Annotated in this window: 52 protein-coding genes (1 of these 52 only partly in view); 21 read left to right on the top strand and 31 right to left on the bottom strand. The window is 69.6% G+C overall.

Features of this window, described 5'->3' with window-relative positions; genetic code table 11:
• Positions 1–191: 191 nt before the first annotated feature.
• From LSF15_RS05510 to LSF15_RS05540, 7 genes are all read left to right on the top strand, one after another.
• Positions 192–530, top strand: coding sequence for an ArsR/SmtB family transcription factor (locus LSF15_RS05510; RefSeq protein ID WP_232497529.1), 339 nt, complete (start codon positions 192–194; stop codon positions 528–530).
• A 12-nt stretch (positions 531–542) separates the two neighbouring features.
• Complete coding sequence (locus LSF15_RS05515; protein ID WP_232497530.1) at positions 543–1,043, top strand: SRPBCC family protein; 501 nt, start codon at positions 543–545, stop codon at positions 1,041–1,043.
• Positions 1,043–1,603, top strand: a complete 561-nt coding sequence (locus LSF15_RS05520; protein ID WP_232497531.1) for a dihydrofolate reductase family protein — start codon at positions 1,043–1,045, stop codon at positions 1,601–1,603. The genes LSF15_RS05515 and LSF15_RS05520 overlap by 1 nt, the downstream gene beginning before the upstream one ends.
• A gap of 125 nt (positions 1,604–1,728) precedes the next feature.
• Positions 1,729–2,613 (top strand): ABC transporter ATP-binding protein, encoded by an 885-nt coding sequence (locus LSF15_RS05525; protein WP_232497532.1) that lies wholly within the window; start codon positions 1,729–1,731, stop codon positions 2,611–2,613.
• The gene (locus LSF15_RS05530; RefSeq protein ID WP_232497533.1) at positions 2,610–3,740 is read left to right on the top strand and encodes an ABC transporter permease; all 1,131 of its coding nucleotides are present in this window, start codon (positions 2,610–2,612) and stop codon (positions 3,738–3,740) included. Before LSF15_RS05525 ends, LSF15_RS05530 begins: the two co-directional genes overlap by 4 nt.
• 21 nt (positions 3,741–3,761) lie before the next feature.
• Positions 3,762–4,838 (top strand): threonine aldolase family protein, encoded by a 1,077-nt coding sequence (locus tag LSF15_RS05535; protein ID WP_232497534.1) that lies wholly within the window; start codon positions 3,762–3,764, stop codon positions 4,836–4,838.
• 53 nt (positions 4,839–4,891) lie between these two features.
• Positions 4,892–5,773, top strand: a complete 882-nt coding sequence (locus LSF15_RS05540; RefSeq protein ID WP_232497535.1) for a hypothetical protein — start codon at positions 4,892–4,894, stop codon at positions 5,771–5,773.
• Positions 5,774–5,881: 108 nt separating this feature from the next.
• Here the strand turns inward: LSF15_RS05540 and LSF15_RS05545 are convergent, their stop codons facing one another.
• The 3 genes from LSF15_RS05545 to LSF15_RS05555 form a co-directional block, all read right to left on the bottom strand.
• Complete coding sequence (locus LSF15_RS05545) at positions 5,882–7,861, bottom strand: cell wall-binding repeat-containing protein (protein WP_232497536.1); 1,980 nt, start codon at positions 7,859–7,861, stop codon at positions 5,882–5,884.
• A gap of 125 nt (positions 7,862–7,986) precedes the next feature.
• The gene (locus LSF15_RS05550) at positions 7,987–9,036 is read right to left on the bottom strand and encodes a zinc-dependent alcohol dehydrogenase family protein (RefSeq protein ID WP_232497537.1); all 1,050 of its coding nucleotides are present in this window, start codon (positions 9,034–9,036) and stop codon (positions 7,987–7,989) included.
• A gap of 116 nt (positions 9,037–9,152) precedes the next feature.
• Positions 9,153–10,727, bottom strand: coding sequence for a carboxylesterase/lipase family protein (locus tag LSF15_RS05555; protein ID WP_232497538.1), 1,575 nt, complete (start codon positions 10,725–10,727; stop codon positions 9,153–9,155).
• 100 nt (positions 10,728–10,827) lie between these two features.
• Between LSF15_RS05555 and LSF15_RS05560 the strand changes: the two genes are divergently transcribed.
• On the top strand, positions 10,828–12,111 hold the full coding sequence (locus LSF15_RS05560; RefSeq protein WP_232497920.1) for an MFS transporter: 1,284 nt from the start codon (positions 10,828–10,830) through the stop codon (positions 12,109–12,111).
• Positions 12,112–12,117: 6 nt separating this feature from the next.
• Here the strand turns inward: LSF15_RS05560 and LSF15_RS05565 are convergent, their stop codons facing one another.
• The gene (locus LSF15_RS05565; RefSeq protein WP_232497921.1) at positions 12,118–14,337 is read right to left on the bottom strand and encodes an ATP-dependent Clp protease ATP-binding subunit; all 2,220 of its coding nucleotides are present in this window, start codon (positions 14,335–14,337) and stop codon (positions 12,118–12,120) included.
• A 146-nt stretch (positions 14,338–14,483) separates the two neighbouring features.
• Between LSF15_RS05565 and LSF15_RS05570 the strand changes: the two genes are divergently transcribed.
• A complete protein-coding gene (locus LSF15_RS05570) occupies positions 14,484–15,191 on the top strand; it encodes a YceI family protein (protein WP_232497539.1) in 708 nt (235 codons plus the stop codon).
• Position 15,192: 1 nt separating this feature from the next.
• Here LSF15_RS05570 and LSF15_RS05575 read toward each other — a convergent pair whose 3' ends face one another.
• From LSF15_RS05575 to LSF15_RS05600, 6 genes are read right to left on the bottom strand one after another with little or no spacing between them, the layout of a single operon-like run.
• Positions 15,193–16,275 carry an AI-2E family transporter gene (locus LSF15_RS05575; RefSeq protein ID WP_232497540.1) on the bottom strand — a complete coding sequence of 361 codons (1,083 nt, stop codon included), beginning with the start codon at positions 16,273–16,275 and terminating at the stop codon, positions 15,193–15,195.
• Position 16,276: 1 nt separating this feature from the next.
• Positions 16,277–16,948 carry a GAP family protein gene (locus tag LSF15_RS05580; protein ID WP_232497541.1) on the bottom strand — a complete coding sequence of 224 codons (672 nt, stop codon included), beginning with the start codon at positions 16,946–16,948 and terminating at the stop codon, positions 16,277–16,279.
• Between the two features lie 4 nt (positions 16,949–16,952).
• Positions 16,953–18,629 (bottom strand): SulP family inorganic anion transporter, encoded by a 1,677-nt coding sequence (locus tag LSF15_RS05585; RefSeq protein WP_232497542.1) that lies wholly within the window; start codon positions 18,627–18,629, stop codon positions 16,953–16,955.
• On the bottom strand, positions 18,629–20,275 hold the full coding sequence (locus LSF15_RS05590; RefSeq protein ID WP_232497543.1) for a SulP family inorganic anion transporter: 1,647 nt from the start codon (positions 20,273–20,275) through the stop codon (positions 18,629–18,631). Before LSF15_RS05590 ends, LSF15_RS05585 begins: the two co-directional genes overlap by 1 nt.
• Positions 20,276–20,284: 9 nt before the next feature.
• Complete coding sequence (locus LSF15_RS05595; RefSeq protein WP_232497544.1) at positions 20,285–20,623, bottom strand: hypothetical protein; 339 nt, start codon at positions 20,621–20,623, stop codon at positions 20,285–20,287.
• A complete protein-coding gene (locus tag LSF15_RS05600; protein ID WP_232497545.1) occupies positions 20,616–22,958 on the bottom strand; it encodes an arylsulfatase in 2,343 nt (780 codons plus the stop codon). The genes LSF15_RS05595 and LSF15_RS05600 overlap by 8 nt, the downstream gene beginning before the upstream one ends.
• Positions 22,959–23,155: 197 nt before the next feature.
• Between LSF15_RS05600 and LSF15_RS05605 the strand changes: the two genes are divergently transcribed.
• A complete protein-coding gene (locus tag LSF15_RS05605) occupies positions 23,156–23,596 on the top strand; it encodes a nitroreductase family deazaflavin-dependent oxidoreductase (RefSeq protein ID WP_232497546.1) in 441 nt (146 codons plus the stop codon).
• 24 nt (positions 23,597–23,620) lie between these two features.
• Here LSF15_RS05605 and LSF15_RS05610 read toward each other — a convergent pair whose 3' ends face one another.
• From LSF15_RS05610 to LSF15_RS05635, 6 genes are read right to left on the bottom strand one after another with little or no spacing between them, the layout of a single operon-like run.
• Positions 23,621–24,796 carry an FAD-dependent oxidoreductase gene (locus LSF15_RS05610; protein ID WP_232497547.1) on the bottom strand — a complete coding sequence of 392 codons (1,176 nt, stop codon included), beginning with the start codon at positions 24,794–24,796 and terminating at the stop codon, positions 23,621–23,623.
• Positions 24,789–25,514 (bottom strand): methyltransferase domain-containing protein, encoded by a 726-nt coding sequence (locus LSF15_RS05615; protein WP_232497548.1) that lies wholly within the window; start codon positions 25,512–25,514, stop codon positions 24,789–24,791. Before LSF15_RS05615 ends, LSF15_RS05610 begins: the two co-directional genes overlap by 8 nt.
• 1 nt (position 25,515) lies before the next feature.
• Entirely contained in the window at positions 25,516–26,658 is a 1,143-nt protein-coding gene (locus LSF15_RS05620; RefSeq protein WP_232497549.1) for a type III polyketide synthase, read from the bottom strand.
• Positions 26,659–26,678: 20 nt separating this feature from the next.
• A complete protein-coding gene (locus LSF15_RS05625; protein WP_232497550.1) occupies positions 26,679–27,041 on the bottom strand; it encodes an SHOCT domain-containing protein in 363 nt (120 codons plus the stop codon).
• 4 nt (positions 27,042–27,045) lie between these two features.
• Positions 27,046–27,474 carry a DUF6325 family protein gene (locus LSF15_RS05630; RefSeq protein WP_232497551.1) on the bottom strand — a complete coding sequence of 143 codons (429 nt, stop codon included), beginning with the start codon at positions 27,472–27,474 and terminating at the stop codon, positions 27,046–27,048.
• Positions 27,475–27,505: 31 nt separating this feature from the next.
• Positions 27,506–28,801: an ion channel protein gene (locus LSF15_RS05635; RefSeq protein ID WP_232497552.1), complete on the bottom strand. Its 1,296-nt coding sequence runs from the start codon at positions 28,799–28,801 to the stop codon at positions 27,506–27,508.
• A 200-nt stretch (positions 28,802–29,001) separates the two neighbouring features.
• Between LSF15_RS05635 and LSF15_RS05640 the strand changes: the two genes are divergently transcribed.
• On the top strand, positions 29,002–29,403 hold the full coding sequence (locus LSF15_RS05640) for an SHOCT domain-containing protein (RefSeq protein ID WP_232497553.1): 402 nt from the start codon (positions 29,002–29,004) through the stop codon (positions 29,401–29,403).
• Between the two features lie 72 nt (positions 29,404–29,475).
• Here LSF15_RS05640 and LSF15_RS05645 read toward each other — a convergent pair whose 3' ends face one another.
• The 4 genes from LSF15_RS05645 to LSF15_RS05660 all read right to left on the bottom strand — a co-directional run bounded on the left by LSF15_RS05645 (position 29,476) and on the right by LSF15_RS05660 (position 32,905).
• On the bottom strand, positions 29,476–30,615 hold the full coding sequence (locus LSF15_RS05645; RefSeq protein ID WP_232497554.1) for a DUF998 domain-containing protein: 1,140 nt from the start codon (positions 30,613–30,615) through the stop codon (positions 29,476–29,478).
• A gap of 143 nt (positions 30,616–30,758) precedes the next feature.
• On the bottom strand, positions 30,759–31,253 hold the full coding sequence (locus tag LSF15_RS05650) for a DUF2017 family protein (RefSeq protein WP_232497555.1): 495 nt from the start codon (positions 31,251–31,253) through the stop codon (positions 30,759–30,761).
• Positions 31,250–31,543, bottom strand: coding sequence for an ATP-dependent Clp protease adapter ClpS (clpS, locus tag LSF15_RS05655; RefSeq protein WP_372459926.1), 294 nt, complete (start codon positions 31,541–31,543; stop codon positions 31,250–31,252). The genes LSF15_RS05650 and clpS overlap by 4 nt, the downstream gene beginning before the upstream one ends.
• 45 nt (positions 31,544–31,588) lie before the next feature.
• Entirely contained in the window at positions 31,589–32,905 is a 1,317-nt protein-coding gene (locus LSF15_RS05660) for a methyltransferase (RefSeq protein WP_232497556.1), read from the bottom strand.
• 266 nt (positions 32,906–33,171) lie between these two features.
• On the opposite strand from LSF15_RS05660, the gene LSF15_RS05665 reads away from it, so the two are divergent.
• Complete coding sequence (locus LSF15_RS05665) at positions 33,172–33,849, top strand: hypothetical protein (RefSeq protein ID WP_232497557.1); 678 nt, start codon at positions 33,172–33,174, stop codon at positions 33,847–33,849.
• A gap of 25 nt (positions 33,850–33,874) precedes the next feature.
• Here the strand turns inward: LSF15_RS05665 and LSF15_RS05670 are convergent, their stop codons facing one another.
• The 5 genes from LSF15_RS05670 to dnaK form a co-directional block, all read right to left on the bottom strand.
• Positions 33,875–35,497 carry a molybdopterin-dependent oxidoreductase gene (locus tag LSF15_RS05670; protein WP_232497558.1) on the bottom strand — a complete coding sequence of 541 codons (1,623 nt, stop codon included), beginning with the start codon at positions 35,495–35,497 and terminating at the stop codon, positions 33,875–33,877.
• A 134-nt stretch (positions 35,498–35,631) separates the two neighbouring features.
• Positions 35,632–36,045 carry a heat shock protein transcriptional repressor HspR gene (locus LSF15_RS05675; RefSeq protein WP_232497559.1) on the bottom strand — a complete coding sequence of 138 codons (414 nt, stop codon included), beginning with the start codon at positions 36,043–36,045 and terminating at the stop codon, positions 35,632–35,634.
• A gap of 9 nt (positions 36,046–36,054) precedes the next feature.
• Positions 36,055–37,044 (bottom strand): DnaJ C-terminal domain-containing protein, encoded by a 990-nt coding sequence (locus tag LSF15_RS05680; protein ID WP_232497560.1) that lies wholly within the window; start codon positions 37,042–37,044, stop codon positions 36,055–36,057.
• Positions 37,045–37,166: 122 nt separating this feature from the next.
• Positions 37,167–37,832, bottom strand: a complete 666-nt coding sequence (locus tag LSF15_RS05685; RefSeq protein WP_232497561.1) for a nucleotide exchange factor GrpE — start codon at positions 37,830–37,832, stop codon at positions 37,167–37,169.
• Positions 37,829–39,709 carry a molecular chaperone DnaK gene (dnaK, locus tag LSF15_RS05690; RefSeq protein WP_232497562.1) on the bottom strand — a complete coding sequence of 627 codons (1,881 nt, stop codon included), beginning with the start codon at positions 39,707–39,709 and terminating at the stop codon, positions 37,829–37,831. The genes LSF15_RS05685 and dnaK overlap by 4 nt, the downstream gene beginning before the upstream one ends.
• A 414-nt stretch (positions 39,710–40,123) precedes the next feature.
• Between dnaK and LSF15_RS05695 the strand changes: the two genes are divergently transcribed.
• The gene (locus tag LSF15_RS05695) at positions 40,124–41,650 is read left to right on the top strand and encodes a M1 family metallopeptidase (protein ID WP_232497563.1); all 1,527 of its coding nucleotides are present in this window, start codon (positions 40,124–40,126) and stop codon (positions 41,648–41,650) included.
• Positions 41,651–41,717: 67 nt separating this feature from the next.
• Here LSF15_RS05695 and LSF15_RS05700 read toward each other — a convergent pair whose 3' ends face one another.
• A complete protein-coding gene (locus LSF15_RS05700; protein ID WP_232497564.1) occupies positions 41,718–43,121 on the bottom strand; it encodes an MFS transporter in 1,404 nt (467 codons plus the stop codon).
• 140 nt (positions 43,122–43,261) lie between these two features.
• Here LSF15_RS05700 and LSF15_RS05705 point away from each other — a divergent pair, with 140 nt between their 5' ends.
• Positions 43,262–43,768 carry a MarR family winged helix-turn-helix transcriptional regulator gene (locus LSF15_RS05705; protein ID WP_232497565.1) on the top strand — a complete coding sequence of 169 codons (507 nt, stop codon included), beginning with the start codon at positions 43,262–43,264 and terminating at the stop codon, positions 43,766–43,768.
• 114 nt (positions 43,769–43,882) lie between these two features.
• Here the strand turns inward: LSF15_RS05705 and pdxY are convergent, their stop codons facing one another.
• The gene (gene pdxY, locus LSF15_RS05710) at positions 43,883–44,734 is read right to left on the bottom strand and encodes a pyridoxal kinase PdxY (protein ID WP_232497566.1); all 852 of its coding nucleotides are present in this window, start codon (positions 44,732–44,734) and stop codon (positions 43,883–43,885) included.
• A 72-nt stretch (positions 44,735–44,806) separates the two neighbouring features.
• On the opposite strand from pdxY, the gene LSF15_RS05715 reads away from it, so the two are divergent.
• Complete coding sequence (locus tag LSF15_RS05715) at positions 44,807–45,331, top strand: hypothetical protein (RefSeq protein ID WP_232497567.1); 525 nt, start codon at positions 44,807–44,809, stop codon at positions 45,329–45,331.
• A 15-nt stretch (positions 45,332–45,346) separates the two neighbouring features.
• Here the strand turns inward: LSF15_RS05715 and LSF15_RS05720 are convergent, their stop codons facing one another.
• Complete coding sequence (locus tag LSF15_RS05720; protein ID WP_232497568.1) at positions 45,347–46,930, bottom strand: MFS transporter; 1,584 nt, start codon at positions 46,928–46,930, stop codon at positions 45,347–45,349.
• 108 nt (positions 46,931–47,038) lie between these two features.
• Between LSF15_RS05720 and LSF15_RS05725 the strand changes: the two genes are divergently transcribed.
• The 3 genes from LSF15_RS05725 (at position 47,039) to LSF15_RS05735 (ending at position 50,906) form a co-directional block, all read left to right on the top strand.
• Positions 47,039–48,265, top strand: coding sequence for a glycosyltransferase (locus LSF15_RS05725; RefSeq protein WP_232497569.1), 1,227 nt, complete (start codon positions 47,039–47,041; stop codon positions 48,263–48,265).
• A 220-nt stretch (positions 48,266–48,485) separates the two neighbouring features.
• A complete protein-coding gene (locus LSF15_RS05730; protein ID WP_232497570.1) occupies positions 48,486–49,379 on the top strand; it encodes a serine protein kinase RIO in 894 nt (297 codons plus the stop codon).
• Positions 49,380–49,493: 114 nt separating this feature from the next.
• The gene (locus LSF15_RS05735) at positions 49,494–50,906 is read left to right on the top strand and encodes an MFS transporter (protein ID WP_232497571.1); all 1,413 of its coding nucleotides are present in this window, start codon (positions 49,494–49,496) and stop codon (positions 50,904–50,906) included.
• A gap of 17 nt (positions 50,907–50,923) precedes the next feature.
• Here the strand turns inward: LSF15_RS05735 and LSF15_RS05740 are convergent, their stop codons facing one another.
• Positions 50,924–51,526, bottom strand: coding sequence for a MarR family winged helix-turn-helix transcriptional regulator (locus LSF15_RS05740; protein ID WP_232497572.1), 603 nt, complete (start codon positions 51,524–51,526; stop codon positions 50,924–50,926).
• Between the two features lie 97 nt (positions 51,527–51,623).
• On the opposite strand from LSF15_RS05740, the gene LSF15_RS05745 reads away from it, so the two are divergent.
• Positions 51,624–52,355: a MarR family winged helix-turn-helix transcriptional regulator gene (locus LSF15_RS05745; RefSeq protein ID WP_232497573.1), complete on the top strand. Its 732-nt coding sequence runs from the start codon at positions 51,624–51,626 to the stop codon at positions 52,353–52,355.
• A gap of 67 nt (positions 52,356–52,422) precedes the next feature.
• Here the strand turns inward: LSF15_RS05745 and ubiG are convergent, their stop codons facing one another.
• Positions 52,423–53,193: a bifunctional 2-polyprenyl-6-hydroxyphenol methylase/3-demethylubiquinol 3-O-methyltransferase UbiG gene (ubiG, locus tag LSF15_RS05750; RefSeq protein WP_232497574.1), complete on the bottom strand. Its 771-nt coding sequence runs from the start codon at positions 53,191–53,193 to the stop codon at positions 52,423–52,425.
• A gap of 19 nt (positions 53,194–53,212) precedes the next feature.
• Positions 53,213–53,818 (bottom strand): tRNA-specific adenosine deaminase, encoded by a 606-nt coding sequence (locus LSF15_RS05755; RefSeq protein WP_232497575.1) that lies wholly within the window; start codon positions 53,816–53,818, stop codon positions 53,213–53,215.
• Positions 53,819–53,927: 109 nt separating this feature from the next.
• Here LSF15_RS05755 and LSF15_RS05760 point away from each other — a divergent pair, with 109 nt between their 5' ends.
• Positions 53,928–54,482 (top strand): hypothetical protein, encoded by a 555-nt coding sequence (locus tag LSF15_RS05760; protein WP_232497576.1) that lies wholly within the window; start codon positions 53,928–53,930, stop codon positions 54,480–54,482.
• Positions 54,483–54,710: 228 nt separating this feature from the next.
• A protein-coding gene (locus LSF15_RS05765) for a vWA domain-containing protein (RefSeq protein ID WP_232497577.1) crosses the window boundary here: on the top strand, positions 54,711–56,529 show its 5' portion. Its footprint extends 95 nt past the window's final position; only the first 1,819 of its 1,914 coding nucleotides appear in the window; its start codon is at positions 54,711–54,713; its stop codon lies beyond the right edge, outside the window.

Genomic DNA, 56,529 nt, shown 5'->3' on the forward strand with positions numbered 1-56,529 from the left:
AGGGCGTGCTCGGCGGCGCCCACGCCGCCCACGAATGGGTCACGCTCGACTCGCTTCGAGCCGTCACCGCCACGCTCGACCGCACGATCCGGCGCTACGTCGCCCGAAAAGCCGCTGCATCGGAACAGGGGTTGACGCGGCATCCGCCTGCTCGTACAGTTAAGGAATTCATTAATTAAGGAGTTGCTTACATGGCGCAGGTCGAAGACGAGCTCAGCCTCGTGTTCCAGGCGCTCGCCGATCCGACACGACGCGCGATCATCTCGCGCCTGCGTGGCGGGCCGACGACCGTCGGCGAACTGGCCGAGCCGTTCTCGATGAGCCGACCGGCGATCTCGCAGCACCTCAAGGTGCTCGAGCGTGCCGGGCTCATCGAACGCACGGCCGACGCACAATGGCGCCGCTGCACCCTTCGCACCGAACCGCTCGACGACGCATCCGCCTGGGTCGACCGGCACCGCGACGAGTGGAACGAGCGCTTCGACCTGCTCGACGAGCGACTGCGCCGACTCAAGGACTCCGCGAATTGAAGGGAACGGCCGATGCCTGAACAGACCAGCACCGAACAGACCAGCACCGAACAGAGCGCCACCACGCGCAGGCAGTTCACGATCACCCGCGTCTTCGACGCCCCCCGCGACCTCGTCTGGCAGGCGTGGACGACCGAGGCCGACGCCGTCGAATGGTGGCACCCTCGCGGCATCGAGATCAAGCCGGGCAGCGTCTCCGTCGACGCCCGCGTCGGGGGCCGCTACACCTACACGATGGTGAACCCGGCCGATGGGCAGGAGTACCCGACGGCCGGCGTCTACCGCGAGGTCACGCCGCCCGAGCGCCTCGTGTACACCTGGGGATCGCCGGGCGACGCCGATGACGAGGTACCGGTCATCACCGTCGAGCTCCGCGAACTGCCCGATGATCGCACCGAGATACGGTTCCACCTCGTCGGCATCGACGGCGCCCCCGGCGATGAGAACGTGTACGACGGATGGGACTCCGCGTTCGACCTGCTCGCCGAGCAGCTCGCAGAGGCGGCCGGGTGATGGGCCGCCTCATCGTCGAGCAGATCGTGAGCGTCGACGGCTACGCGGCCGACCCCGAGGGCGGCATCGGCTTCTTCGAGGCGGTCGATGAGGTCGACTCGAACGACGCCGACCAGCTCGCGTTCCTCGAGCACGTCGATGCGATCCTCCTTGGCGCGAACACCTACCGCATGTTCGCGGAGTATTGGCCGCAGGCCGACCCCGAGGTCGAACGGGTGGCCGAGCCGATCAACCGCCTACCGAAGTTCGTCGTATCGAACGCCCTGACGAATGCTCGGTGGGGCGCCGGCGAGGTCGAGATCCTCCGAGGCGACGGGGCCGAAGCGGCCGCCGCGCTGAAGGAGCGCTTCTCCGCCATCGTCGTCTGGGGCAGCCTCACGCTGGCGGACTCGCTGTTCGAAGCCGGGCTCGTCGACGAACTCCGCCTGCGCGTCGTCCCGGTGCTCATCGGTGAAGGGCGCTCGTTCACCCCCGCGAAGCTGGGTGAGCGGCGGCTCGAGCTCGATCACATGGTGACGCACCCCAGCGGTCACGTCGGCATGGAGTATCGCGTGCGCTGATGCCCCCGGGTCCGCCGTGGAGTGATCGGCGGCGAGTGCGGGAGGGGCCCTCCGTCACGCGGCGGAGCCCGAAGACCCGTCGTGCGGCGGATGCCCCGTCCTCGCGACATCCGTAGCGTGAGGGCATGCTCGAACTCAGCAACGTCAGCAAACGCTATGGCGACCGCCTCGCACTCGACCAGGTGAGCTTCACGGTCGGCGACGGCCGCCTCACGGGTTTCGTCGGCGGCAACGGCGCCGGCAAGACCACGACGATGCGCATCATCCTCGGGGTGCTCGCCGCCGACGGCGGCAGCGTCATGCTCGGCGGCGCGCCGATCACCGCGGCCGACCGTCGGCGTTTCGGCTACATGCCCGAGGAGCGGGGGCTGTACCCCAAGATGAAAGTGCTCGAGCAGACCGTCTACCTGGCGCGCCTGCACGGCTGGACGCCAGCTGCCGCGCACCGCAACGCACTCGAACTGCTCGAGCGCCTGGGCCTCGGCGAGCGCACGAACGACACGATCGAATCGCTCTCGCTCGGCAACCAGCAACGCGCCCAGATCGCGGCCGCGCTCGTGCACAAGCCCGAGGTGCTCGTGCTCGACGAGCCCTTCTCGGGCCTCGACCCGATGGCCGTCGAGACGGTGCAGGGCGTACTCGCCGACGTCGCCGCCGCGGGCTCCCCCGTGCTGTTCTCGTCGCACCAGCTCGACATCGTCGAGCGGCTGTGCGACGACCTCGTCATCATCGCCGGCGGGCGCATCGCCGCCGCCGGCCCAGGCGACGCGTTGCGCACCGAGCACGGCTCCGAGCGATGGGAGCTGCTCACCGCCGGCGACGCCGGCTGGCTGCGCCGACAGCCCGGCATCGAGGTCGTCGAGTTCGACGGCGGCTGGGCGGTGTTCGAAGCAGAATCGGATGCCGCTCGCCAGGCCACGCTCGCCGAGGCGGTCACCCGTGGCGAGGTCGTCAGCTTCACCCGCGAGCACACCACGCTCGCCCAGATCTTCAAGGAGGTCGTGCGATGAGCACGGTCGCAGACACCGAGCGCCGCACCCCGAGCTTCGTCGACAGCGTCTCGCTGATCGCCGGCCGCGAGATCACGATGCGACTTCGCAGCAAGGCGTTCCTCATCTCGACGGGCGTGCTCATGCTCGCCGTGCTCGCGTCGGTCGTGCTCGGCAGCATCTTCGGCACGCAGACCGAGACGACGAAGGTCGCCGTCATCGGCGGCGCGACCGCCGTGGTCGACGGCAATGACGCCCTCGAGGCGGTTCCGGCTGCCGACGAGGCCGCCGCCGAGCAATTGCTGCGCGAGGGAGAGGTCGACGCGATCGTCGCGCCCGCGGCATCCCTTCGACAGGCTCAGGACGGCGCCGACCCGCTCGGCATCACCGTGATCGGACTCGACTCCCCGCCCACCGATGTGGCGCAGGCACTGTCGGTGCAGCCGACCATCGAACTGCTCGAGCCCGCGGCGGTCGACCCGACGCTCGCCTACCTTGTCGCCTTCGGGTTCGGCATCGTGTTCTTCATGTCGGCGCTCACGTTCGGCACGACCATCGCCCAGTCGGTCGTCGAGGAGAAGCAGACCCGCGTCGTCGAGATCCTGCTCTCGACCGTCACGGCCCGCGCGCTGCTCACCGGAAAGGTCATCGGCAACAGCCTGCTCGCGTTCGGGCAGATCCTCGCGATCGCGGCGCTCGCGATCCTGGGCCTCGTGCTCACGGGGCAGCGCGTGCTGCTCGGCGGGCTCGGCAGTTCGGTGATCTGGTTCATCGTGTTCTTCGCGATCGGCTTCGTGATGCTCGCTGCGCTGTTCGCGGCGACCGCGGCCATGGTGTCGCGCGCCGAGGACATCGGTTCGGTGACGACCCCGGTGACGATGCTCGTGATGATCCCGTATTTCCTCGTCATCTTCTTCAACGACAACCCCACGGTGCTCGCGATCATGAGCTACGTGCCGTTCTCGGCACCGGTCGGCATGCCGATGCGGGTGTTCCTCGGCACCGCCGAGTGGTGGGAGCCGTTCGTGTCGCTCGCGATCCTCCTGGCGACGACGGCGCTCGCGGTGCTGATCGGCGAACGCATCTACCGCAACTCACTGCTGAAGACCGGCGCTCGGGTGCCGCTCGGCGAGGCGCTGCGCGGCTGAACGAGGTGCGAGGATAGTGCGGTGACCCAGCAGCTCCACGACACATCCTTCCGCGGCTTCGCCTCCGACAACTATTCGGGGGTGCATCCCGAGATCCTCGCCGCGATCAGCGCCGCGAACGACGGCCACCAGGTCGCCTACGGCGAAGACGTCTACACCGACCGTCTTCAGGAGGTGTTCGCGCAGCACTTCGGCAAGGGCATCGAGGCGTTCCCGGTGTTCAACGGCACCGGCGCGAACGTCACGGCGCTGCAGTCGATGCTGCCGCGCTGGGGTGCCGTGATCTCGGCCAAGACGGCGCACATCAACTCCGACGAGGGCGGCGCGCCCGAGCGGGTCGGCGGCATCAAGCTGCTCACCGTCGACGCGCCCGACGGCAAGCTCACCCCCGAGCTCATCGACCGCGAGGCGTGGGGCTGGGGCGACGAGCACCGCGCCCAGCCGCTCGTCGTGTCGATCACGCAGACCACCGAGCTCGGCACGGCCTACACGGCCGACGAGATCCGGGCCATCGCCGACCACGCCCACGGGCATGGCATGAAGCTGCACCTCGACGGTGCGCGGCTCGGCAACGCGGGCGCGTCGCTCGGGCTGCCCCTGCGCGCGTTCACCCGCGACGCCGGCGTCGACCTGTTGAGCGTCGGCGGAACCAAGAACGGATGCCTCGGCGCCGAGGCCATCGTCGTGCTGAACCCCGAGGCATCAGAGGGCCTCAAGTACCTGCGCAAGCTCAACATGCAGCTCTCGTCGAAGATGCGCTTCGTCTCGGCGCAGCTCATCGCGCTCTACGAGGGCGACCTGTGGCTGCGCAACGCCACGCACGCCAACGAGATGGCCTCGCGCCTGCGCGACGCGCTCGACGCCGGCATCGCCGCGGGCGAGCTGCCCGGCCTCGGGTTCTCGCAACCCACGCAGTCGAACGGCGTGTTCGCGGTGCTGCCTGCGGGCGTCTCCGACCGGCTGCGCGACCGCGGCTTCAAGTTCTACGACTGGGACGCCGCCAAGGGCGAGGTGCGCTGGATGTGCTCGTTCGACACGAGCGAGGCCGACATCGACGCCTTCGTCGCCGGCATCCGCGACGAGCTGCACGCCTCCTGACCCCCACCGCGGTACGGTGATCCCGGGATCCCGACCGCGAGAGGAGTGCGGCGATGTGGGACGAGTTCGCAACGATGTCCAGAGCGTGGGCGCCGGTCATCGCTGCGTGCATCGCGCTCGTCGCCACGGTCATCGGCGGCGTGATCGCCGTCGGATGGCCGACTTGGAGGTCGCGGCAGATCGGACGCCGCTTCGTCGGCCTGATTCGCCGGGAGCTCGAGGAGATCGGACCCCGAATCCCGAAGAGTGATCCTGACGCAGGTCGCAGGCCATGGTGGGAGTACCTCTCGAAGCGCTTCGTGCACGAGGAGTTCCTGGGTCGCGAGCGAATCGCCGAGCACCGGGACTTCGTGCTCAGCCTCGATCCGACGCTCGTCTATCTGCTGTCGCAACTGTGGATCTCGTACGAGAAGCGCGATCTCGTGCAATGGAAGCAGTTCCTGAACGAGCTCGCCGCGAACGAGCATGTCGCGACGACACGTCTGAAGGATGCGGCCGACCGTTGGAACCGCATCGAGCCCGACGCGCAGACGACGGAATGGGTTCGCGGCTCCGCCGGCCAACTTCGCTCGCCGGTCGAACAAGTGAGTGGCTTGTTCGAGGCGCGACTCGACGCCTACCGCGAACTGACCTCGTCGCTGACGTCAGCCGCAATGGCCGACGAGCAGGGCCGATCGGTGCTCGTGAACGGCAACAACGGCACATTGCGCGTGTGGTATCGAACGCACGGATTGCTCCTGTCGGGCGATGCGCTGCACCGTTATCTTCACCTTCGCGACCTGCTCGAAGGCGTGGCCGACCCCGGCCCTCTACCCCTCGGTGATGCATTGAGGGACGCACGTTCCGCACTGTGCACCGAACTGAAGATCGACCTCGGGGTCCGCCATCCAGATGAGCGCGATGAACCGACGGATGGAGCCCGACGACGGGGCTGATCGGACCGTTTCCGGATGGCGCCGCTGCGAAGCCGAACGGATGTCCCGGGGCCGCGCCCGGGACATCCGTTCGGTGGCGTTGCGTGTGTTCAGTTCCCCGCAAGCCGATCAGCCCAGATAGCCCTCGAGCGTCTGGAAGAGAGAGCTGCTGACCACACCTTTGCCGCCGAGCACCACGATGCGGGTGGGGTTCAGCCTCGCCAGTTCCGCGGCCACGGCCGGCGGGATCGAGTTGGCGTGCACGAGCAGCACGGGACCCGCGGTCGTTCCGGCGACCGGTGCGCCCGCGAGTGCGTCGGGGAAGTTCATCCCGCTGGCGACGTACACCGTGCCGACGCCCGCCGCGAAGATCTTCGAGATCGACGCGGCCGTGCCGAACCGGTCGGGGCCGGCCATACGCGTCACCGCGCCCGCGGTGTACTGGTCGAGCGACTGGAACACGGCGCCGCCGACGACGCCGGTGCCGCCGAGCACCACGATGCGACCCGGGTTCAGCCGATCGAGCTCGGCCGCGATCACCGACGGGATCGAGCCCCGCTGCACGAGCAGCACCGGCCCACTGTCCTTGCCGGCCGCCGCTGCACCCGCCAGCGCATCCGGGAAGTTCATCCCGTTCGCCACGTACACCACGCCCACTGCGGGGTCGTAGTTGTTCGACGAGATCGCTGCCGCCGTGCCGAACCGATCGAGGCCGGCCAAGCGCGTCACCGTGCCCGCCGTGTACTGGTCGAGCGACTGGAACACGGCATTGCCGACGACGCCCCTGCCGCCGAGCACCACGATGCGACCGGGGTTCAGCCGATCGAGCTCGGCCGCGATCACCGACGGGATCGAGCCCCGCTGCACGAGCAGCACCGGCCCACTGTCCTTGCCTGCCGCCGCTGCACCCGCCAGCGCATCCGGGAAGTTCATCCCGCTCGCCACGTACACCACGCCCACGCCGGGGTCGAAGTTCGCGTTCGAGATCGCGGCCGCGGTCGCGAATCGGTCGGCACCTGCCCACCGCTCGATCGTCAGAGTCGGATCGGGATCCGGGCCGGGACCGGGGTCAGGGTCAGGGTCAGGGTCAGGGTCAGGACCCGGACCGGGATCGGGGTCCGGACCGGGATCGGGGTCCGGACCGGGATCGGGGTCCGGACCGGGATCGGGGTCCGGGCCGGGGTCAGGCGCGGACACGACGGTGAAGCTCAGCCCGCCGATGCCGAACGTGGTTCCTGTCGGGTTGGCGAGACCGCTGGGCACCTTCCACTGGGCGACGCCGGCCGCGTTCGCACCCAGAGACCCTGCCGGCCACAGGTAGTCGAAGCCGTTGAACGTCACCGCCCCGAGCGGCCAGGTGCTCGCGTCGATGATCGCCGTCGCGGTACCGGACCGCGAGGCGATGCCGTTGTTGGCCTCGTACGAGCTCCACTCGGCGACGTGCACGCCGCCCGCCGAGTCGGTGAACGCGAAGCTCACGCCGTCCACCGGGCGATCGAAGAGCCACGCCACCCTCAGGGTGTCGCCACCGGCGAGTGCGGCCGAGGAGATGCGCCCGACATTCGTCAGCGACGGCGCGCGCGACAGGTCGACTTCGGTGACGACCTCGAAGGTGATGGCGGCCAGATCGGGCAGCGGGCCGGGAACGCCGGTGCCCTCGGTCTTCCAGATGAGGCTTCCGTCGCCGTCGAAGCTGGCGGAGTGCTTCCAGCCGTCCCACGCGACCGTGAACCCGTCGAGCGTGAACATTCCGCGCGGCCAGGTCGGGTCATCCACGTGCCCGACGGCTTCTCCGGTCAGTTCTCCGGGCGGCAGGCCCTCGACCGCCTCATCCGCCAGGTTGCCGTTCCACGTGACCTGCTGCTGTCCGCCGAGAGCATCGCTGAAGTGGAAGCTCACGAAGTCGACCGGGGCGTCGAACTCCCAGGCGACGATGACGTCTTCACCGTCCTGCACCACCGGCGTGGTCACCTGCGCCGACACGAGCGAGGGGACGGGCGAATCGACGGCGACAGCGGGAGGCGGCTGCCACAGTGCGAGCGAGGTGGCGGCCAAGAGGACGAATGCGGTGAAGGCACTCGTGGTCAGTCTGCGGCGTTTCACAGTCATGAGAAATCCTTGATTTGCCTCTTCTCAGGGTACGAACCTGAGGGCTCACCGCCGATCCCCAGTTCAGGGCACGCCCGCCGATCGCAGGCCGTCGTGGCCGCGACATCCGCCGGTCATTCGCGCCGTCAGGGGCGCAGCAGCACCTTGATCGCGCGGCGCTCGTCCATGGCGGCGTACGCCGCGGCGGCGTCGCGGAGCGGCAGCTCGAGATCGAACACCCGGCCCGGCGCAATCGCTCCCGACCGCACGTCGGGCAGCAGCTCGTCGATGTACCCGCGCACCGGTGCGACGCCCCCGTTGACCCCGACGTTGCGGTTGAAGAGCGGCCGCACGGGCAACTCGGGCCCGCCGTTCGGCGCCCCGACGTACCCGACCATGCCGCCCGGGCGGGTCGAGCGGATCGCCTGGTCCATGGACTCCTTCGAGCCCACGCATTCGAGCACCCGGTCGGCGCCGATGCCGCCGGTGATCTCCTGCACGGCCGTGATGCCGACGTTGCCGCGCTCGGCCACGATGTGCGTCGCGCCGAAATCACGGGCGAGCTCCTGTCGTTGCGGATGCCGCGACATGGCGATGATCGTCGACGCGCCGAGCCGTCGCGCCGCGATGATCGCGCAGAGGCCGACCGCACCGTCGCCCACGACGGCGACCGAGTCGCCCGGACCGACCCCGGCCGACACGGCGGCGTGGTGGCCGGTGCCCATCACGTCGGAGAGGGCGAGCAGTCCGGGGACCTCGTCGTCGCCGACGGGACCGGGCACGACGACGAGGGTGCCGTCGGCGAGCGGCACGCGCACCCGCTCCCCCTGCCCGCCGTCGGCGAAGCCGCCCAACCGGTCGTCGGCGCCCCACCAACCTCCGTGCAGGCACGACGTCGACACCCCGTTGCGGCAGTTGATGCACGTGTTGTCGCACACGTAGAACGGGGCGATCACGAAGTCGCCCACGGCGACGTGCTGCACGCCCTCGCCGACCGCCTCGACCACGCCGACGAACTCGTGCCCGATGCGGTGCGGTGCGCGCGTCGGCGTGACTCCTCGATACGGCCACAGGTCGGAGCCGCACACGCACGCCGCGACGACCCTCACGATCGCATCGCCACCGGTCGACAGCACGGGGTCGGGCACGGTTTCGACACGGATGTCGCGGGCGGCGTGAATGACGGTGGCGCGCATGGTTCGAGCCTACGGCGGCCACCGCTGGTCGAGTAGTGAGCGCAGCGAGTGTATCGAGACCCGGTGTCGCGTGATCTCGATACGGCCCTGCCGGGCCGACTCGACCGACGCGCGCCTCACACGTGCGGCACGAACGCCTGCCACGCGAGCCGTTTCTCGCGCCGCGGGTCGAGTTCCACGTGGTCGACGCGGTCGAAGACGAGGGTGCGCCGGGTCGCCTCGTCGTACGCCGGCCAGTCGTCGAGCGGCGCGCCGGATGTCGCGAACGCGACCCAGTGACCCTGCATGCGCCGCCCGACCTCGCGGAACATGCGCCGCCCGCCGAGCAGCGTGAGGCCGACGCCGGTCGGGTTGTCGAACTTCTCGAAGAGCGCGAAGAGCTCGAGGCCGTGCGTCGCGTCGAGGCCGAGCAGTCGCGGCATGCGCGGGGCCGCATCGAAGCGGTACATGAACACCGGCGAGAACCTCGAGTGCCGCTCGGCCAACTTCACCGTCGGGAACCAGAACGTGAAGTCACCCGCGAAGTCGGCCGCCGGGCGACGGTCGGGCAGACCGGGATACTGCCGCTTGATCGCTTTGCGCGCCTTCTTCTTCGTGTTCGCGAAGATCGCCCGGATCCGAGGTTTGGTCGTGGGCAGGATGCTGATGCGCCCCTCGAAGAGCGACCCCTCGCGGTCGTTCGTGCCGATGATGAGCGGGACTCGGTGCGCAAGGCCGTCCCGGAATGCGTCGAGCGGGCGGTGCGGCAGGAACTCGCCGTCGATGACGGGCGCGAGACTGATGGTGCCGGGGTTCTCGTCGGGCGTGCGCACGGTGAGCGCGGTGGTCGCCTCGGCGAGCAGCATCGCGTCGGTTGCGCGGAGCATCGCCGCGGCATCCTCGGGCGATTCGCTGTCGAGGTCGTCGTCATCGACGAGGCGACTGAGATGCTGCACGTATTCGCCGGCCCACTTCGCCGCGACCTCCGGCAGGTAGACCGCGTTCGCCGGCGAGCTCTGCGAGATCGCGCGCGCGAACAGCCCCTCCGCGGCGGGCACCGTCAGCAGCGTCGTGACGGCATTCGCGCCCGACGACTCGCCGAACAGCGTCACGTTCCCGGGATCGCCGCCGAACGCACGGATGTTGCGGTGCACCCACTCGAGCGCCGCGACCTGGTCGCGCAGCCCGAGATTGCCTTCGAACGGATGCCTCGGCGACGAGTACGCCCGGAAGTCGAGCCACCCGAGCGCGCCCAGGCGGTAGTTGAAGCTCACGTAGACGACGCCGTGCCGGCGCACGAGCCGCTCGCCCTGCTGCGGATACTCGCCCGACGAGCCGACGCTGTAGGCCCCGCCGTGGATGAACACCATGACGGGTCGGCCGCGGGCCGGGTCATCCGAATCGGCTGGGGCGACCACGTTCACGCTGAGGCAGTCCTCGCTGCGCGCAAGGCGCGGCGAGGCACCGATGAACTGGCCCCTGCGCTTCTGCGGAGCGACCGGACCATACGCGAAGGCGTCGCGCACGTCGTCCCAGGCGAGCGCCGGCAGCGGCGCCCGGAAGCGTCGATCGCCGGACGTGTCGGCCGCGTACGGGATGCCCCGCCAGATGCGCACGCCACGTCGCCTCGCGCCCCGCACCGCCCCGCGGTCGGTCTCGACGATCGAGTGACCTTCGTCGAGGCGTTGACCGGGGCCCGTGCGCAGCGTCATGGCGGCAGGGTACGCCCGGCGGGTGAAATGTCGCCACGCCCATGCTCGCGCCCGAATCGCCGATGTCGGTGGTATCCGGCAGGATGCTGGAGTGACGGGCATGAGAGGGTTCTGGGGCGCGCTCCCCACCGAGGGGCGTTGGCTGCTGTCGACGGTCGCGATCCAGACGCTCGGCCGGGGGCTGACGCTGCCGTTCACGATCATCTACCTGCACGAGGTGCGGGGCTTCGATCTCGGCCTCTCGGGCGCGCTGATGAGCCTGATCGCGGTCGTCGGGCTCATCGTGACGGGCCCGGGCGGCACGCTCATCGACCGCTTCGGCGCGCGCGCGGTGCTGCTCACCGGGCTGACGGCGATGATCGCCGGCTGCACACTGCTCGCATTCGCCACCCACCCCGCGGTCGCCGCGGTCGCGCTCGTGCTGATCGGCGTGAACTTCGGCGTCTCCTGGCCGGGGTTCAACGCGCTGATCGCCGCCGTGGTCGACGGCGACCTTCGTCTGCAGTACTTCGGCGTCAACTTCGCCCTCGTCAACCTCGGCATCGGCGTGGGCGGCATCATCGGCGGGTTCTACATCGACGTCGACTCGCCCGAGACCTTCACCGCGATCTTCCTCATCGACGCGATCAGCTGCCTCGTGCCGGTCGCGTTGCTGCTCGGGCCCCTCCGCCACGTCCGCACCCAGGCCGAGCCCTCCGACGACGCCCCGACGACCGGCGGCTATCGCGAGATCCTCCGCCGGCCCGCGGTGGTCTGGGTGACGCTGCTCACCTTCATTGCGATGTTCATCGGCTACGGCCAGATGGAGGCCGGGTTCCCGGCCTACGCGCGGCAGGTGGCCGAGGTCTCGACCCGCGTGATCGGGCTCTCCTTCGCCGTCAACACCGCCGTGATCGTGCTACTGCAGTTCACCGTGCTGAAGTACATCACGGGTCGACGTCGCACCCGGGTCATGTGGGTGATGGCGCTCGTGTGGGCGTGCTCGTGGCTGATACTCGGCGCGGCCGGGCTGCTTCCCGATTCGCTCGCCGCCGCCATCGGCGTGCTGGCCTTCATGGGCGTGTTCGCCTTCGGAGAGACCCTGCTGCAGCCCACGGTGCCCGCGGTGTACAACGACCTCGCCTCCGACCACAACCGCGGCCGCTACAACGCGATCAACTCGGCGGCGTTCCAAGGAGGCGCGATCGCCGGACCGATCGCCGCGGGCCTGCTGCTCGATCAAGGACTGTCCGCGGTGTACATCGGCATCATGGTCGTCGGCTGCATCGGCATCGGCCTGCTGGCCATCGCCCTCGAACGGCGCATTCCGGCGAGCGCGAACGGCGTGCGCGAACCGTCGGCCGAGCGCGAGCCCGCGCCCGAGCCCGAGCGCGCCGACGACTGACTCCGCCTACTGTCCCTCGTCGATGATCTCGGCGTCGATCACGTCGTCATCGAGATCGACCGCACCGTCGCCGACCGGAGCCTCGGCCCGCATCACCGTCAGTGATTCGCCGTCATCGTCGAGCCCCACGACGACCGCGTCACCGTCGCGCACCGCACCGGTGAGCAGCGCCCGGGCGAGGCGGTCGTCGATCTCGTGCTGCATGAGCCGGCGCAGCGGCCGGGCACCGTAGAGCGGGTCGTAGCCGCGCTCGGCGAGCCAGGCCCGCGCGTCGGGCGTGACCCCGAGTTCGAGCCGGCGCTCGTGCAGACGCAGCGACAGCCGGTCGATGTAGAGGTTCACGATCTCGGCGAGTTCCTCTTCGCTGAGCGACGAGAACACGACGATGTCGTCGAGCCGGTTCACGAACTCGGGCTTGAACGCCTGCCGCACGGCCTGCAGCACGGCCTGCTCCTTCTCGTCCCACGCGAGCGACGGGTCGATCAGGTACTGCGAGCCGAGGTTCGACGTGAGGATGAGGATCGTGTTGCGGAAATCGACCGTGCGGCCCTGGCCGTCGGTGAGGCGACCGTCGTCGAGCACCTGCAGCAGCACGTCGAACACCTCGGGGTGCGCCTTCTCGACCTCGTCGAACAGGATCACGGAGTACGGGCGACGCCGCACGGCCTCGGTGAGCTGGCCGCCCTGGTCGTAGCCGACGTACCCGGGTGGCGCGCCGACGAGCCGCGAGACCGAGAACTTCTCGCCGTACTCCGACATGTCGATGCGCACCATGGCGTGCTCGTCGTCGAAGAGGAACTCGGCGAGCGCCTTCGCGAGCTCGGTCTTGCCGACACCCGTCGGGCCGAGGAACAGGAAGGATCCCGTCGGACGGTTCGGGTCGCTGATGCCCGCACGCGAGCGGCGAACCGAGTCGGCGACCGCGGCGACGGCGCGCTTCTGGCCGATGAGCCGCTTGCCGAGTTCGGTTTCGAGGTGCAGCAGCTTCTCGGTCTCGCCCTGCAGCAGCCGGCCGACGGGGATGCCCGTCCACGCGGCGATGACCTGCGCGATGTCCTCTTCGGTGACCTGCTCGTTCACCATGCGCGGCTCGTCGGGTGCGGCCTCGGCCTGCTCGGCAGCCGCCAGATCACGCTGCAGCTGAGCGATCGTCTCGTACTCGAGTTTCGAGGCGCGCGCGTAGTCGGCCTCGCGCATGGCCCGGTCGCGCTCGGTCACCGCCTCGTCGAGCCGGCGCTTCAGGTCGCCGACGCGATTCAGCGACATCCGTTCGCGTGCCCACCGGGCCTCGAGGTCGGCGAGCTCGCGCTCATGGTCGACCAGCGCCTCGCGAAGCTTGGCGAGGCGCTCTTTCGACGCGTCGTCCTTCTCTTTCTTGAGGGCGAGCTCCTCGAGCTTCAGCCGGTCGACCTGGCGCTTGAGCTGGTCGATCTCGACGGGGCTCGAGTCGATCTCCATCTTGAGCCGAGACATGGCCTCGTCGACGAGGTCGATGGCCTTGTCGGGCAGCTGACGGGCCGAGATGTAGCGATTCGAAAGGGATGCCGCGGCCACGAGCGCCGCGTCGCTGATGGTGACCCCGTGGTGCGCCTCGTAGCGTCCCTTGAGTCCGCGAAGGATCGCGACGGTGTCTTCGACCGACGGCTCACCGACGTACACCTGCTGGAAGCGGCGCTCGAGCGCGGCGTCCTTCTCGATGTACTCGCGATACTCGTTGAGCGTGGTCGCGCCGATGAGGCGCAACTCGCCGCGAGCGAGCATCGGCTTCAGCATGTTGGATGCCGCGACCGAACCCTCGCCCCCGCCCGCGCCCATGAGCAGGTGCAACTCGTCGACGAAGGTGATGATCTGGCCCTCGGCCTCGTCGATCTCTTTCAGCACGGCCTTCAGCCGCTCCTCGAACTGGCCGCGATACATGGCGCCCGCGACGAGCGCCGAGATGTCGAGCGAGATGAGCTGCTTGTGCTTCAGCGACTCGGCGACGTCGCCCGCGACGATGCGCTGGGCGAGCCCCTCGACGACGGCGGTCTTGCCCACGCCGGGCTCGCCGATGAGCACCGGGTTGTTCTTGGTGCGCCGGGTGAGCACCTGGCTGACCCGACGGATCTCGGCGTCGCGCCCGATCACCGGATCGAGCTTTCCCGCCTTCGCGATCTCGGTGAGGTTGACACCGAACTGTTCGAGCGCCGACTTCTGCTCTTCCTGCGAGCTCGGCGCGCCCTGCATGTTGGCCACTGGCACTCTCCCTTCGTTCAAACTTGAGTCTACTCAACTCAACTCTGTCGTGTGGGTGGGTATTCCGGGTGTGACGTGCTTCAGCACTTTCTCATATGTTCGTCGGCAATGCTTGAAGTCCGACGCTGGGGAGCAGCATGCAGAAGCGCACGAAGATCATCACCATCTCAATCGTCGCCGGAGCGCTCGTGCTCGGCGCCACTGCCGCCGTAGCCGGCCCGATCATCTACCGCGATCTCATCGTCGGCGAGGCCGACGCCGCACCGTCGGTGACCGCGGCCCCGAGTTCGACGAACGACACCGGGGCGCATACTGGGGCATCCGATCTCAGTGGCGACTGGGCCGTCACCGAAGGCTCGTTTTCGGGCTACCGCGTCGACGAGGTGCTGAACGGCACCGACGTCACCGTCACCGGGCGCACCTCTGATGTCACGGGCACGCTCACCGTCGACGAACTCACGCTCACGAGCGCGTCGCTCGAGGTCGACGTCGCGTCGATCGCGACCGACTCGGGTAACCGCGACGAATACTTCCGCTCGAACGCGATGCGCACGGGCGAGTTCCCGACGGCGACCTTCGTGCTCACCGAGCCGGTCGCGGTCGACGCAGCACCGACGGTCGGCGAGGTGCAGACCGTCCAGGCGACGGGTGAACTCACCCTCGCCGGCGTCACCCGCACCGTCACGGTCGACCTCGAAGCCGTGCTGAACGGCGCCGACGGCCAGGTTGCCGGCAGCATTCCCATCACGTTCGCCGACTTCGGTGTCGAAGCGCCGAACCTCGGCTTCGTCTCGGTCGAGCCCGACGGGTTCGTCGAATTCTCGCTCGTGATCACCCGCCCCTAGTTCACCGGCTCCCGTCGCGCACGGGATTCCCCGAGAGTCGGCGCAGGGTCTCGGCGCGATCGTCGGGTTCCACGAGCAGCGCCCGTACGAGCAGGGTGAGCGGGATCGACAGGATCGCCCCGATCGGCCCGATGACGAAGGCCCAGAAGACGACCGAGAAGAACGACAGCGTGAGGCTGAGGTCGACGGCATCGCTCACGAACTTCGGCTGCACGAGCACCTGCAGCGTGACGTTGATCACGCTGTACGCGAGCACGACCACGAGCGCGAGAGGCCACCCGCCGACCACGAGGGCGAGCACGGCGGGCGGAATGAGGCCGAGCACGAACCCGATGTTCGGCACGAAGTTCGTGACGAACGCGAGGATCGCCCACACGATCGGGATCGGGATGCCGAGCGCCCAGAGCAGCAGTCCGTCGAGCACCGCCACGATCGCGCCGAACGTCGCGTTCACGACGTAGTAGCGGCGCACGCCGCCGAAGTAGCCGCGTCCGATGCCGTCGGCGCGGGCATTGCCGAATACCGTGCCGGCGCGGGCGAAGCGCGCGGCATCCGCTGCCATGAAGATGACGTAGGCGAGCACGAAGAAGAACGCCGTGGCGAGGCCGAGCACGGTGTCGGCGACGGATGCCGCGAATCCGACGAGCGTGCCGGGATCGAGCAGTGACGACGTCGCATCGGATGCCGCGTCGGAGAGACCCATCGACGCGAGTGTGTCGGCGACGGATGCCGCGGTGGCCTGCAGCTCATCGGCGTAGTCGGGCAGCAGAGCGACGAACTGCGCCGAGGCGAAGAGCAGCAGTGCGGCGAGCACCGCGAGGATCAGGTACGCGACGACGATCACTGCGGTGGTTGCGACCCAGCGCGGCCACCCGCGACGTTCGAGCGGATGCCGCACCGGATGGGCGATGATCACGACGACCGCGGCGACCGCGGCGGGCGCCAGCACGTCACGGGCGAGCCACACGCCGGCGAACGCGACGACCGCGGCGGCGACGGTGAGGAGCACACGGGTTCCGTGCGCGAGGCCGGCGCGCTGCGTGGGAGCATCGCTCGCGGCATCCGTCGTCACGTTCCCGCCCATGTCAGAAGTTCCCGATCCCCTTGCCGATCACCACGACGCCGATGACGAGCAGCAGCACGGCCATGACGGTCGCGTTGTTGTGCACGAGCCAGCCACGCAGCGACTCGAGAGGCCCGGCCATCTGCTTCGATGCCACCAGGTAGCCGATGACCGGGATCGCGACAGAGCACGCGGCGATGACGACGAACACGGCGATCGCGATCGTCTGTTCACCGCCCGAGATGCCGGCGGTGCCGATCACGATGCCGGCGCTCACCGCCATGATGAGGTTCTTCGGGTTCACCGCCGAGAGCAGGAACCCGAGACCCAGGCCCTTCACCGCGGTCATCGTGTCGATGGCGCTCATCCACTTCGGCAACGGCGGCTCCTCGTCGGCCTTGGGGCGGCCGCGCCACTGCTTGAGCGCCAGGAACAACAGCAGCGCGCCGAGGACGATCTTGATCATGCCGGCGATGGGCTTCGAGGCATCCGGATCCTGTTCGGGGATCACCGAGGCGAGCAGGGTGAACACGACCACCGCGACGACAATGCCCAGTACCCAGCCCAGGAGGAACCCGACGCTCGTGCCCTTCGCCTGCGGCGACAGCAGCATCAGGATCGCGGCGATGATCGGGATCGGCGAGATTGCGATTCCGACGGCGAGGGGGAGGATATCTCCGATGACGGCACCCATGGGCTCATCCCTTCTCGACGGCGGCGCCGTCGTCTTCGGTGAGCGCCGTGATCGCCGCTCGGTTGGTGTCGAAGATGCGGGCGTCTCCGAGCAGATCGAGGCGGTCGAGTCGGGCCTTCGCGACCGGGCGCACACGGCTGAACGAGAGCTCGATGTCGTGCTGCCCGAGCCATTCGAGCAATGCCTCGAAGGTCTCGGCGCCGGTCACATCCAGGTCCGTGACCGCCTCCATGTCGATCACCACGTGCCTCACCGGGCCGTGGCCCGCCGACTCGGCGGCGCCGACTGCGCGTTTCACGGCATCGCCGAAGACGGCGCTGTTCGCGAAGAACAGCGGCGCCGCGAGCCGCACGACGATGACGCCCGGCGCGGTCACGGCACCACGGGGAGCCTCTTCGAGCAGCGAGTCGGTGGGCTCGCCGCCCGCCTCGAGCACGTCGATGGCCGGGTTGGCCGCGCGCTTGGCGAGGTTGATGAGCGCGAGCACGAACGCCACGAGGATGCCCGGGATCGCGCCGATGAAGAGCGTGACGAGAAAGCATGCCGCGCCGACCACGAACTCGAACCGGTCCTGCCGCCACAGGCCCACGAACTCGCGGATGCCCAGGAGCGGAAGAATGGCGACGCCGACGATCGCCCCGATCGCGGGCGACGGGATGTCGGCGAGCAGTGCGGTGCCGAAGAGCAGCAGCAGCAGCGTGCCGGCCGCGAGCACGAGTGAGGGCAGCTGGGTCCGCGACCCGGACTGATCCATGGCGGCCGTCCGCGAGGTCGAAGAACCCACCGCGAAGCTCGCGCTCGCGCCCGCGGCGATGTTGCCGAGGCCGAACGCGAGCAGGTCCCGGTTCGGGCTGGTGGGGTAGCCGCGTTTCTCGCCGTATGACCGGGAGACGAGCAGGCCCTCGGCGGTGGTCACGAGCGTCAGCGCCATCGCCGAGGGGATGAGCACGAGCCACATCGACCAGTCGAGCATCGGCCAGGTGAGGGCCGGGGGCCCGGCAGGTACTTCGCCGAGTACGTCGACGCCGGCGTCGTCGAGGTCCGCGATCATCACGGCGATCGTCGAAAGCAGCAGCACGACCAACGCCCACGGCACGACCGGCAGCAGCCGACGTCCGCCGAGCAGGATCGCGACCGATACGACCGAGATGGCGAGCGAGACGAGGTTGATCGTGCCGAGGCCGGTCACGAGCCCCACGACCTTCTCGACGAACTCGCCTCCCGAGTCGATGCCGACGCCGAGCATCTTGGCGATCTGGCTCACGAGGATGTCGAGTGCGAGGCCGCCGACGAAGCCCACGAGGATGGGCTTCGACAGGAAGTTCGCGAGGAAGCCGAGCTTCAGCACCGAGAGCAGCACGAACATGATGCCGCAGATGATCGCCTGCGCCATCGCGAGCGTGGCGTAATCGGCGCTGCCGGCGGCTGCGAGCCCGCCGATCGACGACGCGACGAGCGCGGCGGCCGCGGCATCGGGCGACGCCACGAGTTGCCGGCTCGACACGACGAGGGCGTACACCACGGTGGGCACGATGAGGGCGTACAGACCCGCCGTCGGCGGCAGCCCGGCGATCTGCGCATACCCGATGTTCAGCGGGATCGCGATCGCGAGCAGGGTCACGCCCGCGGTGAGTTCCCTGGCCAGATTCCTGCGAGTCAGACCCGCGAGCGGTGGTTGCATCAGTGATCCTCCTGCCGTTCGCCGCGCGGGTCGGCGGTCGCCTCGCCCAGCGTCGGGTAGACCCTGCCGGCCGCCTCGAGGCCCGCGTACCAGCTCGTCCGCCGCGCGACGGTCGCGCCCGCGTCGGGCACGGCCGCGAGACGCAGTTCGATGCCCTGCCCGCCGAGTTCGCGGTCGAGGTCGGCGAGCGTGTCGAGCACCGTCACCGAGGTCACCGACATGCGGGTGAGCTCGAGCGCCACCGAACGGATGCCCCGGTGTGCGGCCGCCCCGTCGAGCACGGCGTTCTCGTTCGCGAGCACGTTGGCAGTGTAGAGCGGGCCGAGGAGCCGGACGGGAAGCACCCCGTCGATCGGGTTGCCGACGTCGATGCGGACCTTGTTCAACTCCCGCAACACCACCACGAACGTTGCGAGCACGCCCACGAGAACCGCGAGGAGCAGTCCCGCGGTGAGGCCGACCGCCGCTGTCGACACGGCGATCCAGAAGTCGGTGCGGCTGATGCGCCAGAACCGCACGAGTGAGGCGATGTCGATGAGGCCGACGACGGCGACGAACACGAGTGCCGCCAGCGTGGCCTGCGGCAGCAGGCTCAGCACCGGCCCGAGGAACAGCGCGACCAGCACCGCGAGCACGACCGTGACGATCGTCGAGAGCTGCGTGCGCGCGCCCGCGCCCTGGTTCACCGCGCTCTGCGAGAAGCCGCCTGCGGCCGGCAGCACCTGGAAGAACGAGCCGAGCGTGTTGGCCGCACCGGTCGCGAACAGCTCTTGATTGCTGTCGACCTGCCGCTCGCCGGGCTTGCGGATGCCACGCGCCACGGCCGCCGACTCGAGGAACGCCATGACCGCGATGCCGAGTGCGCCCGGCAGCAGGGCGCCGAGGTTCGCGAATGACGGCAGGGCCGGCACCGGGAAGCCCTGGGGCACCGGCGCGATGAGCTCGACGCCCGCCTCGTCGAGCCCGCCGAACGCCACGAGCAGGATGCCCGCCGCGACGACGACGAGCGGACCCGGCACCCGCGGCGCGAATCGCTTGACCACGAGCAGCACCGCGATCGAGCCCGCCGAGAGGGCGACGGTCGTCCAGTGCGCGCCGGGCAGGGCCTCGGCGACCGCGACGAGCGAGCGGATGAATCCGTGCCCCGAGAAGTTCTCGGTCTCCCCCAGCAGCTTCGGCAGCTGCCCGACGGCGACGGTCGCGCCCACGCCGACCTGGATGCCGACGATGGTCGCGCGCGAGATGTTCTCGACGAGGGAGCCGAGCTTCGCGAGCCGGGCGAGCAGCAGGATCACGCCGACGAGCAGCGCGAGCGCCATCAGGTCGGGGATCGGGTCGTCGCTGCCGGCGGCGACTCCAGCCGAGACGAGGGTGGTCGCCGTGAGGGTCGCGATCGTCGACGTCGTCGACACGCTCATCGCCCGCGAGCCGCCGAGCATCGCGTACACGAGCATCGGCACCATGCACGTGTAGAGGCCGGTCTGCACGGGCAGGTTCGCGATGGTCGCGTAGGCCATCGCCTGCGGGATCACGACCGCGCCCGCCGAGAGTCCGGCGAGCAGGTCGGGCCCGAGCCATGCGCGCCGGTACCCCGCGAGCGTCGGGAAGAGCCGGAACCGGCGGCCCGCGACATCCGTCTGCGACATCCGCCCGCCCTACGCAGCCGGGAAGACGGTCGACAAGTCGCGCTTGACGCTCACGACCGTGAATCCATGTGCGGATGCAGCGGCGAGCGCCTGCTCGGCGGCCTTGTAGGGCTGGTGCTCGGCGAGCGACGGGTCGGCCGCTGCAGCCGCCGCCCACTGCTGCACGACGAAGTGCAGCTGGGTGGGCATCGGCTTCTCGGTCCACAGCGTGCCGTCGTTGTCGAACACCGCGATGCGGGCGGCTTCGGGCACCGCATCGGGGCCCGACGAGACCGACTCCACGAACGCGAGGATCGCGTCGCGGGCCGGCCCGTCGGACCACGACGGAAGCGGGCGCGTGTCAGTCACGCGCCATCGCCGCGGCGAGGTGCGCCTCGAGATCGATGTACGCGTCGTCGGCGATATCGAACACCACCTTGGCGATCTCGCCGCCGGTGAAGTCAAAGCCATAGCCGTACAGCGACGACACCGGGTCGGCGCTGTCGCGCCCGATGGTGAGCCCCTCGCCGCAGAGCGAGAAGTGGCCGAGCACCGTACGGATCTGCTGCTCGCCGACCTGCTGGTCGTCGATGTACAGCTTCAGCGGCCCGACGCCTTCCCGGTACTGGCCCATTCCCTCCTTCGTGAACTCGACCCCGATGATGTGCCTGCCCGACGTCGGGACCGGGGCAGAGATGCGATCCTCGGGCGGGATGCCGAGGAAGTTGTACACGTAGTGCACCTGGCCGTCCTTGATCACGAGTGCGTGCCCGCCGAAGCGCGAACCGTGGGCGAAGATCACGCCCTGGCTGTCGGGTGTGAGCTCGACCTCGGCGGCGATCTTGTAGGAGACGCCGTGCACGTTCGCGGCGGAACGCTCCGGGATCTCGGACGTGCCCGGGTAGTACACGAACTGCCCGCTCGCTGGGGCCGGCTGGTGGAACTCCATCTTGATGAAGGCCTCATAGTCCTTCGGGTTGCCGATGATCTGCAGGTCGTTCAGCGGCAGCACGTTGTTCGCCTCCGCCTCCGCCAGCCAGAGCGCCTTCAGCTCCTCGAGCTTCTCGGGGTGCTCGGCCGCGAGGTTGTTCGCCTCGGAACGATCGACCTCGGTGTGATACAGCTCCCACACGTCGTTGTCGAAGTCGCCCTTGCCGCTCACCGGGCCGTGCACGGTGACGGCCTTCCATCCCTCGTGCCAGATGCCGCGCTGGCCGAACATCTCGTAGTACTGCGTCTGCTTGTTCGTCGGTGCGTCGGGCGTCGCATCGAATGACGGCGTCATCGAGACGCCCGAGAGGGGCGTCTGGTCGACCCCGTTGTACGTGTCGGGGAAGGCCACTCCGCATGCTTCGAGGATGGTCGGCACGATGTCGGTCGAGTGGTGGTACTGGTGGCGAACCTCGCCACGGGCCGCGATGCCTCTGGGCCAATGGATCACCAGCGGGTCGGCGACCCCGCCCTGGTAGGTGTACCGCTTGAACATCTTGTACGGCGTCGAGAAGGCCGCCGCCCAGCCGGTCGGATAGTGGTTGTAGGTGTCGGGGCTGCCCAGCTTGTCGACGAGACGCAGGTTCTCGGCTTCGTCGTCGGGGTAGCCGCCGAAGATCTTGCCCTCGTTGACCGAGCCATTGGGGCTGCCCTCACCCGAAGCACCGTTGTCGGCGCAGTAGATGACGAGGGTGTTCTCGAGTTGGCCCGACTCCTCGAGGTAGTCGATGATGCGGCCGACCTGCGCATCGGTGTACTCCGAGAAGCCGGCGGACACCTCGGCCATGCGGCTGAACATCGCTTTTTCCTCGTCGTTCAGCGACGCCCACGGACGCACCTCGTCGGTCGGCGAGAAGGTGCCGTCGGGCATGGGGTTCAGTTCGGTCAGCACCGTGTCGGCGGGCAGGATGCCGCGCTCGATCATGCGCGGCAGCACCCACTCGCGGTACGCCTCGTAGCCGTCGTCGAACCTGCCCTTGTACTTCGCGATGTACTCCTCGGGCGCGTGGTGCGGCGCGTGGTTGGCGCCCGGGCAGAACCAGAGGTACCACGGCTTGTCGGGCTCGGTCTGCTTGACGTCGCGGATCATCTTGAGCGCCTGGTCAGCGAGGTCCTTCGAGAGGTGATAGCCGTCCTCGGGCAGGTACGGCTGGTCGATGTACTTGTTGTCTTCGGCGAGCGAGGGATACCAGTTGTTGGTCTCGCCGCCGATGAAGCCGTAGAAGCGGTCATAGCCCTGGGCGAGCGGCCAGTTTTTCTTCGAGGCCCCGGCGGTCCACTCGTCGATCGGCACGTTGTGGTTCTTGCCGACCCAGAACGTCGACCAGCCGGCATCGCGCAGGAGGTGCGCCATCGTCACGTTCGACGGCGGGATGTGCGAGTTGTAGCCGGGGAACCCGGTCGACGACTCCGAGATCGTCGCGAACCCGTTCAGGTGGTGGTTGCGACCGGTCAGGAACGTCGAACGCGTCGGCGAGCACAGTGCGGTCGTGTGCCACTGCGAGTAGGTGAGGCCGTCCTTGGCCAGTCGGTCCATCGTCGGCATGTCGATGCGGCCGCCATACGGGGACCATGCCGCCATCCCGGTGTCGTCGTACAGCACGACGAGCACGTTCGGTGCACCCTCGGGTGCCCTGCTCGGCAGGAACGCGTCCCAGTCGGATACTGAGTCGCGCACGTCGAGTTCGATCTTCCCCGCGAATTCCTTCGTCACAGCGTCTGCCTTCCCCCGCATACCGCCGACCGTCGACGGCCCGGCTCCCACGCTGGCATACAACCTTCGGGCGGGGCAAGGAAGGCGGGCATCAGCCTGTCGCTCCGTCTGCCGCACGACCTCGCCCGATCCGTGGGGGAATTCGCCGGCTTCGACCCGGGTTACGGTCGATGAAGACCACGAAGTAGGGGAGACAGATGCCACTCGAGGGCGAATACGCACCGAGCACGTCGGGCTGGGCCCGCACGCAAGCCGAGGCCTTCGAGGCGTCGAACGGCGCCACGGCGAACACCCTGCGAGGCATGCCGATCATCGTGCTGACGACGCTCGGCGCGAAGACGGGCAAGCTGCGCAAGACCGCACTGATGCGGGTCGAGCACGACGGCGAGTACGCCGTCGTCGCGTCGATCGGCGGCGCCCCGAAGCATCCGCTCTGGTACCACAACCTCGTCGCCCACCCGCACGTCGAACTGCAGGACGGCGCCGAGAAGCACGACTACGAGGCCCGCGAGCTCAGCGGTGACGAGCGCGCCGTCTGGTGGGCGCGCGCGGTCGAGGCGTACCCGCCCTACGCCGACTACCAGCTGAAGACCGGCCGGCTGATCCCGGTGTTCGCGCTCACTCGAATCGTGCTCTGAACCGGCGGCACCGGCCCAGCCGACTCACAACCACCGCATCGTGAATGCGCGCGCGAGCAGTCCGCGCAGCGGCGGCACCGCCAGCACGCGCACGGCGCCATTGCGCACCCGGAGTCGCACGCCCGTCGCGGGTGCGCCCATCGCCATGTTGAACGCGGCTTGACGGATGGCCCGCGCCGCGGCCGCGCGTCGCACCTGGTCGTACGCCTCGAACGCTTCGAACGGCGCCCCCACCCGGAGCGCGGTCTCGAGGTCGTGGTCGAGCCGCAGCGCGTCGAGCCAGCCGAGGTTCATGCCCTGGCCGCCGATCGGGCTGATCTCGTGGGCGGCATCGCCGACGAGCGCGACGCGTCCGTGCGCGAGGCGCGAGGCGAGGTGCTGCCGCGCCTCGAACGCGCTCGGCTCAGAGGCTGCGGCGGCGTCGAACGCACCCGACGTGCGCGAGCGCACGATCGTCGCGAGATGTTCGACCGAGGTGTGTGCCGGAGGTCGCCTCACCCAGGCGACCCAGCGGCGCAGACCGCCGGGCATCGGGAACGACTCCACGACGCCCGACGGCTCGAAGTGCAGCAGTGCCTGATCGGGTTCGCCCGTGTCGTCGCGCGTGTCGCCCATCACGTAGTGGGCGTGTCCGGCGTGGGCGTGCCAGTCGATGCCGAGCTGTTCGCGCAGTGCGCTGCGCACCCCGTCGGCCGCGACCGCGTACCGGGCACGCACCGAGAGCACCCCGGTCGCACGACCGGCGTCGCCGACGTTGACGGCGTCGACCATGACATGGGTTCCGCGGTCGCGCACGTGCCGCACCTCGACGCCGCGCCGCAGCGCCCCCGGCCGCAACTCGTCGAGCCGCCCCTCGAGCAGCCGCTCGGTCTCGAGCTGCGGCAGCGACAGCACCGCTCCGGCCTTGGCGAACGACATGTCGCCGAGCACCCGGCCCTCGCACATCACGCGGCCGCCGGCGATCTCGATTCCGGCCGCGCGCACCGCCGGCTCGAGCCCGACGTGCGCGAGCGCACGCAGCCCTGGCGGGTGGATGCCGATCGCCCGCGATCGCCCCGACCGCTCATGGCGTCGTTCGAGCACCACGACGTCGCGCCCGCGCAGCGCGAGCAGGCACGCGAGCAGCATGCCGACGGGGCCGCCGCCCACCACGACCACGTCGTGGATCGGTTCGTGTGCGATTGCCGCCGGCTCAGACATCCGGCCCCCAGGCCACCTCGAGCCGCGAGGGGAACGCCCGCCGCACGCGCCACCCGGGCGGCAGCACGCCGGCGAGCTCGGCGACCGTGTGGCTGCGACGGATCGACGCGAGCCCGTCGCCGCGGATGTAGGTGCCGGCGAGCAGGTTGCCGGCGAACGGCAGGGTACCGAGCCAGAAGCCCGCGTAGCCCCAGCAACTGCGCTCGATGTCGCCGAGCACCACGATGCCGCCCGGACCCACGAGGCGCTGGCAGTCGGCGAGCAGCGCGCCCGTCTCGTGTCCGTCGAGGTGGTGCAGCACGTGGTTCGACAGCACGATCTGGAACCGCTCGCCGGCACGCACGAGGTCGCCCGTCATGGCACGCCGCGCCGTCAGCCCCCGCACGGGCGGCTGCGCGTCGGCCCAGGCGATCGCCCGCTCGTCGGGGTCGATCGCGGTGATCTCGAGGCGCAGCCTGTCGGCGCGGGCCCAGCGCAGCATGCGGCGGGGCAGGTCGGCGCTGCCCGTGCCGACGTCGAGCAGCCGCGTGGCCCACACCGGCGAGAGCCGCGGGCGCACCCACCGCCGGTACACGGCGCGCTCGCCTGACACGACCGCATTCACGAGCCGGAATCGCTCGTACGTCTTCGCCAGCATGTTCGGGTCGGCGTCAGGGCCGTCCATCTGCTCGACCACACGTTCGTCACGGAACGCGAGCGAGGTGAACGGATGTCGCACACTAGGCCCGCACGGTGAGCAGTGCCGATTCGACGGTGAGCCCCGGCCCGAACGCCATCGCGGCCACGCGATCGCCATCGGACGCCGCGTGCGACTCGAGGATGTTCTTCAATACGAACAGCACCGTCGCGCTCGACATGTTGCCGAAGTCGCGCAGGGTCTCGCGGGCGGGCACGAGCTGCGCCTCGGTGAGCACGAGCCGCGACTCGACCTTGTCGAGGATGCTGCGCCCGCCTGGGTGGATCGCCCAATGCTCGACCGCCTGCGACGCGGTGTCGGCGGCGAGTGCCGCGGCAAGCGTCGGCTCGGTCGCGAAGAGCGGCTCGAGCGCGCCCGTGATGTGGTCGTCGATGATCGCGGGGATCGCGTTCGAGAGCACCATCTCGAAGCCGTGGTCGCCGATCTTCCAGGCCATGTCGCCCTCGCCGACCGGTGTCACGCGCGTCGCGAACCCGTCGAGGTCGAACGCCTTCTCACCCGCTTCGGCCGGACGCGTCGACACGATGCCAGCCGCCGCGCCGTCGGCGAACAGCGACGACGCCACGATCGTGTCGGGGTCGTTCGACGATCGCAGGTGCAACGTGCACAACTCGGCGCTGACGACGAGCACGACCGCCGAGGCATCCGCTTCGCACAACTGCTTGGCGATGCGCAGCGCCGGAATCGACGCGTAACACCCCATGAATCCCAGGTGGTATCGCTCGACGCCCGGGTTGAGCCCGAGGTCGCGGGCGAGCATGAAGTCGGGGCCGGGTGCGTAGAACCCGGTGCACGAGACGGTCACCACGTGAGTGATATCGGATGCCTCGACCCCCGTGCACGCCGCGAGCGCGGCCCGCGCCGCCTCGAGGTACAGGCGGGTGGCCTCGACCGCGTAGATCTCATTGCGGACCTTGGTGCCCGGCAGCCGCAGCTCGCCCGAGTCGATGTCGAAGAACACCGGCTCGTCGGGGTGCGCCTCCCAGCTCAGCTCGTCGAGCACCGTGTGGCGTGTTTCGATGCCCGACACGTCGAAGGCGGTGCCGATGATGCGCTGTGCAAGGCGGTTGAGGCCCGGTTGCGCGGCGAAGACGTCGCGCACCTCGGGCTGCACGAGAATGGTCGGCGGAACAGCGGTCGCAACCGCTCGCAGGGTGACGGCCATGTCGTGGTCGCGGCAAGGCCTCAGCCGAGCAGCTTCGCCTTCGCCGCCGCGAACTCGGCGTCGGTGAGGATGCCCTGGTCTTTGAGTGCTCCGAGCTTCTGCAACTCGGCGACGATGTCGACGCCTCCGGCGGCGGGCGCGGCGGGTGGGGGCGCTGCGGCGGCGGCGGCCGCCTGCTGCTGCGCGACGGCCTGTTGCGCCGCCGCGTCGATCTGCGCCTGCTGCTGTTGCGCCTCGTACTGCTGCTGCTCGTACTGGCCCTGGGCCTTCTCCTGCTGGTGCCGCTGCACGCTGCCGCTGACCGCCGTGGCGGTTCCGGCGACGACGGCGGTGCGAGCGGCCATCCCGACGAGTCCCGGGCGTCCCATCCTCCTGAACGGCATGGTGCTACTCCTCTTCAGCTTCTGCCAGCACGGCGTTCACGACCGTCGCGGGAATGCGTTCGGCCGACAGTACGATGCCGCCCGACTGGGCGAATCGGGAGGCGAGCTTCTTCGCCCAGACGAGCTCGATCGCGAGCAGCGCCGCCGACGTGCCGAGCGGGATCTGCTCGGCGAACTCCTCGACGTCTTCATCGCCGACGAGGCCGATGGTCTCGAGCTCGGTGACGCCGAAACCGTAGTCGTCGGCGATCTCCTCGAACTCCGAGACCTGCAGCGAGCCGTCGGGCTCCCTCGAGACGACGAGGAAGTCGAGCAGCCTGATCTCACCACCCGCGACGAGCTCTCGGATGGCCTCGAGCGTGCCCTCGTCGGGCCGATCGCCTTCGAATCCGACGAGATAGAGATCGACCGGACCGTACTCGAATTCCGTCATTCGTGGCTCCCCTTCACGCGTTCTCTGCAGACTATCCCCGAGCGGGTGGCGGCGCTACAGCCGATTCTGATGCGGGCGGCGCGATGCGGAACTCGGGCGCGCGAGTCACGAGCAGCCAGGCCGGCAACACGATCACGCACAACACCGGCAGCACCGAGACGTCGCCCACGATCGCGACCGCGACGAAGATCGCCATCCAGCCGTCGCGGGTCACCACGAGCACCACCCCGAGCACCGCGGCGCCGATCGCCAGCCCGACGGGCATGGCCGGGATGAGTGCACTCGCCAGCAGCCCGAGCGCCACCCCGATGAACACCGACGGGAAGACCCGGCCGCCGCGGAACAGCGAGCTCGCCGCGACGAGCAGGGCGACGATCTTGATTCCCGCCAACGCCGCGAGCTGGGCCGCGTCGTAGTCTGCGGAGTTCGCCAGCAGGTCGCCGGTCTGCTCGAGCCCCTTGAACATCGTGATCGGCCCGCCGAGCAGCCCCAGCAGGCCGAGCAGCAGGCCACCGGCCGTCGCGATGAGCACCGGGTGGCGCAGCGAGTGCATGATCCGGTACACGACGGGGAACGCGGCCAGCATCGCGAGGGCGATGACGGTCGCGGCGCACGCCACGATCGCGCCGGTCACGAGGTCGGGCGGCTTCGGGCCGTCGTACCCGGGCACGTTGAATCCGAAGGCCTGCTGGCCCAGCAGGTGCATCGTGATGGCGCCGGCGCCCGCCGCGACGAGCGGCAGGAAGAGGCGATCCCACAGGGCCCCGCCCGACTTCAGCGAGGCGACGATTCCGGTGAAGAGCAGGGCGGCCGCGACCGGCGTGTCGAAGAGCGCGCCGATGGTGGCCGCGACCGCGAGCGACCCCGTGAGCCGCGCCGGCACCTTCGGCATGAACCGGGCGCCGACGGCGACGAGCATCGCCACGTTGATCGCGATGATCGGGTTCTCAGGACCGAGGCTGACGCCGCCCGCGAGCGCGAGTACCGTCACGATCGCGAGTCCGGGCAGGTTGCGCAGCGGTTGCGGGGGCTCGGCGAGCTCGGTCGTCGCCGAGTCGGGGCCGCCGTGGCCGGGCGCGACGACGAGCACGAGCCCCACGGCGAGGCCGGTGACGGTGAGCACCAGCACGATCCACCACCCCGACGAGTCCACGCCGAGCGCACCCGGGATCGTGTCGTAGAGCACCGACGACAGTGCCTCGGACACGGAGTTCAGTGCCCAGAGCACCAGAGCCGAGACCACGCCGATGAGGAGCGCCGGCACCGACAGCATGATCAGGCGGCGTGGCGTGACATCCGCATCTGTCGGAGGTATCGCGAGCGTCATGTCAGCTCCTGTCTGCCGGATTCGTGGGCGGGTCGCGCGGTCGAACGGCGAGTACCTGGCGCCACTCTCCCGAATGCGTCCTCCCGCGTCGAGGGTAGCGCCGCAACGGCGCGGAACTGTGGACGTGCGAGACCGCCACGCGATAGGTTCGCCACAGCGGCGCTCTATGGGGGAGCGCTCCCGCAGTGAAAGGGCTCCGCATGACCTTCTGGAACAATTTCTGGGATCTGATCTGGTGGTTCCTCTGGGCGTTCGTCTTCATCGCCTACCTGTTCGCCCTGTTCGCGATCATCGGCGACCTGTTCCGCGACCACAAGCTCAACGGATGGTGGAAGGCGGTGTGGATCCTCTTCCTGATCTTCGTGCCGTTCCTCACTGCACTCGTCTACCTGATCGCACGCGGCAACGGCATGGCCGAGCGTTCGCAGAAAGAGGCGAGGCAGTACCAGGCGGCGACCGACGAGTACATCCGTCAGACCGCCGGGAGCGCGGCGAGCCCATCCGACGAGATCGCGAAGGCCAAGGCCCTGCTCGATTCCGGCACGATCTCGCAAGCCGAATACGACCAGCTCAAGGCGAAGGCGCTCTCGCACAGCGCGTAGCCGCCGAACGACGAACGAGGGGCCGGATGTCGCGACATCCGGCCCCTCGTTCCGTTCGAGACTCGTCGTTCCTCAGGTCGCGGCGACGGCCGCACGCGGCGAGTGCATCGCACCCGAGCTGCGCAGGAACACGATGATCCAGCTGAAGATCAGCACCCCGGCGACGAGCTCGACCGCGGTGAGGTTGTAGTAACCAGTCGCGAAGAACGCCCCGAGCATCGCGATGACGCCGACGTAGACGTACCCGAGCAGGATGAAGACGCGCGGCATCGAGGGGATGAACCAGCGCAGGCCGATGACGACGACGGCGAAGACCACGGCCATGCCCGTCGCGACGGTGTTGTGCACGAAGAAGAACCGATCGACCGGGAAGACGCCGACGCAGGCGAGGAAGATGCCGATGAGGATGAGGCCGACGCGCACGACATTGCGGCCTCTCACCTCGGCCGCGGTGGTGACCGGAACCGACGCGGTCGCGTAGCGGGCGATGGTCGTGACGATCGCCCCCGCGATGATCAACGTGACGTTGAACGCAAGCGACGAGATGTCGTCGGTCATGCCGAGCGCGCTGAGGTTCTCCTGCCACCACTGGGGGTCGCTCGCGCTCAGCATGCTCGCCAGCGCACCGACCACGAGGAACAGCGCGAGCACGAACGAGAGCAGCATCGGCGTGAGGTGCGCCGACGACAGGAACACCGCGTACCCCGTGACGGCGAAGCCGACGCCCGCGAGCACGGCGCCCGGCAGGCTGAACACGACCGCGCCCTGGAAGCTCTGCTCGAGCAGGTCGGAGAGGCCAACCCAGCCGAGCAGGGCGATCACGGCGTGGGCGACGCCGATCGCGGTGAGGTCGAACCAGTGAATGTGCACGCCCGGGCTTTCGAGACCGGCCAGCGGCTCGGGCTGCGCGGCGGGTGATTGCGTGCGCCGGCGCAGTGCGATCCGGCCTGCGACGAAGGCCACGATGGTCACTACGGCCGACCCGATCGCGACGAACTGGCCCAATGACCCCTCGCCGGCGATCGGCAGGTCACGTCCGAGGAACGAGATCCACGCGACGATGCCGCCGACGGCGAACAGCGCCGCTCCGAGCACGAGCGCGCTCGACTCGAGGGACTCGGCCGTGGCGGCCGGGTCGCGAAGTACGCGCAGAATCGACGACGGTTCGCGAACCTTCGTCGTGGCGCTCGAGGTGGTCGCAGTTCGGCTCACTCGGGTCCCCTGTCGTCAGGCGGCGCCGAGGCCGGCGTGGCCGCTCGGCATCAGCATGCCAGCCCCGGGCACGCGCACGCACGCGCGGCGCGCGGCGGGGCATCCGCTCGGCCCGTTCGACGAGATGAAGGCGCCTGGACGGCTCAGGGCTTGATCGGGTCGAGCACCTCGAGCATCGAGCCCTGCACGAACCCAGCCCATTCGTAGGCGGCACGAAGGTAGTCGTCGCGCGTCTCGACGTCGGCGTCGCCCTCGTCGTCGTCGACGCCGACCCGCTCGGCCAGGATGAGTCGCAGGTCGGTGAGGAACGTCAGCCAACCCCACGCCTGGGCCTGGTCGAGCTCGATCTGCACCACTCCGGCGTCGACGTGATCGACCGCGGTCGCGTCGCGCACCGACTGCGCGGCCTGTCGCTTGCCGTCGACGAGGCTGTCACGTGTGTAGCGGGTGAACTCCTCGGACGCCTCGAGGTCTTCGGGGTAGGCGTTCGGCAGCAGCCGCCCGAGCGCGGGGTCGTCGGCCTCGCCGAGCAGCAGCACCGAGTCGACCTGGTCGGCGAGCTCAGAGAGCAGCATCGCCTCTTCGGTCTCGAGCACGATGCGGATGCCCTCGCCGCCGCCGAGCCCCGCGACGATCACGTCTCGGCCCTCGCGACCGTGGCCTGGAGCCCATACCCGTGCATGGCCTGCACGTGATGCTCCATCTGCTCGCGGTTGCCGCTGGCCACGATGGCCCTGCCCTCGGTGTGCACCTGCATCATGAGCCGCTCGGCCTTCTTGCGCGGAAAGCCGAAGTAACTGCGGAAGACGTACGTCACGTAGGTCATCAGGTTGACCGGGTCGTCCCACACGATCGTCTGCCACGGCACGTCGGCCGCGACGCGCTCGCGGAGTTCGGTGTCGTGCTGCTCGAGGGTCGATGGGGTCACACTCCAAGCCTGACACGCCCGCGCGCGCGACGGAACCTCGAACCGTCACCGCCGGGTCGACGCGGTGACCGTGAACTTCGGGTTGCGGGCGATCTGGCGCGTCGGCCCGACCGCACGCTGGAGCATCGGCCGGTACCGCAGGTGCGAGTTCCACACGCACCACAGCTCGCCGCCCGGCGCGAGCACCCGTGCCGCGTCGGCGAACAGGTGCGAGGCGATGCCCGTGTGCAACGCCGCATCGGAATGGAACGGCGGGTTCAGCACCACGAGCGGCTCGCTCGCGTCGGCGAGCAGCTCGAGACCGTCGGCCTGCGTCACGTCGACGCGATCGGCGACGCCGTTCGCGTCGGCCGTCAGGCGAGCGGATGCCGCTGCCGAGGCCGAACGATCGGTCGCGGTCACCCGCAGCCCGGCGCGCTCGCGCGCCAGCCAGGTCGCGACGACGCCCGTGCCGCAGGCGAGGTCGACCGCGGTCGCGGCATCCGGAACCGCGTCGGCGAGGTGCGCGAGCAGGAACCGCGTGCCGATGTCGACGCCCGTGCCGGCGAAGACCCCGCCGTGCGCGAGAACGGTGAGCCCCAGGTCGTCGTGGTGCTCGCGGCGGGGCCACGCATCAGCTGGTCGAGGAGCGCCCGACCCCGCTGCAGGTCGAGGAGCGCCCGACGAATCACCCGCTGGTCGAGGAGCGCCCGACCCCGCTGCTGGTCGAGGAGCGCCCGACGAATCACCCGCTGGTCGAGGAGCACCCGACGAATCACCCGCTGGTCGAGGAGCGCCCGACGAATCACCCGCTGGTCGAGGAGCGCCCGACGAAGGAGGACGCGTCTCGAGACCCGACGCCGTCAGCACCCGCGACTTCTGGCGCGCGTGCGACACGTCGAGCGCCCCGAAGTGCCCGCGTAGCACGTCGTTCATGGCGAGCGACATGTGCTTGATACGTCCGCCCGCGACGAGCACGACATCGGGGTGCGCGTGCTCGGCGACGAGCGCCGCCACCTCGTCGAGCCGGTCGAGCGAGCGCGGCAGGCGCATGAGCACGAGGCGCGCATCAGCCACGAGCGCCGCCTCGAACGGCATCGACCGCACGGCCTCGGCGAAGCCGGTGCGCGCCGCGTTCTCGGCGAGCGCGCGTTCGCCGGTCACGAGATCCTGATGCACGCGGATGCCTCGTGCCCCGGCGTCGGCCGCGCCGAGCGCGATCGCGCCGTAGGCGTCGTCGATGACGACGATCTCGCCCGGCCCCGCCGCCGCGATGCGCGCGGCCGCTACATCGAGCACCAGTCGGTCAGCGGCATCCGATGCTTCGAGTCCCGGCCCCTCGACGTCGGGGTGGCGGCGCAGCGCGCCGAGATCGAAGGGCATGGGCCAAGGGTACGCAGCCTAGGTACGCAGCGCGCACCCGCCGTCCGCGCGCGAACTCCCCGCACCGAAGCCCCCCGCCCGCGAACTCCCCCGCACCCGAACTCCCCCGCACCCGGAGTGCAACAGGAAGAACCTGCCTGCCGGCGGCGTGTCGCCGCGTGACTCGCCGCCGAGATGTCAGAAGTTCCTGCATCGGTGGGGCGTGGGCCGGCTGCGGCCGACCCTGGGTGCGGCATCCATTCGACTTTGCTACCCTCGGTGCTCGCATGCGGCGCGCACGGCACGGGGGAGTGAAACGCGGCGAGCGATTCGTTCGCCGCTTCGCCGGTGTGCTCTCGGTCACGGCCGTGCTGGGCCTGATCGCCACGCTCGCGCTGGCTCCGCTCTCGCGTCCCGACGCGACTTCTCCGGCATTCGCGGCAGCGGCGGACTCGCCGCACAACGGTGACGCGCAACGCGTCGAGGTCGCATCGGATGTCGCAGCCCCCGCCGTCTCGCACGAGTCGTACACCGCGGCCACCGGGCCTCAGACGCTCGTCGCCGGCGGCACGAATCACGACTGGGCCAAGCTCGTGCTCGTGCTCGGTGAATTCCCGGTGACCGACCAGAACGTGGTGGTCATCACCCAGTGGATGCGCGAGGAGAACGGCCCCGACAACTGGTGGAACCGCAACAACCCGCTGAACAACGGAAACGGGTCTGGCGGCGGCTCGGGCCTCGGCAGCTATGCCACCCTCCAGGTCGGTGCCGAGTACGCGGCCGACAGCTTGCGGCGCCTGTCGTTCTACGACGCGATCGAGGCCGGGCTCGACGCCGGCGCACCCGCCGCGACGACCGCGGCCGCGATCTGGCAGTCGCCGTGGGCGACGAGCCACTACGGCAACGGCGCGCACTGGTCGACCTCGCCGGTGCCCGTCGTCGAGGCGCCCGAGTCGGCCTGGTGAGTTGACGCTTCCGAGTCCGCGCCGCTCAGCTCACCCTGAGCAGCGTTCGCTGCCATCCTGTCGAGCCGTCTGGCGCGATCGGCGTCCGCTCCTCGATTTGGAGCATGCCGTTCCGGTCTGTCGCTCGCACCGCCACATAGTGCGTTCCGGCGGTCGCCTCCCACTCGAGATACCACTGCACCCACGTGTCGCGGTTGATCGGCGTGGAGAGTACGGCGTCCTCCCAGGGGCCATCGTCGATCTGCACCTCGACGCGCTCGATGCCGACGGGCTGGGCCCAGGCGACGCCGGCGATGATGGTCGGTCCCGGGCTCAGCGCCTTGTCGATGCGGGGGGTGTCGATGCGCGAGGACAGCTTGATCGGGGCCTTGGCGCTGTAGCCGCGCGGAGTCCAATACGCTTCGTCTGCTGCGAACGTCGTCACCTTCAGCTCGGTGAGCCACTTCGTCGCGGACACGTAACCGTAGAGACCCGGGACCACCATGCGCACCGGGAAACCGTGCTCGAGCGGGAGCGGTTCGCCGTTCATCCCGACCGCGAGGATCGCGTCGAGGCCATCGTCGGTGAGCGCCTCGAGGGGTGTGCTCGCGGTGAAGCCATCGATACTTCGCGAGAGCACCATGTCGGCGCCCGCCTGCGGAGAAGCACGACGCAGCACCTCGCGCACCGGAACCCCGAGCCACCTCGCGGTGCCGAGCAGGTCGCCGCCGACCTCGTTCGAGACGCAGGTGAGGGTGATCGCGAACTCATCGAGTCCCATGCCCACGAGGTCGTCGAACGTGAGCTCGATGCGGCGGTCGACCATGCCGTCGACCATGAGTCGCCATGCGGAAGGGTCGACGGATGGCACGGTCAGCGCGGTGTCGACACGGTAGAAGTCGCGGTTCGAGGTGAAGAGCGGTGAGATACCCGGGATGTCGAGTTCGGCGCCAGTCGGCACGACCACCCTCGAACTCGGTGCGGGCAGCCTCAACGCCTTCCGCACCGCGGCGATCGATGAGGTGGCGGCGTTCACGACGCGGGCGCCGAGACCCACGACGAGAGCGGACGCCGCCGAGATGCCTGCGAGGCGGAAGAATGCGCGCCGATCGACGCCCTCGAGCACCGCGGCGGGCCGTGGGTCGCCCACGCCGACGACGTCGCTGCCACGGCCCTCGACATCGCGAATCGCAGCGTCGCGCCAGCGGTGGAGCCGCCGCACGAGGAGCACCAGCACGACGACCCCGGCGATAGTGCCGACGACCGGCGGCGCCCAAGCCAGCGAAGTGGCGCCGGCACGGGTCACGATGGCAGCGGTGGACAGTGCCCCGGCGACGCCGAGGGCGATGACGCCGAGCGGCGGCCGAAGGTACTGCAGCACCCCGATGACGGCGGCGGCGACCGCCACCGCGACGGCGAGCGTGATGAGCAGCACGGGCTTGTCGTTATCGCCGAAGGTCGCGATCGCGAACTCCTTCGCCCAGCGCGGCACGATGTCGATCACGAACGACCCGACCGCGAGAATGGGCCCGCCATCGCGTGCGACGAACAGGGCGACGAGTTCGGCGGCCGCAAGGAACACGCCGGCGCTCACAAGTCCCGCCAGCGCCGCCCAGGCGAGGCGCGCTCGCCCGCGCCGCTTCGCGTTCGTCTCGATGTCGCGCGACATCACGCCTCCGCCTCCGCGGGAATCCGGATCACCCGCTAGTGAGGTATTCGTTGCCGAAGCGGGTTCGGATTGCGCGTACGCGCCGATCCGCACCCGGTTCGGGTGCTCGAGAGCGGGTGGTGAGGGCAGCCCGATCAGCGGTCGAGCGGGCGCCAGACGACGACGGCGTTCTCGCGCCGCACGCGCGTGCCGGCACGCAGGGTGACGACCTCGCCCGCCGAGCCCGCCGCGAACACGCGACGCCCGGGCCGGTTGAGCATCTCGTCGGCGAGCGCCGCCTCGAGTTCGCGCACGCGGGCGCGCAGCGTCGCCACCTCGTCTTCGAGGCCGAGCACACGGCGGATTCCCTCGAGGCTCACGCCCTCGCTCGAGAGCTGTGCGATCTCGCGCAGCTGCGCGACATCCCGCATCGAATACCGACGTGACTTGCCCGCCGTCCGCGTCGGCGACACGAGGCCCATTCGGTCGTACTGCCGCAGCGTCTGCGGGTGCATGCCGGCGAGTTCTGCGGCGACCGAGATGACGAACAGCGGGCTCATCTCGTTCATGTCCATCGCCTAGCTCCGCGCCTTCGCGATGAGGTCGTCGCGTGGGTTCTCGGCAGGCAGCTCGGCGGCGAACGCCTTGAGCTTCTCTTCGGCGTCGCTCGACAGGTGCGACGGCACGGCGATCTGCACGACGGCGAGCAGGTCGCCCGTGCCCTTCGATGTCTCGACGCCGCGGCCCTTGACGCGCAGCACACGCCCACTCGGCGTGCCAGGCGCGACGCGCAGCTTCACCGGGTCGGCGCCGAGCGTGGGCACCTGGATGGTCGCCCCCAGCGCGGCTTCGGCGAATGTCACCGGAACGGTCACGCGCAGGTTGAGCCCGTCGCGCTCGAACACGGGGTGCTTGCGCACGTTGACGGTGAGGATGATGTCGCCCGACTCGCCGCCGTCGGGCGACGGGTGCCCCTTGCCGCGCAGCCGGATCTTCTGGCCGTCGGCCACACCCGCGGGGATGCGCACGGTGATCGGCTTGCCCTCGGCCGACTGCAGGGTGATCTGGTCGCCCTTGGTCGCGGTGATGAAGTCGAGGGTCGTCGTCGCGGTGACGTCGCGTCCTCTGGTCGGCCCGCCGAAGCCGCGGTAGCCCCCGGTCGGCTGGCCGAACCGGCCGCCGCCGAAGAGGCCGCCGATCAGGTCGTCGTAATCGCCGCCCTGCTGGAACGTGTACGACTGACGCCCACCGCCCTGGCCGAACATGCCGCCGAAGACGTCTTCGAACCCGCCTCCGGCACCGGCGCCGCCGGGCGCGGTGAACCGAGCGCCCGAGCCCATGGCGCGGATCGCGTCGTACTCCTTGCGCTGCTCGGCGTCGGAGAGTACGGAGTTCGCCTCGCTGATGTCCTTGAACTTCGCCTCGGCGGCGCTGTCGCCCTGGTTCTGGTCGGGGTGGTACTTGCGCGCGAGCTTGCGATACGCCTTCTTGATGTCGGCGCCGCTCGCGTCCTTGGAGACGCCGAGCACCTGGTAGAAGTCCTTGTCGAACCAATCCTGACTGGCCATCGGCACCTCCTCTCTCTGAGTCTGTCTGAAGCGGGATCGTCGGTCGAGTAGGCCGGAGGCCGTATCGAGACCTCGTGGTGGTCTCGATACGGCGCTGGCGCGCCTACTCGACCGACGATGGGCTACTGCGGCGTCTTGACGACGACCTTCGCCGGGCGCAGCTGCACGCTGCCGAGGTTGTAGCCGTTCTCGACGACGTCAGCGACGGTGTCGATCTCGACCTCGTCGCTCGGCTGCTGGAAGATCGCCTCGTGGTGCTGCGGGTCGAACGGCTCGCCGACCTCGCCGAACGAGGTGAGCCCGAGCTTCTCGACCTGGGCCCGCAGTTTCGCGGCGATCGTCGCGAACGGCGTGTCGCCCTCGAGGTCGCCGTGCTTCTCGGCCCGGTCGAGGTCGTCGAGCACGGGCAGCAGCACGGCGACGGCCGCACCGACCGCGCGTTCGCGTTCGAGCTCGCGGTTCGCCTCGGTGCGCTTGCGGTAGTTCGCGTACTCGGCGGTGACCCGCTTGAGGTCGGCGAGGTGCTCGTCGCTCGGCTCCTCGACCTCGGCGTTGGCCGCGTTCAGGATGTCGTCGACCGTGAGCTCGTACTCCTCGTCGGCGAGATCGGATGCCTCGGCGCCGGCGTCGCCCGCCGCCTCGGTGACGCCGCCCGCCGCCTCGGGGGCGCCTTCGGCGGGCGCCCCGTCGGCGTGATGGGGGTGCCGAACCTCACCGGTCTCGGGGTCGATGCGACGCTTATCGCGGATCACCGGCTCCTCGTGGTTCTGGTTCTGCTCGTCGGTCATGACGTCTTCTTCTCGTCTTCGTCGTCGACCACTTCGGCGTCGACCACGTCCTCATCGGACGAGTCGTCGGCGGCCGGGCCGGACGCCGAAGCGTCTTCGCCGCCGGCGGCAGCCGCGTCGGCCTGCTGCGACTGGGCGTAGATCGCCTCGCCGAGCTTGCCCTGCGAAGCGTTGAGCTTCTCGAACGCGCTCTTCACGGCCGCGTCGTCGTCGCCGGCGAGGGCCGACTTGAGCGCGTCGACGTCGCCCTGCACCTCGGACTTGACGTCGGCGGGCAGCTTGTCGTCGTTGTCCTTGATGAGCTTCTCGATCGAGTAGGCGAGCTGCTCGGCCTGGTTGCGGGTCTCGGCCGACTCGCGGCGCGCCTTGTCTTCGGCGGCGTGCTCTTCAGCCTCGCGCACCATGCGCTCGATGTCGTCCTTGGGCAGCGACGAGCCGCCCGAGATCGTCATGCGCTGCTCCTTGCCGGTGCCCTTGTCTTTCGCGGACACGTGCACGATGCCGTTGGCGTCGATGTCGAACGTGACCTCGATCTGCGGGATGCCGCGGGGAGCCGGCGCGATGCCGGTGAGCTCGAACGTGCCGAGCGGCTTGTTGTCGCGGGTGAACTCGCGCTCGCCCTGGAAGACCTGGATGGCCACCGACGGCTGGTTGTCGTCGGCGGTCGTGAAGGTCTCGCTGCGCTTGGTCGGGATCGCCGTGTTGCGCTCGATGAGCTTGGTCATGATACCGCCCTTGGTCTCGATGCCGAGGCTGAGGGGCGTGACGTCGATGAGCAGCACGTCCTTGCGCTCACCCTTCAGGACGCCGGCCTGCAGGGCCGCGCCGACGGCGACGACCTCGTCGGGGTTGACGCCCTTGTTGGGCTCCTGGCCGGTCTCCTGCTTCACGAGGTCGCTGACCGCGGGCATGCGGGTCGAGCCGCCGACGAGCACGACGTGCGCGACATCCGACAACTTGATGCCGGCCTCGCGGATGACGTCTTCGAAGGGCTTCTTCGTGCGATCGAGCAGATCGCTCGTCATGTTCTCGAACTCGGCGCGCGTGAGCGTCTCGTCGAGGTTGGCCGGGCCGTTCTCGGTGAGCGAGAGGTAGGGCAGCTGGATCGAGGCCTTCAGGCCCGACGACAGCTCCTTCTTGGCCTGCTCGGCGGCCTCCTTGAGGCGCTGCAGGGCGATCTTGTCCTTCGAGACGTCGACGCCGGTCGAGTCCTTGAAGCGCTTGATGAGCCAGTCGACGACGCGCTGGTCCCAGTCGTCGCCGCCGAGGCGGTTGTCGCCCGAGGTGGCGCGCACCTGGATGGTCGAGAAGTCGTCGTCCTTGCCCACCTCGAGCAGCGAGACGTCGAAGGTGCCGCCACCGAGGTCGAAGACGAGGATGAGCTCGTCTTCCTTGCCCTTGTCGAGGCCGTACGCGAGCGCGGCGGCGGTGGGCTCGTTGATGATGCGCAGCACGTTGAGGCCCGCGATCTCACCGGCCTCCTTCGTGGCCTGGCGCTCGGCGTCGTTGAAGTACGCGGGCACGGTGATGACCGCGTCGGTGACGGTGTCGCCGAGGTACTGCTCGGCGTCGCGCTTCAGCTTCTGCAGGATGCGCGCCGAGATCTCCTGCGGCGTGTACTGCTTGCCGTCGACCTCGGGCGACTTCCAGTCGGTGCCCATGTGGCGCTTGACCGACGCGATCGTGCGGTCGACGTTGGTGACGGCCTGGCGCTTCGCGGTCTCGCCGACGAGCACCTCGCCGTCTTTCGTGAATGCGACGACCGACGGGGTCGTGCGGAAGCCCTCTGCGTTGGCGATGACGGTGGGCTCGCCGCCCTCGAGGACCGAGACGACCGAGTTGGTCGTGCCGAGGTCGATTCCTACTGCACGTGACATGTGTGTTTCTCCTTCTTCCCTCGCCGGTCGAGTAGCGCGCAGCGCGTGTCGAGACCGTTGCAGGGTTACCGGTTCGGCCGTTCCGGCCCGCAACCGAAGTACGGGGTGACGAGACTTGAGCCTCGCCGACTCAAGCTTCGCAGCGCCGACTTTTCGTGTCAAGTTGAGGCGGCCAAACTTGAGCGCACTTGACTCAACTCACAGCGCTTGCTCAGTATTCCGGCAGGGCTCGGCGGCTCTACGGTTCCACCCGGCTGCGCCACTTCGTCGGCGCCTGCGCCAGTTCGGTCGGCGCGGAGGACGGCGAACCGGCGCACAGATGGCTCGGCGGTCAGCGAAGGCACTACCGGCCGCGTTCGACCACCTCTAGAGTGTCGCGCACACGCGTTTCGTGGAACAACGAGAGGAGCAGTCGTGAACGGGAGACGGTTGAAGCTGGTCGGCAGCCTGGCGGTCGCGGTGACGGTGATCGGAGGGCTCGGGGCGACCGGGGCCGCTGCCGCCCCCGGAGCACCTGGCGGGCCGCGTTACACCGCCGGCGCGCAGGGCGTGGGCGATGCCTACTTCCCCTACTCGGGCAACGGCGGGTACGACGTGAGCCATTACGACCTCGACGTCACCTACACGCCACCCGCCGCGGCGCCGGCGCCGCTCGAAGGACAATTCGAGGGCGTGGCCACGATCGACCTCGTCGCAACCCAGGACCTCGACCGGTTCAACCTCGACCTCCGCGGCATGGAGGTGAGCTCGCTCATGGTGAACGGCAAGCGCGCGAACGCGATCGCACCCCCGGCACCGGGAGCCGAGGTCGACGGGGCCGCGTACTGGCATGTGCAGAACGATGCCGAGCGCATCTGGGAGCTCACGGTGCAGCCCCGCCCGAAGATCAAGGCGGGCCAGAGCGTGCAGCTCGTCGTCGAGTACGGCGGAGCGACCACGCGGCCCCTCGACATCGAGGAGGCGCTCTACGGCTGGGTGACGACGCGCGACGGCGCCATGGTGGTCAGCGAGCCCGAGGGCTCGATGACGTGGTACCCGGTGAGCGACCACCAGACCGACAAGGCGACCTACAGCTTCGCGATCACCGTGCCCGAGGGCAAGGTCGCCGTGGCGAACGGCGTGCAGCCCAAGCCCGAGGAGACTTCCGGAGGCTGGACGACCTGGTACTGGGATGCCCCAGACCAGCAGGCGAGCTACCTGACCACCGCATCCGTCGGCGACTTCGACCTGCGCGACACGTACTTCTCGGCGAGTGGGGTGCCGATCATCGACGCGGTCGACACGAAGCTCACGATGAACCAGCGGAACACGACGAACGCGAGTCTCGCGCTGCAACCGCTGATGATCGACTTCCTCGAAAGCCGGTTCGGCCCGTACCCGTTCAACTCGTACGGTTCGATCGTCGACAACGACAGCGTCGGCTACGCGCTCGAGACGCAGACGCGTCCGGTGTATTCGGGTTCCGCAAGCCAGGGAACCGTGCTCCACGAGCTCGCGCACCAGTGGTTCGGCAACGCCGTGAGCCCCGAGCGCTGGCAGCACATCTGGCTCAACGAGGGCTGGGCGACCTACGCCACGTGGCTGTGGGACGAGGAACGCGGCATCCGCACGGCGCAGCAGGCGTACAACAGCTGGTACGGCCCCGCGCGCACCCCGGCCTACTGGGAGTTCCAGATCGGCGATCCGGGAGAGTTCGGACTGTTCGCGACGCAGGTCTACAACCGCGGGGCGGGCACCCTGCACGCGCTGCGCGTCGAGGTCGGCGACACGAATTTCTTCGCCGCCTCGCGACTCTGGCTCGAGCGCTACAACGACTCGGCCGGCACAGCCGAGGACTTCCAGGCGATCTTCGAGGAGGTCTCGGGCGAGGACCTCGATGCCTTCTTCCAGACCTGGTTGTACGACCAGGTGAAGCCGCCGACCACCTGGACCCTGCCGTAGGGCACCACCCTCATCGATCCCCGTGGGTCGGCGCATCGCCGACCCACGGGGATCGATGATGTCAGGCTCAGGCGATCGGCACCGGGGTGGTCGGCGGCTCCTCGCGGGCGCGCGACACGGGCGGCGCCGTCGCGGGAGTCGCAGCAGACGAGCCCGAGCCCGACATCGCGAGCGCCCGCTTGATGCGCCAGGCGGCGAACACGGCGAGCGCACTCACCGCGAGGTGCATGCCGAGGAACACGTCGGTGAGCCCCGCCCCGAGCAGCACGCCCGCCACGAGGGGACCCGCCGCCGAGAACGCGGTCTGCAGCGCCGCGATCGTGCCGAGGGTCTGCCCGACCATGCCCTTCGGCGCGAGCTGCGCCGTCAGCGGGTTCAGCACGGGGCTGTAGATCGTCTCGCCGACCGCGAAGATGCCGTAGGTCATGACGAACAGCGCCGTGGCGATGCCGGGCGAGAACTGGGCCGCCGAAAGGATGAGCCAGGACACCACCCAGATGCTGCCGACCACCATGAGCAGCGCCGGGGCGCTCCGCTTGGCGGTGAGCTTCACGACGATGACCTGCAGCGCCACGATCACGACGCAGTTGATCGCTGCGGCGATGCCGATGGCGGCCGGGTCGACGTCGAGCACGGTGATGCCGTACGCGGGCAGGCCCGACTCGAACTGGGCGTAGAAGCCGAGCGCGAGCGTGATCGTGACGACGGCGGTCCAGCGCATGGCCGGCTGGGCGAAGATCGTGCGCAGCGCGCCGCGCGAGCCCGCGCCGCCGTCGGGGCGCCCGTCGCCGTCGAGGTCGACCACGGTGATCGCCCCGGTCGCGGCGTCGACCGCCCCGGATCGTGGGTTGAGGAGCGACGAAGGAGCGTCTCGAAACCCACCCGCTCCCGGTTTCGAGACGTCGCTTCGCTCCTCCTCAACCCGCACTCGTCCGGCGAGCGCGATGATCGCCGACGACAGCACGAACCCGCACGCCGCCATGATGAAGCCGATGTCGAGTCCGTCGGCCCGGTCGAGATCGACGACGAGCCCCGCGAGGAACGCGCCGGCCGCCATGCCGAGCGCCTCGCCCGTGAACTTGTAGGCGAACACCTTGCGACGGTCATCGCTCGACGACCAATTGAGCGCGAGCACCTGCTTGGCGGGCACTGCGGCTGAGAGGCCGAGGCCGAAGACGAGCATCCCCGCGAGGAAGAGCCCCGGCACATCCGCGAACACGAGCGAGGCGACGCCCACGGCACCGAGCAGTTGGGCGACGACGGCCACGCGCACCGGGTCGAAGCGGTCGGCGAGCCGGCCCGCGAGCGGAGCGGCGGCGAGCGCACCGATCGAGAAGAGTGACGACGCCCCGGCGGCGACGAGCGCGCCCCAGTCGCGGGTGTCGGCGGCGTAGGCGTACTGGTACGGCAGCACGGCTCCCCAGCCGAGCGAGCCGATGGCGCTGGCGAGCACGAGCAGTTTCGCGCGCATGAAGGCGCCCTCCTCTCAGGGTCGTCGAGGGTGAGGATGCTCCGCGCCGAGGCCGGCCGCGAGGCATCCGTCACCCTTCGAATACGAAGTATTCGATATCGAAATATTAGCAACCGAAAGATGCGTGCGAGAATTCCCGTATGGCCAGACGCACCCCGAGCGCGCAGGAACTCCATCGGCGCGCCGTCGCGACCTACGTCAAGGCGGGCGGCGAGGAGTCGGTGCAGCGCGTGATCACCGCCGTGCAGGGCCTCACGAAGAAGCTCGACCAGTGGTACGCGCACCAGCTCGTCGACCTCGAGGTGACCGCCGGCGAGTGGGCTGTCGTCACCTCGCTCGCGAAGGCCGGAGAGGCGCTCACGCCCAGCCAGCTCGCGGAGCTCACGAACGTCGCCCCGTCGTCGATGACGCACCGCCTCGACAAGCTCGCCGAACGCGGACTCGTCGAACGCTCCCCCGACGCCGAGAACCGCACCCGCATCCACGTGAGCCTCACCGACGCCGGCTGGCAGTTGTTCAGCGTGGCCATCCGGGGCTCCGACGTCGTCGAGTCCGACGTGCTGCAAGACCTGAGCGACGCCGAGCGCGGCGAACTCGCGCGGCTGCTCGAGGTGGTCATCGCCCGGCTCGACGACATCGACGCCTGAGCTCGGCTTGCTGCTTCGCCGCCACCTCGACCCCGGCACTGCGCCACTTCGGCGGTGTCTGCGCCAGTTCGGGTGGTGCGGAGGGCGGCGACGTGGCGCACAGGAAGGGGCGGATCAGCGCACGCGCTCGACCTCGAACTGCATCCGCGGATGCGCGAATGCTTCCTGCGAGGCGACGAGCGCGAGCTCGCGGTCACCCGATTCGAGCGTCTGCTGCAAGAGGTCGAACACGCTGCTCGCGGTGCGAGCGAGCGCTTCCGCGCTCGAACCCGTGCGGTGACGGTGCGCGGTGAACAGCGCCGCGGTCACGTCTCCCGAGCCGTTGGCCTTGATCGGCAGCCGGGGCGTCTGCACGATCCAGGCGCCCTCCTCGTCGACGGCGAGCATCTCGATCGTGTCGACCGGGGCGTCGGGTCGCTCGACGCTCGTGACGAGTACCGTCGACGGACCCATCGCCCGCGCGAGGTCGGCTGACGCGAGCGTCTCGTCGAGCGAGTGCGGATCGGTTCCGGTGAGGAACCCGAGCTCGAACTGGTTCGGCGTGATCAGGTCGGCGGCCGGAACCACGCGCTCGCGCAGCAACGGCGGGATCGCCGGATTCACGAAGCATCCGGATTTCGCATTGCCCATCACCGGGTCGCACGTGTACGTGGCCGCAGGATTCGCGGCCTTCACCCGCGCGACCGCATCGAGGATGACGTCGCCGATCTCCTCGCCGCCCTGGTAGCCCGAGAGCACGGCGTCGACCTCGCCGAGCACACCCCGCTCCTCGATGCCCGTGATCACGTCGCGCACGTCATCGGCCGACAGCAGGGGCCCACGCCACGCGCCGTAGCCCGTGTGGTTCGAGAAGTGCACCGTGAACACCGGCCAGACCTCGACGCCGAGCCGCTGCAGGGGGAACACGGCGGCCGAGTTGCCCACGTGGCCGTAGGCGACCGACGATTGGATGCTGAGGACCTTCATCCCGGAATCCTCGCACGCGCCACGCCCTCGCAGCGCCGAGGTCGTGACCCGGACGATCGGTACGCTGCCCCGATGGCCAATCTCGCGCGCACGCTTCCTGCCCTCGTCGTTCTCGGACTCGCCCTCACGGGCTGCACCGCCCAGTCGGAGCCGGTGCCGAGCCCGTCGCCCGCCGCGACGACGCCGGCCGCGACGACGCCGGCTGCAGTGGATGCGATCGAGTGCGACAACGTGCTGGCGCCCGACGGCTACGCCAAGCTCGCCGCCGACGGGCTCGAACCGATCGAGCCGCGCCTCTTCGATTCCCTCGCGGTCCAGCTCGAGGAGGCCGGCGGCACGGCGTGTTCCTGGGGCAAGCCGCAGACCGACATCATCCTCACGGTTGTGCAACTCAACGTGCCCGACGCGGACTGGGCAAGCTGGGAGACTGCGCTCGCCGACGCGGGCTACGCCGTCGACAGCGACTCCGCGAACGGCACGTACACCGGGCCGGACCCCGGCACGGGTCTCAACACCGTCGCCGTGGTCGCCGGAGACCGGATCACCTTCCTGACCACCCCAGCATTCGCAGACCTGCTCGTGCCGCACTCGATCTGAGCGTCGGCGTGAACGTCAGCCGAGCATCGTCCCCTCGGCTGCCGCAGACGGCTTCGGATCGGGGAGACGCCGCATACGCAGCGCGTTGAGTATGCCGAACACCCCCGCGAGGATCGGCACGAGCAGGGCCACCTGCAGCGCGATGAACCGCGAGTCGGTGTTGATGCGGATGACCTCGTCCTGCACTTCGGGCGTCTCGTCGGCGAGCAGTTCCTCGAGGCCGGTGTTGGTCATGATCTCGGCGTCCTCCTCGAGCACGGCCGACACCTGCTGCTGCTGCTCGGGCGAGAGCACGGTGCTCGCGTCGGACTGCGCGGTGAAGGTGAAGGCGAGCGTCGCGAGCATGATCGCCCCGGCGAACGCAAGTCCGAACGAGAGGCCGAACGAGCCCGCCGCCGAGTTCACACCGGCCGCCTCGCTGACCCGCTCGTCGGAGATCGGCGAGAGCGTGTAGTTGTTCAGCTGCGAGACGAGCAGGCCGAGGCCGCAGCCCGCGATGATGAGCGGCACGACCAGGTACCAGCCCGAGTCGATCCTCGGCACGAGCGGCACGAGGATGACCAGGCCTGCCACGATGAGCACGAACCCCCAGAGGATGATGCTCGCCGGCCGGCGCTTCAGGCCGCGACCGGCCAGCAGCGCGACGACGAACATGCTCAGCGAGAGCGGCGCGATCGAGAGGCCGGCCTGCAGCGCGTTGTACTCGAGCACCATCTGCAGGTAGATCGGCAGCACGATCATCGTGCCGCCGAGCGCGATCTGCTGCAGCATCTGACCGGATGCCCCGGCGCGGAACATCTTCGACTCGAAGAGCGTGGGGTCGAGCAGGGTGGGCTTGCCGCGGCGCTTGCGGCTGCGCAGCCAGAACACGAGCAGGCCGAGGGCGAGCACGCCGAGGCCGATGATCAGGCCGACGTAGCCGCCGCCCTCCTGCCACACGAGGATGCCGGTCACGACGCCGCCCATGCCGACGACCGACAGCAGCGCGCCCACGAGGTCGATCGACCGGTCACCGTGGTACGGCACGTCCTTCACGAGTCCGATGCCGGCCAGCACGACGGCGATGATCAGGGCCTCGAGCGCGAAGCCGACCCGCCACGAGAGGAACGTCGTGATGAATCCGCCGAGGAGCGGCCCGACCGCGGCGGCGATGGCGGCGGATGCCCCGACGAGGGCGTAGACCCGCGTCTGGTGCGCGCCCTCGAAATTGCCGTGGATGAGCGACTGCATCGCCGGCAGCAGCAGCGAGGCGCCGATGCCGCCGATGACCGCCCAGAACAGGATGATCGCGCCGAGGTCCTGCGCGAAGACCATCGCGATCGCGCCGATCGCATAACCCAGCAGGCCGAGGACGTAGGCGAGCTTGCGCCCGATGAGGTCGCCGGTCTTGCCCCCGATGAGGATGAACGCGGCCGAGACGAGCGCCTCGAGCGCGATCGCGCCCTGCACGCCGCTCACCGTGGTGTCGAGATCTCGCACGACGGCCGAGATCGAGACGTTCATGAGCGACGTGTCGACGACCAGCACGAACATGGCCATCGCGAGCAGGATCGCGAGCCGTCCGTTGAACGGCGCCGAAGCACCCTTGTCAGCGCTCATGGCTCAGCCAACCACAGCGAGCATTCATCCCGCCAGAGCCGACTTCGAGGGGCGTGGCGGGCGCCGCGACGTCGATACAGTCGTCGATGACGCCCGAAAGGAGCTGACGTGGCGGTGATCGTGTTCGCCCCGGTGACGTTCAACCTCGCCGAGACGACCCGCATGATCGAGGTGGCCCGCGCGCTCGGCCCAAGCCACCGGGCGGAGTTCATGGGCTACGAGCACGACTTCGTGCACCTCATCTCCGACGCCGGCTTCCCCTACCGTGCGCTCGAGCCCGCGTGGACGGCGGCGCAGCGCACGCAGGCGCTCGACTTCGACCAGGGCCGGGCCATCCGCAGCCCGTTCACCCGGGAACTCGTCGCGGCGCGCGTCGATGCGGAGCGCCGCCTCATCCGCGAGCTCGGGGCGTCGGCCGTGGTGATCGGCTCGAACATCACGTCACTGCTGTCGGCGCGCGCCGAGCGGGTACCGCTGTTCTACCCCGTGCCATTCGCGCTCACCGGCCCGCAGGTGGCGCAGACCCGACGCATGCATCTCGTGCACGGGTCAGGGATCCTGGCCCGGGCGGCCGACCGCGTCGCGACGACGGCATTCCGGTGGCTCTACACTCGCGCGCCCGTCGCGCCTCGGGCGTTCACCTCGGTGGCCCGGGCGAACGGCGTGCCGCCGCTGCGCACCGTCGCCTCGATGCTCGAGGCCGACGTCAACCTGCTCACCGTCATGCCGTGGGAACTCGACGGCTACGACCTGCCCGACGACTACCGCCGGGTCGGCCCGATGTTCGCCCACATCGACGCGCCGATGCCGTCGGTCGTCGGCGAGCTCGCCGCCGCACCCGAACCGCTCGTGTACCTCGGGCTCGGCTCCTCGGCCGACCGTCGGCTCGCGCTCGCCGCGGCCGAGGTGCTCGGCGACCTCCCCGTGAACGTCGTCGCGCCGATCCGCCACTACCTCCAGCCCGCCGACGAGGTGCCACCGAACGTGCACGTCACCGACCTGCTGCCCGCCCACCGCCTCGGCGGGCTCGTCGACGCCGCCGTGCTGCACGGCGGGCAGGGCACCGTGCAGACCGCCTGCGCCACCGGGGTGCCGTTCGTCGGCCTCGGCCTGCAACCGGAGCAGGTGTGGAACATCGAGGTCTGCGTGGGTCAGGGCAACGCCCTCCGGGTTCCGCCGAAGCGCGTGGGAAAGCCCGACTTCCGTGCGGCGGTCGAGCGCGTGTCGTCGGATCCGGCGATGCGCGAGGCGGCGGCCCGCGTGCGGCGGGAGTTCGCGCGCGAAGACGGCGCGGCGGCGAGCGCGCGCCTCATCGAGGCCGCGGTCGCGAGCTAGTACGCATCGACCCATGGACACTGCGCGCGCGAGCGCGTATGCTCACGGGCGGACCGCACCACGCGGCATCCGCTCGCACCGAGTGCTGAGACGAAGGGAGAGAACGATGAACGTCGTCATTGTCGCGCGCATTGCAGACACCCTTCCCTGTGAGGCCGCCCGCCCGTAGCGCATCGGCGCCGGCGTTCGGTGGCCTCCGTGATCTCTCGGAGAAACCACCGTGCATTTCCTCTCGTCACTCGACTCGCTCGATGCGATCGACGACAACTCCGTCGCGCCGTTCGGCGCAGACACCGCATCCCTCGTCTTCCAGGCCGCAGAGCCCGGCGACGACCAACGCTGGTCGACGTGGCCGGCGACGCTTCCCTCGGAGCGCGGCCCGCAGCCGCGGCCCGACTGGCTCGTGACCTCGGCCGCGGCCATCGACACCGAGCTCGGCGTCGTGAAGACCGGAAAGGAGGCCGACCTGCACCTCGTCGAGCGGGCGATTCCGGATGCCCCGACCGACGTGCTGGGCAACCACGTGCTGCTCGCCGCGAAGCGGTACCGGTCGGGCGACCATTCCGACTTCCACCGGTCGACGATCTACACCGAGGGCCGCGGCACCCGCCGCAGCCGCGACCAGCGCGCCGTCGACAACCGGTCGACGTTCGGCCGCGCCGTCGCGCGCGTGCAGTGGGCGAGCGCCGAGTTCGAGGCACTCGCGCGATTGACCGAGCTCGGGGCATCCGTTCCGTATCCCGTGCAGGTGCACGAGACCGAGGTGCTCATGGAGTTCATCGGCGACGGTCGCGTCGCCGCGCCGCGCCTCGCGCAGGTACGCGCAGCGCGCGACGAGCTTCGCGAACTGTTCGCGCAGATCGTGGAGTTCATGCACACGCTCGCGAACGCCGGACTCGCCCACGGCGACCTGTCGCCGTACAACCTGCTCGTGCACCGCGGGCGTGTCGTGGCGATCGACCTGCCGCAAGTCGTCGACGTCGTGGCGAACCCGCAGGGGTTCGACCTGCTGCACCGCGACTGCGTGAACGTGTGCGACTGGTTCACCCGGCAGCGGCTCGAGTGCGATGCCGAGCAGCTGTTCGGCGAGTTGGTGGGGGCGGTCGTCGTGTGAGCGGATTCGGCGCTACAGTGCACCCAAGATCCTAAGATCAGCGACGATCGAGCGGATGTCCCGCCCGGTCGCGCTCGTCACCTGCCGTTCATCCGACCGAACGAGGCTTTCGTCATGACCCTGCCGCCCGAGCAGCCCACGCCGCGCAACTTCCCGCCCTCGCACCTCACCCCGCCCGACGGTGCGGCAGCCACGATCGGCGTGCCCACCGAGCAGGTCGACGCGGTGACCGAGGCGGGAGCCCGCAAGGGCCGCATCCTCGCGTGGGGCCTGTGGGACTGGGGTTCGGCGGCCTTCAATGCCGTGGTCACGACGTTCGTGTTCACGGTGTACCTCACGAGCGAGTCGTTCGGCCCGAGCGGCACGGTCGAGGCGCAGCTCGGATGGGCGCTGGCGATCGCGGGCCTGCTCATCGCCGCGCTCGCGCCCATCACGGGGCAGCGTTCCGACACGAGCGGGCGGCGAAAGCTCTGGCTCGCGGTCAACACCTACATCGTCGTCGCGTTGACGCTCGCGATGATCTTCGTGCTGCCGGCACCCGAGTACCTGCTGCTCGGGTTGTTCCTCGTTGCGGCGGGCAACGTGTTCTTCGAGTTCGCGAGCGTCAACTACAACGCGATGCTCGTGCAGGTGTCGACGCCGCGCTCGATCGGTCGCGTCTCGGGGTTCGGCTGGGGCATGGGCTACGTCGGCGGCATCGTGCTGCTGCTCATCGTGTACTTCGGCTTCATCCAGCCCGAGGTCGGCCTCTTCGGAGTCACCGGCGACAACGGCCTCGACGTGCGCGTCACGATGGTCGTCTCGGCGATCTGGTTCGGGCTGTTCGCACTGCCCGTGCTGCTCACGGTGCCCGAATACCGCAACCCCGCCGCGGTCGATCGGGGCAAGGTGAGCTTCTTCGGGTCGTACGCGCGGCTCGGTCGCGACATCAGGCGTCTCTGGGACGAGCAGCGCAACACGGTGTGGTTCCTGCTCGCGAGTGCGGTCTTCCGTGACGGTCTCGCCGGGGTCTTCACGTTCGGAGGCGTGCTCGCGGCATCCGTCTTCGGATTCTCGGCAGGCGAGGTGATCATCTTCGCGATCGCCGCCAACGTCGTCGCGGGGATCTCGACCATCGCGGTCGGCGCGCTCGATGACCGGCTCGGAGCGAAGCCGGTCATCATGACCGCACTCATCGGCCTTGTGGTGAGCGGTCTCATCGTGTTCTTCCTGCACGACGGCGGGCAGATCGTGTTCTGGACCGCAGGACTCGCGCTGTGCCTCTTCGTGGGTCCGGCGCAGTCCGCGAGCCGCACGTTCCTGGCTCGGCTGATCCCCGCCGGCCGCGAGGGCGAGGTGTTCGGCCTGTACGCGACGACGGGTCGCGCCGTGAGCTTCCTCGCGCCGACCGCGTTCGCGCTGTTCGTCACGATCGGCGGCGAGCCGTACTTCGGGATCCTCGGCATCGTGCTCGTGATCGCCCTCGGTCTCGCGCTGCTCATCCCCGTGAAGGCGACGCGGAAGGCTGCCCCGGTCACCGCGGGCTAGCGGGCGCCGGGCCCGACTCAGCCCCGGCGCCAGGCCTCCGCGAAGCGGGTGAGCAGTCGCGCGAACTCGGCCCGCTCGTCGGGCGAGAAGTCGGCGAGGGCCTGCTCGATCGCGGTGCGCCGGTGGTCGATCACGGCCGAGAGGGCCGCGCGGCCCGCTTCGGTGATGACGAGGATGCTGCGCCGGGCGTCGGCTGGGTCGACCTCGCGCCGAACGTGGCCCGCCTCGACAGCCGCTTGGACGAGGCGACTCGCCCGCGGCTGGTCGACGCCGATCGTCGTGGCGAGGTCGCTCACCGAGCTCGGCCCATGGTTCGAGAGCATGATGAGCAGTCGCATGGCGGCATGGCCCCCGCGTCCGGCGTGGCCGCCAGGGCCGCCGCGGCGACCGCCGTGGCTGTGGTCACCGTGGCCGTGGCTGTGGTCACCGTGGCTGTGGTCACCCCAGCCACCGGGCCCCCGCGCGAACGGCCCCTGCCCCGCGCCGAACGGGCCCGACCCGAACGGACCGCCGGGGCCTCGTCCGCGGAACGCCCCGAGGGCGGCCTCGACCGCAGCGATCGGGTCGACCGAGTCGGAACCTGAGGATTCACCGAGACCGTCTTGACGAGGCGGGGTCATACATGTCATTGTACATATACATGTCATATGACATGCAATACAAGACACGCGCAACGCGCGCCGGGCGCCCGACAGGCGCACCGAGAAAGGCAACACCATGAACACCGATCAGATCAATCCCGACCCGGATCAGCCCGACGAGACCGTCCGGCCCGAGGCATCCGCAGTCACCGACAAGCCCTTCGGCTTCTGGCTGAAGATCGTCGACCGCCGCCTCTCCGACGAGATGCAGACCCTCTTCGCCGCCGACGGCATCACCCGCCGCGACTGGCGCATGCTGAACCTGCTCGCGGGCGAGGCACACGACGAGCGACTCGCCGACCGGCTTCGCGCCAGGCCCCACGCCCTGCACCGCCTCGCCGAGCGCGGCTGGATCACGGGCGCCCCGCCCGTGCTCACCGACGCCGGCCGTGAGGCTCGCGACCGCCTCGAAGGCCAGGTGGGCGCGCTCCGCGAGCGCGTCGCCGGCGCCGTCTCGGCAGAGGACTTCGCGACGACACTCCGAAGCCTCGAGGCGATCGCCCGCGAGCTCGGCTGGAACGAGTCCCACCCGATGACCCGCGGCCGCCGCGGCGGCCGTCGCCACGGCTTCGGCGGCTGGCACGGAGCCGGCATGGGCCGCGGCTTCGGGCATCACCCGGGCTTCCGCGCGCATCCGGGCCACCAGGACGTCCACGTCCACGTCCACCTCCACGACGACGAACGGCGTCACGACGACGGACGGCGTCACGACGACGGACGGCGTCACGACGGCGACCGGCGTCACGACGGCGAACGGCGTCACGGCGGCGACCGTCGCCATCACGGCCGGCCGCACGCCGAGCACTGACGAGGGCTCGAACCCGCAGCCGGGTGCGCTCCACCGAGTCGCTCCCGGCTCCGCCGTCCGGCTCCGCTCACGGGCGCCGGACGGCGAACCCCATGTAGGACAGGCCCAGCGACGTCACGCGACCGAAGTCGAGCCTGCGGCTCAGCTCGCCGTAGCTGATCCGACCGCGCCGGGTCTCTCCCAGCGCGGTGAGGATCGTGAGCCAGCTCGCGCGCGGTGCGAGCCCGACCACCTCGCCGACGTCCATTCCGTACCGGTCGAGCGTCGCGGCGAGTTCCTCGGGCGCGATGAACATCGACCACTCGTGGATCGCCGTGTCCATGATGCGCGTGAGTCGCCACTCCTGCATCGCCTTGATGGCCAGCACCTTGCTTTTCCACGTGCGGTTGATGGTGTCGAAGAGGTAGAGGCCGCCGGGCCGCAGCACCCGCGCCGTCTCAGCGATGACCCGGTCGAGGTCGCGTACGTGCTCCAGCACGTCGCAGCAGAACACCAGGTCGAACGTGGCATCCGCGAAGGGCAGCTCCTCTCCGGCACCGACCAGGTATTCGATGTCGAGACCGTGCTGCCCCGCGTGGGCCCGGGCCGTCTCGATGGCGACGCGCGACGGATCGATCCCCGTCACCGTGAATCCCGCCCCGGCGAGTTCTTCGGCGATGAAGCCGGCACCGCACCCCACGTCGAGCGCCCGGCCGCCCACCACGCCCCGATGATCGAGGATCTCGCGGAAGAACCCCATGCGTCCGGGCGTGCAGCTGCCGTGCAGCATGTTCAGCGGGTTGCCCTCGTCCCACCAGCCCGCGCCGAGCCGGTCGTAGACCTCGTTGTCGATCGGCATGTCCCGATGGCGGCGCGGCTTACGCCTCGTTCGCGCCCCTCGCGTTGTAGACGACCGCGTCGGATGCACCGAACGCCCGGAACACCTCGATGGCGTCATCGTGTCCCAGACCGATCGAGACCCGGATTCCGCGGCGTTCGAACTCGCCGACCCAGTCGGCCGGCATCGGTCCCTCGTCGAAGCCGGTGAGCCGCTCGACCTCGGCACCCTCGCCCGCGATCGTGAGTGCGCGCACCCCCGACCACATGGTTGCGCCGTAGCACATCACGCACGGTCGCCAGTTGACGACCAGCTCGAGCTCGTCGCCGTCTGCTCCGAGATCCCATCGACCGAGCGCCCGCTGTGCCAGGCTGAGCGCCATCATCTCTGCGTGCGTCGCGCTGAGTCCGCTCGCGAGCACCACGTTCACGCCGACCGAGACGAGCGCACCGGATGCCGCATCCACGACGATCGCCGCGAACGGGCCCCCGTTGCCCGCACGCCAGTTGCGGTCGGCGAGCCGGTTGACCAGCCGGATGCGTTCCTCGGGGGTCGAGATCGGAGACGCGGCGAGCAGTTCCGGAAGCTCATCGATGAGCCACGGTGGCAGGGTCGCGTCGAAAGCGGAGGCGAGCTCGACATCCATGCGACCCATTCTGCCCCGGCACGGTCGCCCGCGTCCGATAATGTGACCGGGCGGACCCCGAAATGCATGCACCTGCACATAACGACCGAGAGGCACACTGGCACCCCCTGTGACGACCACGATCAAGGCGAGACAGCGGAGGAAGCAGCGCCACCGCGCCGTCGCGTACGTGGCGATCGCGGCAGGATGGGCCGCCGCGATCTGGATCAGCACACTCCTGGCCGCTCCGCCCTGGCTGCACACCATCGCGCTGTTCGTGCACCTCGCCTCGCTCATCGTCGGGTTCGGCGCCGTGCTCATGGTCGACTGGTACGCCCTGCTCTGGGTGACCGAGTGGCGCACGGTGCGCGACCTCCGACAGGTCGACGTCACGCTCAAGCTGCCCATCTGGGTGGGCATCATCGGCCTGCTCGCGAGCGGTGCACTGCTGCAACCCGACCTCGGCTCGCCGCTCACGATCATCAAGCTCGGCGCCGTCCTGGTGCTCTCGCTCAACGGCGTGGCGATCACCCGCTGGACGATGCACCTCGCGAGGTTCCCGCGCAAGACCCGCTTCAGCGCGGTGCCGCGACCGGCCCGCATCCGGTTCATCTCGAGCGCCGTCATCTCGCAGATCGCGTGGTGGGCGGCCGTCGTCATCGGCATGCTGAACTCGACGACCTGAGCCCCGATCCGGTCGCTGCACGTCGCCGGCACGACGCTGTCGTGGTGTCTATTCCGTACCCATCATTGGGATCGTCGGTGACATCGGGATATGCTCGCCTCGGCCCTGCACCGCCACCCGAGGACAGACCCCCATGTTCGATTCACTCGTGCTGCGTGCCCCCGACCCGGACGCACTCACTCCCAGCCGCGCCCCGCGCCGCGATCGATCGACGATCGGAGTCGCCGCATGAGCGCGGGCGGGCCGTCACTTCGTCGCGAGCGCCGCCGCAGCGAGCAGCGCGCGCGACGACGTCGCGGAACACGATGGACCATCATCGGCGCCGCGACGCTCGTGCTGCTCTTCGGGGGTGGCGTCGCCACCGCCCTGATGCTGAACAGCCCGGGTCCCTCGACCGAGGCCGACGGAGCCGACGAGGCACCGCAGAGCGCTGAGCCGATCGTCTTCCCCGAGGACGAACCAGCAGCGGCAGCCGGCGCGAGCCCGTGCACGTCGGTGAAGGTGCTCTCCTCGTTCGAGAACGCGGAGATGATGTCGCGACTCGTCGACGGCTACAACGCGCAGCCGCGCGACGTCGACGGCACCTGCGTGACGGCCGTCGCGACGAAGGACAAGTCGGGGCTCGTGGCAGAAGACGCCTCGCACAGCTTCACGGGCATACCCGAAGAGGAACGTCCGACCGTGTGGGTGCCCGACGCCAGTTCGTGGATCGGGCTCACTCGAGCCACCGGCGGTGGCGCGGCCGTGCCCGCCGAGAGCACCAGCCTCGGGGCATCCGACATCGTGCTCGCCATGCCCGAAACGCTCGCCGACGCCATCGGCTGGCACGATGACGCCCCGACATGGGGCGAGGTCTACGATGCCGCCGAAGACGAGAACACCTGGAGCGACCTCGGCCACCCCGAGTGGGGAACCTTCAAGCTCGGCAAGACGAGTCCGCTCGTCGCGAGCTCGGGCGAGGCGGCGCTGCTCAGCTCGTACGGCACCGCAGCCGGTTCCGGCGGCGACCTGACCCGCGAGGAGGTGCTCGACACCGATGTGACCGAAGAGGTCAGGCAGCACGAGCTCGCGACGAGCCACTACATGGCGACGCCCGAGCACTTCCTCTGGCACGCCCGCCAGTCTGAAGACAAAGGCTCGGTCGCCGACTTCCTCTCGGCAGTGATCGTCGACGAGAAGTCGGTCTGGGACTACAACCGCGGCATCACCAGTCGCGACGGCGTCACCCGCATCGCGAGCGACCCGCCAGTGGAGAAGCTCGTGCCGATCTACCCCACCGACGGCTTCTACGTGGCCGACAACCCCGCGGTCGTGCTGACCGGCGCCTGGGTCGATGACATCGAAGCCGCGGCCGCACAGGACTTCCTGCAGTTCGCGGTCACCAAGCAGGGTCAGCGGATCGTGCGCGAGACCGGGTACCGCGACCTGAACGGCGTGTTCGACCCGCTCGTCGCGGAGGTCGGCCAGTTCGCGGTCGACCCGCCCGGGGCTCTTCCCTACCCTCGCGGGAGCGTGATCCGTGCCGCACACGCCTCCTTCCCCGAGGTGCGCAAGCGCGCCGAAGTGCTGTTCCTCGTCGACGTCTCAGGATCGATGGAGGAGCCGATCGCGGGGGGCATCACGAAGCTCGCCGGGGCGAAGAATGCGATCACCCAGGCGCTCGACCACTTCACGCCGGGCGACAACGTCGGCCTGGCCGCGTTCTCGGCGGTCGACATGGACCCGATCTCCCCAGGACTCGTGAGCCCCGTGGCCGACATCGGCGACACCCGCACCGATTTCCTCAGGGCACTCGGCGCACTTCGTCCGATCGAGTTCACGCCGCTCTACGCGGCGGTCGACGAGTTCGCAAAACAGCGCGCCGCCGACTGGCAGCCCGACCGCATCAACGCGATCGTGCTGCTCAGCGACGGCCAGAACGAGTACTTCGGCCCTTCGGTCACGGCCCCGCAGATGATCGTGAACCTCCAGCAGTTGCACCACCACGAGACGCCGGTGCTCGTCTTCACACTGGCGTACGGTGCCAATGCCGATGTGGCGACGCTGC

Origin of the sequence: Agromyces humatus, assembly GCF_021228295.1 — a bacterium.
In the GTDB taxonomy this organism is placed as follows: Bacteria; Actinomycetota; Actinomycetes; order Actinomycetales; family Microbacteriaceae; genus Agromyces; species Agromyces humatus.

Bases quoted from the DNA above. Each gene is read 5' to 3' on its own strand.
- LSF15_RS05510 (WP_232497529.1), top strand. From the start codon at position 192: ATGGCGCAGGTCGAAGACGAGCTCAGCCTCGTGTTCCAGGCGCTCGCC.
- LSF15_RS05515 (WP_232497530.1), top strand. From the start codon at position 543: ATGCCTGAACAGACCAGCACCGAACAGACCAGCACCGAACAGAGCGCC.
- LSF15_RS05520 (WP_232497531.1), top strand. From the start codon at position 1,043: ATGGGCCGCCTCATCGTCGAGCAGATCGTGAGCGTCGACGGCTACGCG.
- LSF15_RS05525 (WP_232497532.1), top strand. From the start codon at position 1,729: ATGCTCGAACTCAGCAACGTCAGCAAACGCTATGGCGACCGCCTCGCA.
- LSF15_RS05530 (WP_232497533.1), top strand. From the start codon at position 2,610: ATGAGCACGGTCGCAGACACCGAGCGCCGCACCCCGAGCTTCGTCGAC.
- LSF15_RS05540 (WP_232497535.1), top strand. From the start codon at position 4,892: ATGTGGGACGAGTTCGCAACGATGTCCAGAGCGTGGGCGCCGGTCATC.
- LSF15_RS05545 (WP_232497536.1), bottom strand. From the start codon at position 7,861: ATGACTGTGAAACGCCGCAGACTGACCACGAGTGCCTTCACCGCATTC.
- LSF15_RS05550 (WP_232497537.1), bottom strand. From the start codon at position 9,036: ATGCGCGCCACCGTCATTCACGCCGCCCGCGACATCCGTGTCGAAACC.
- LSF15_RS05555 (WP_232497538.1), bottom strand. From the start codon at position 10,727: ATGACGCTGCGCACGGGCCCCGGTCAACGCCTCGACGAAGGTCACTCG.
- LSF15_RS05560 (WP_232497920.1), top strand. From the start codon at position 10,828: ATGAGAGGGTTCTGGGGCGCGCTCCCCACCGAGGGGCGTTGGCTGCTG.
- LSF15_RS05565 (WP_232497921.1), bottom strand. From the start codon at position 14,337: ATGCAGGGCGCGCCGAGCTCGCAGGAAGAGCAGAAGTCGGCGCTCGAA.
- LSF15_RS05570 (WP_232497539.1), top strand. From the start codon at position 14,484: ATGCAGAAGCGCACGAAGATCATCACCATCTCAATCGTCGCCGGAGCG.
- LSF15_RS05575 (WP_232497540.1), bottom strand. From the start codon at position 16,275: ATGGGCGGGAACGTGACGACGGATGCCGCGAGCGATGCTCCCACGCAG.
- LSF15_RS05580 (WP_232497541.1), bottom strand. From the start codon at position 16,948: ATGGGTGCCGTCATCGGAGATATCCTCCCCCTCGCCGTCGGAATCGCA.
- LSF15_RS05585 (WP_232497542.1), bottom strand. From the start codon at position 18,629: ATGCAACCACCGCTCGCGGGTCTGACTCGCAGGAATCTGGCCAGGGAA.
- LSF15_RS05590 (WP_232497543.1), bottom strand. From the start codon at position 20,275: ATGTCGCAGACGGATGTCGCGGGCCGCCGGTTCCGGCTCTTCCCGACG.
- LSF15_RS05605 (WP_232497546.1), top strand. From the start codon at position 23,156: ATGCCACTCGAGGGCGAATACGCACCGAGCACGTCGGGCTGGGCCCGC.
- LSF15_RS05610 (WP_232497547.1), bottom strand. From the start codon at position 24,796: ATGTCTGAGCCGGCGGCAATCGCACACGAACCGATCCACGACGTGGTC.
- LSF15_RS05620 (WP_232497549.1), bottom strand. From the start codon at position 26,658: ATGGCCGTCACCCTGCGAGCGGTTGCGACCGCTGTTCCGCCGACCATT.
- LSF15_RS05625 (WP_232497550.1), bottom strand. From the start codon at position 27,041: ATGCCGTTCAGGAGGATGGGACGCCCGGGACTCGTCGGGATGGCCGCT.
- LSF15_RS05630 (WP_232497551.1), bottom strand. From the start codon at position 27,474: ATGACGGAATTCGAGTACGGTCCGGTCGATCTCTATCTCGTCGGATTC.
- LSF15_RS05635 (WP_232497552.1), bottom strand. From the start codon at position 28,801: ATGACGCTCGCGATACCTCCGACAGATGCGGATGTCACGCCACGCCGC.
- LSF15_RS05640 (WP_232497553.1), top strand. From the start codon at position 29,002: ATGACCTTCTGGAACAATTTCTGGGATCTGATCTGGTGGTTCCTCTGG.
- LSF15_RS05660 (WP_232497556.1), bottom strand. From the start codon at position 32,905: ATGCCCTTCGATCTCGGCGCGCTGCGCCGCCACCCCGACGTCGAGGGG.
- LSF15_RS05665 (WP_232497557.1), top strand. From the start codon at position 33,172: ATGCGGCGCGCACGGCACGGGGGAGTGAAACGCGGCGAGCGATTCGTT.
- LSF15_RS05670 (WP_232497558.1), bottom strand. From the start codon at position 35,497: ATGTCGCGCGACATCGAGACGAACGCGAAGCGGCGCGGGCGAGCGCGC.
- LSF15_RS05675 (WP_232497559.1), bottom strand. From the start codon at position 36,045: ATGAACGAGATGAGCCCGCTGTTCGTCATCTCGGTCGCCGCAGAACTC.
- LSF15_RS05680 (WP_232497560.1), bottom strand. From the start codon at position 37,044: ATGGCCAGTCAGGATTGGTTCGACAAGGACTTCTACCAGGTGCTCGGC.
- LSF15_RS05685 (WP_232497561.1), bottom strand. From the start codon at position 37,832: ATGACCGACGAGCAGAACCAGAACCACGAGGAGCCGGTGATCCGCGAT.
- dnaK (WP_232497562.1), bottom strand. From the start codon at position 39,709: ATGTCACGTGCAGTAGGAATCGACCTCGGCACGACCAACTCGGTCGTC.
- LSF15_RS05700 (WP_232497564.1), bottom strand. From the start codon at position 43,121: ATGCGCGCGAAACTGCTCGTGCTCGCCAGCGCCATCGGCTCGCTCGGC.
- LSF15_RS05705 (WP_232497565.1), top strand. From the start codon at position 43,262: ATGGCCAGACGCACCCCGAGCGCGCAGGAACTCCATCGGCGCGCCGTC.
- pdxY (WP_232497566.1), bottom strand. From the start codon at position 44,734: ATGAAGGTCCTCAGCATCCAATCGTCGGTCGCCTACGGCCACGTGGGC.
- LSF15_RS05715 (WP_232497567.1), top strand. From the start codon at position 44,807: ATGGCCAATCTCGCGCGCACGCTTCCTGCCCTCGTCGTTCTCGGACTC.
- LSF15_RS05720 (WP_232497568.1), bottom strand. From the start codon at position 46,930: ATGAGCGCTGACAAGGGTGCTTCGGCGCCGTTCAACGGACGGCTCGCG.
- LSF15_RS05735 (WP_232497571.1), top strand. From the start codon at position 49,494: ATGACCCTGCCGCCCGAGCAGCCCACGCCGCGCAACTTCCCGCCCTCG.
- LSF15_RS05740 (WP_232497572.1), bottom strand. From the start codon at position 51,526: ATGACCCCGCCTCGTCAAGACGGTCTCGGTGAATCCTCAGGTTCCGAC.
- LSF15_RS05745 (WP_232497573.1), top strand. From the start codon at position 51,624: ATGAACACCGATCAGATCAATCCCGACCCGGATCAGCCCGACGAGACC.
- ubiG (WP_232497574.1), bottom strand. From the start codon at position 53,193: ATGCCGATCGACAACGAGGTCTACGACCGGCTCGGCGCGGGCTGGTGG.
- LSF15_RS05755 (WP_232497575.1), bottom strand. From the start codon at position 53,818: ATGGATGTCGAGCTCGCCTCCGCTTTCGACGCGACCCTGCCACCGTGG.